Raw genomic sequence first — 57,671 nt, 5'->3', positions numbered from 1 at the left:
TGCACTCGAAGGTTGTCAGCAACATCCAGGAAGTCCGTGCACGTGGTGCCCGGACCCTGGTCATCGCTGAAGAGGGCGACGAATCGGTCAAGGATTACGCAGAGCACGTCTTCTACGTACCCGAAACCCCCACCCTGCTGATGCCGCTGCTCACCACGGTTCCGCTGCAGATCTTTGCTGCTGAACTGGCCGGTGCCAAGGGTTACGACGTCGATCAGCCGCGTAACCTCGCCAAGAGCGTCACCGTAGAGTAGTGCCATGATTGTTGGCATCGGCGTGGACGTCGTAGACATCGAGCGGTTTGGTCGGCAGTTGGAACGGACACCGGGACTCCGGGACCGTCTGTTTGTTCCTGCCGAGCGGGAACTCAACACCCGGTCCCTGGCGGCGCGTTTCGCGGCCAAGGAAGCTGTTGCCAAGGTGCTGGGCGCTCCGGCAGGCATGAACTGGCAGGATTGCTGGATCGGCCTCGATGAGAATGGACCCACCGTCCAGGTCAAGGGGACGGTGCTTGCCGTTGCCGAGGCCAAGGGCGTCAAGCGCTGGCACTTGTCCATGAGCCACGACGGCGGCATAGCTACGGCTACTGTCCTCGCCGAAGGCTAAAGGGACTTCACAAGCAATGATCAGCGCCTTCACCGGACAACAGATCAGGGATGCGGAAAAACCGCTCCTGGACTCCGGTGAGGGCGCTGTTCTTATGCGACGGGCCGCCTACGGGTTGGCCCACGTTGTGGCTCGCGAGGTCAAAAGCAAGCGGAAGCTTGCAGGGGCGAGTGTTGCAGTGCTGGTTGGGAAGGGTAATAACGGTGGCGACGGCATGTTCGCTGCAGCTTTCCTTGCCCGCCGCGGTGTCCGAGCGACGGCGGTACTCGCCGCCGCTGAAGTACACCCGGAGGCGCTGGCTGCTTTAGTCGCCGTAGGCGGAACTGTTGTGGCGTTGGAGGCCGCTAACGCGGAAGAGCTGGCCGTCCTGTGCGCGGGCCATGACGTCATTATTGATGCCCTGCTCGGGACCGGTGCGCGCGGTGGGCTGCGGGACGCCTCTGCCGAACTGGTGGCTTCGCTTCAAGAGTTGCGTCCACAGTTGGTAGTGGCCTGCGACCTTCCCAGTGGACTGGACGCCAACACCGGCGAAGTGCATTGGCCGGTGCTTGGTGCGGATGTGACCGTGACGTTTGGCGGTATCAAGGCCGGGCTGATGACTGACCCGGGTGAAGGGTGTGCCGGGCGCGTGGAGCTGATACCCATCGGCATTGAGAATTCTTTGGAACGCTACCGCCCTGAGCTTCGACGCCTCACTGCCTCGGACCTTGGAGCCTTGCTGCCCCATCCTGGCCGGCGCGCCCACAAATATTCGCGGGGCGTGTTGGGCGTAGTCGCCGGTTCTGCGCGCTTTGCCGGAGCTGCTGTCCTGAGTGTCCACGCTGCCGCCCTCTCGGGGGCGGGAATGGTGCGCTACAACGGGCCCCGGGACGCGGCGCAGCTGGTGCTCGCGCGAACCCCGGAAGCCCTTTGGGAGACCGACAACCCCGGCCGCGTCCAAGCGTGGCTGCTGGGATCCGGGGTGGACGGCGAGGAGCAGCTGCAACGGGCAAGGGACGCCGGTGCGTCGGCCCTCACCAACGATTTGCCCGTGGTTGTAGATGCCGGAGCTTTGAGCCTCCTGCCGGAACGCTGCCCGGCCCACTGGATCCTGACACCTCACGCCGGAGAGCTGGCTGCGTTGTTGAACTCGCTTCCTTCGACGGGCGAAATAGAGGTAACCCGCGACGACGTCGAATCCCGTACCCTGCACTATGTGCGGCAGGCCGCCCAACAAACCGGCGCCACAGTGCTCCTGAAGGGTGCCACCACACTGGTGGCGTCGCCGTCGGGCGTTGTTTTCAGTCAATCCGAAGGCACCCCGTGGATGGCAACCGCGGGCAGCGGCGATGTCTTGGCGGGCGTGCTGGGAGCCTTGTTGGCACAGTCTGCGGAGATGGTACGGCACGACGACGGCGCATATGCCGCGTTGGGCTTGGATCCCGCCGACCGCTGGGCTGCTCTGGCAGCCGTTGCTGCCAGCGTCCACGGGCGAGCCGGAGCCCTTGCATCCGCTCATTTTGACGAAGGTCCCATTACAGCCTCGGCCGTCATGAATGCGGTTCCGCGCGTCATTGGTTCGCTCAACGCGGAATACGACCGAACAATACCCTAAGGTTGCTGTCGGTGTCTGGGGGCTTGAGTAGGCTTGCAACAGTTGTTCGCATCATCAAGAGGAGAACGCATGGAAGTCTGGCCTGGATCGGCTTATCCGCTAGGTGCCACGTTTGACGGCACCGGCACCAACTTCGCGCTGTTTAGCGAGAAGGCCGAAAAAGTGGAATTGTGTCTCTTCGACGACGACGGCGGGGAAGTCCGCGTAGAAGTTACCGAAGTAGATGGTTACGTTTGGCACTGTTATCTGCCGCAGGTCCAACCGGGGCAAAAGTACGGCTACAGGGTGCACGGTCCCTACGACCCTGACGCCGGCCAACGCTTCAACCCCAACAAGCTGCTGCTGGATCCTTACGCGAAGGCCATCCACCGGCAGATTGACTGGGACCCGTCCCTGTTCTCATACAACATGGGTGACCCAGATTCGCGAAATGATGAGGACTCTGCGCCGCACATGATGCTGGGCGTTGTTATCAACCCCTTCTTTGACTGGGACGGCGACAAACTCCTGCGCATTCCGTATCACAAGTCCGTGATCTATGAGGCACACGTCAAGGGCCTTACCCAGATGCACCCCGAGGTGCCCGAAGAGCAGCGCGGCACCTACGCCGGCGTCGCGCATCCGGCGGTTATTTCCCACCTGCAGAAGCTGGGCATCACGGCGATCGAACTCATGCCGGTGCACCAGTTCGTCAACGACGGCATTCTGCAGGACAAGGGCCTGAACAACTACTGGGGCTATAACACCATCGGGTTCTTCGCACCCCACAACAGCTACAGCTCCAAGGGAGACACTGGACAGCAGGTCCAGGACTTCAAAGCCATGGTGCGGGCGCTGCATACGGCTGGCATCGAGGTCATCCTCGATGTCGTGTACAACCACACAGCCGAGGGAAACCACCTCGGACCCACACTGTCCTTCAAGGGCATCGACAACTCCGCGTACTACCGCCTGGTGGAAGACGACCAGAAGTACTACATGGATTACACCGGCACGGGCAACTCGCTTAACGTCCGCAGCCCCCACTCCCTCCAACTGCTCATGGACTCCCTGCGCTACTGGGTGACCGAGATGCACGTGGACGGATTCCGATTCGACCTCGCCTCAACGCTGGCACGTGAGTTCTACGACGTGGACAAACTCTCCACCTTCTTCGAACTCATCCAGCAGGACCCGGTAGTCTCCCAGGTGAAGCTCATCGCTGAGCCGTGGGACGTTGGGCCCGGTGGGTACCAAGTGGGCAACTTCCCGCCTCAGTGGACAGAATGGAACGGCCAATACCGCGACACGGTCCGTGACTTCTGGCGCGGCGAACCTTCCACCCTTGGCGAGTTCGCTTCACGTCTGACCGGATCGGCGGACCTCTACGAGCACTCTGGCCGTCGACCCGTGGCGTCCATTAACTTCGTCACCGCGCACGATGGCTTCACGCTGGCCGACCTTGTGTCCTACAACGAGAAACACAATGAGGCCAACGGCGAAGACAACAACGACGGCGAGTCCCACAACCGTTCCTGGAACTGCGGCGCAGAAGGACCCACGGACGATCCCACCGTCCTTGGCCTCAGGGCCCGCCAGCAGCGTAACTTCATTGCCTCGCTGTTCCTGTCCCAGGGCGTCCCCATGCTGCTGCACGGCGACGAACTGGGCAGGACGCAAAACGGCAACAACAACGGTTACTGCCAGGATTCCGAACTCACCTGGATCAACTGGGAGAACGTGGACCAGCCGCTGATCGAGTTCACTGCCGCGGTCAGCGCGCTCCGTGCCAAACACCCCAGCCTGCGCCGCAGCCGCTTCTTCGATGGCCGTCCCGTGCTTCGTGGTGAAGGCGAACGGCTCCCGGACATCGTATGGCTCGATGCCGACGCCAGCACCATGTCTCCGTCCGACTGGGACGAAGCTTTGGGGCGCTCCGTTGGTGTGTTCCTCAACGGCGATGGCATCCACGGCCTGGACACCCAGGGCCGACGCATCACGGACGTCAACTTCCTCTTGTACTTCAACGCGGACCAGGACGAGGTAGGCTTCCGGATTCCTTCCGACGAGTACGCGCCGGCCTGGGACGTCATGATCGACACCGCCGGGGAAGGCGCCGAAGCGGGCGTGGTCAAGCCAGACCAGATCCTGATGGTAGGCGGCAAGTCGCTGGTGGTACTCCGTGCCCACAGCACCCCGGAAATTGAACCCGATCACTCGGTGGCAGCTTCCCTCGCAGCTTTGACGCAAACGAGCACTCCGGAGACGGCATCCATTACCGCCCCGGCAGTGACGTCCTTGCCTTTCGATTACAAAGGCTCAGCCCCGGAGGACGACGAAAAGGCAGATGAAACGAAGGAGCCTGGATCATGAGGACGCCTGTCTCCACGTATCGACTCCAGATCCGGCCGAGCTTCACCCTGCAGGATGCGGCGGAGCTCACCGGATACCTGCAATCCCTGGGAATTGATTGGGTCTATGTTTCACCCATCCTGACAGCGGAAAAGGGTTCCGATCACGGCTATGACGTGACCGATCCCTCCACCGTCGACCCCTCCCGCGGAGGCTCCGAAGGACTAGCCGCGTTGTCCCGTGCTGCCAAAGACAAAGGCCTGGGCGTTCTTGCCGACATCGTCCCCAATCACATGGGTGTCGCTTCGCCGAAGCAAAACGCCTGGTGGTGGCAGCTGCTCAAGGAAGGCCAGGGTTCAAAGTACGCCGAGGCTTTCGACGTCGACTGGGACTTTGGCGGGGGGAAGATCCGCATCCCGGTCCTGGGAAGTGATGACGACCTTGATGAACTGAAAATCGTGGACGACGAACTGCGTTACTACGATCACAGTTTCCCCTTGGCAGAGGGGACGTACACGGCCGGGGACAACCCGCGTGAGGTCCACGAACGGCAGCACTACGAGTTGGTTGGCTGGCGCCGCGCCGACGCCGATCTGAACTACCGCCGCTTCTTCGCAGTGAACACCTTGGCCGGCTTACGAGTCGAAGTTCCATGGGTCTTTGACGAGTCCCACGCAGAGATCGTCCGCTGGTTCCGTGAAGGACTGGTGGACGGGCTGAGGATCGACCACCCCGATGGTCTGGCCGACCCCGAGGGCTACCTCGCAAGGTTGCGCGAAGCTACTGGTGGCTCCTACCTTCTGGTGGAGAAGATCCTGGAACCGGGGGAGCAATTGCCGGATACCTTCGAGTGCGAAGGGACCACGGGATACGACGCCTTGGCCGACGTCGACCGCCTTTTCGTGGATCCGGCGGCAGAGGAATATCTGAACTCCCTCGATGCCCGACTCCGGAATGCAGATGCTCCCGCGGACTACCACTCCATGATCCATGCGACCAAGCGCCGGATCGCCGACGGCATCCTGAGATCGGAAGTCCTAAGGCTGGCCCGCCTTGTGCCTGAATCCTTGGAGCTGCCGTTCGCGAAGGTAGCCGATGCCTTGGCTGAAGTCATCTGCTGTTTCCCCATCTACAGGACGTATCTGCCCTATGGTGGGAAAACGCTGATCGAGTCCGTGGAGAACGCCGCCAAGCAGCGCCCTGACCTGGCAGCTGTCCTTAGCGGGCTTCAGCCGCTCTTGCTGGATGAGTCCAGCCTGCTGGCCCGGCGTTTCCAACAGACGTCCGGCATGGTGATGGCCAAGGGTGTGGAGGACACCGCATTTTTCCGGTACACCCGTCTAGGGTCACTGACGGAAGTGGGTGCGGATCCCACGGAGTTCTCCATTCCCGGCAATGTCTTCCACGAACGCATGGCCCGGAGGCAGCAGCTCTTGCCGCTGTCCATGACAACGCTGAGCACCCACGACACCAAACGGAGCGAGGATGCGAGGGCCAGGATCTCGGTGATCTCCGAGGCCGTACCGGAATGGGAGCTCTTCCTCGGAATCGTCCATGAGCTCGCGCCCATCCCCGATGGGCCCCTCTCGGCCTTGGTCTGGCAATCCATCGCAGGCGCGTGGCCGGCAGATCGCCAACGGTTGCAGTCCTACGCCTTGAAAGCGGCACGGGAAGCCGGCAATTCCACCAACTGGACCGATCCCAACCAGGATTTCGAACGCCAGTTGGCGGCCGCCGTCGACGCCGTCTTCGATGTTCCGGAGGTTGCAGCCGCCCTGACGAACTTCATCAACGAGCTCGAACCGTATGGAACATCCAACTCGTTGTCCGCCAAGTTGATCCAGCTGACCATGCCCGGCGTTCCGGACGTCTACCAAGGCACTGAATTCAGGGACGGTTCGCTGACCGACCCCGACAACCGGCGTCCCGTGGACTTCAAGGCTCGGATCGCAGCCCTGGAAGAGTTGGACGGCGGCGCCAAGCCCGCATTCACCGATGAAGCCGCCAAACTGCTGGTGACCTCGCGTGCCCTGAGGCTACGGCGCGACAGGCCGGAACTGTTCGCCGGCTACCTCCCGGTGGCTGCCCAAGGCGCCGCTGCGGGACACGTGGTGGCCTTCGACCGGGGAGCCGAACATCGTGGAGCTCTCACCGTTGCCACCCGCCTGCCCAAGCGGCTGGCCAGTGAAGGCGGCTGGCGGGACACGGCCATTGAATTGACGGTGGCCTGCCGGGACGAACTCACCGGGGTCAGCTACGGGGCAGGCGCCGTCCCTCTGGCCACCTTGCTGGAGCATTACCCGGTGGCTTTGTTGGTCCCTACGGACTGATTTCCGGACGGTGCGATCACCGAATAGCGGTGATCGCACCGTCAACACCGTCATTGCAAAGCACGCTTGAAACACGTACAGGGGAGCATGATGCTGGAGCACGCTGCTGGAAAGAATCTTTACGACGTCTGGGCTCCGAATGCGGATTCGGTTCAGTTGCTCGCCGGAGGCCACGAGTACTCCATGGAGAGGCATCACGACGGCGCCGCAGCCGGTTGGTGGCGGGCGCCTGCTGACGCAGTGGCCCAGGATGGCGACGACGTGCGGTACGGCTACATCGTGGACGGCGAGGGACCGTTTCCCGATCCGCGCTCGCGGAGGCAGCCGGACGGGGTCCATGGTCTGTCAGCGACCTTCGATCCTTCCGCCCATGAGTGGAAGGACAGCGAATGGAAAGGCCGGAGCCTCAAGGGTTCGGTCATCTATGAGCTACACCTCGGCACCTTCACCGCGGAAGGCACGCTGGATGCCGCAGCCGAGAAACTGAAGTATTTGGTGGACCTTGGCGTCGACTTCGTAGAGCTACTCCCGGTCAACGGATTCAATGGTGTTCACAACTGGGGTTATGACGGCGTCCTTTGGTACGCCGTGCACCAGCCGTATGGTGGCCCCGCCGCCTACCAACGCTTTGTGGATGCAGCGCATGCCGCGGGCTTGGGCGTTATTCAGGACGTCGTCTACAACCACCTCGGTCCAAGCGGCAACTACCTGCCCAAGTTCGGCCCCTACCTGAAATCGGGGGAGGGCAACACCTGGGGTGACTCCGTGAACCTTGACGGCCCCGGCTCGGACGATGTTCGTCGATACATCCTGGAGAACGCAGAGATGTGGCTTCGGGATTACCACGTGGACGGACTCCGCCTCGATGCCGTGCACGCGTTGCGTGATGAGCGTGCCGTGCACATCCTTGAGGAATTCGGCGCGCTGGGAGACGAGGTGGAGGCAGCCACCGGAATCCCCAGGACGCTGATTGCGGAATCGGATTTGAACAACCCGCGGCTCATCTACCCGCGGCAAGACAACGGCTACGGCTTGGAAGGCCAGTGGAGCGACGACTTCCATCACGCCGTCCACGTCAACCTCAGCGGGGAAACCACCGGCTACTACGCGGACTTTGACTCGCTCGCAGTGTTGGCCAAGGTCCTGGAACATGGATTCCTCCACGACGGCAGCTACTCCAGCTTCCGGGGCAGGCACCACGGCCGCCCGATCCGCCGCGATATGGCCCACCCTTCCGCGCTTGTGGTCTGCCTGCAGAACCACGACCAAATCGGGAACAGGGCCACCGGGGACCGCCTCACTGCGTCGTTGTCGTACGGAAAGCTGGCCATCGGTGCTGTGCTGACCATGACATCCCCCTTCACGCCCATGCTGTTCATGGGTGAGGAATTTGCTGCCTCCACTCCATGGCAGTTCTTCACCTCCCACCCGGAACCTGAGCTCGGCAAAGCTACAGCAGAAGGGCGAATCAAGGAATTCGAACGTATGGGATGGGACCCGGCGGTTGTTCCTGACCCGCAGGATCCTCAGACGTTCCAGCGCTCCAAACTCAAGTGGGACGAAGCCGGCGAAGGTGAGCACGCACGCTTGCTGCAGCTGTACAAGGATTTGGCACAGCTGCGCCGCAACACTCCGGAATTGGTGGACGGCGGCTTCGGCGAGACACACGTTGAGTTTGACGACGACGAGCACTGGCTCCAGTTCTCCCGCGGCCCCATCCGGGTAGTCTGCAACTTCGGGGACGAAGCACTGGGCACGCCATTGAATGGCTCCGTGTTGCTGGCTACCGACGACGAAGCAGCGCTGAACGACGGGACGCTGACCCTTCCCGGCGGTAGCGCCGCCGTCGTGCGCGTCCAGTAAGCCACAGAAATTGAGGTGACGGCGCCCACATGGCGGACGGCGCCGTCACCACTGTTTCTGCAGTGGCAGGATGGTACGTATGACTTATTCGGCCGCGGAAAACCGCTACGAAACCATGCCCTACCGCCGCGTCGGACGCAGCGGACTCAAACTCCCCGCCATCTCGTTGGGCCTCTGGCACAACTTCGGCGATGACAAACGATTCGACGAACAACGCGCCATCCTGCGCCGTGCGTTCGATCTCGGTGTCAACCACTTTGACCTCGCCAACAACTACGGTCCGCCGGATGGCTCGGCAGAGACAAACTTCGGCCGTCACCTCAAGGACGACTTCAAGCCGTACCGTGACGAACTGGTCATCTCCACCAAAGCCGGTTACTACATGTGGCCCGGCCCGTACGGCGAGTGGGGATCCCGCAAATACCTGATCTCCAGCCTGGACCAGTCGCTGGAGCGCATGGGCCTGGATTACGTGGACATCTTCTACAGCCACCGCCCCGATCCTGAAACTCCACTGGAAGAAACCATGGGCGCTTTGGACTATGCAGTCCGGTCCGGCAAGGCACTGTACGCGGGAATCTCTTCCTACACGCCGGAACAGACGATCGAAGCCGCCCGGATCCTCAAGGAACTCGGCACTCCTCTTCTCATCCACCAGCCCAGCTACTCCATGCTGAACCGGTGGACGGAGAACGGCTCACCCAACCTGTACGAGGCCTTGGACCAGGTGGGCGCCGGTTCCATCGCTTTCTCGCCGCTGGCGCAGGGCATGCTCACCAACCGGTACCTCAACGGTGTGCCGGCCGATTCGCGGGCCGCCAAAGAACGGTTCCTGTCCGAATCTGCACTCACTGAAGACAAACTCGACCGCGTGCGGGGCATGAACGCCATAGCCGAAGGGCGTGGGCAGACCCTTGCCCAGATGGCCATCGCGTGGATCCTGCGTGATCAGCCCAAGGGTTCGCCGGTGACCTCAGCCCTGATTGGTGCTTCCAGCGTTGCCCAGCTTGAGGACACGCTCAGCGCGATCAACAACCTGGGGTTCACCAGCGAAGAGCTCACGGCCATTGACGAATTTGCTGTGGAATCGGACATCAACCTTTGGGCTCAGAAGTAGCCTTCAACAACTGACATAAACAGCGGAGGCCGGGAGGGAACAAAACCGGCTTCCGCTGTGTTGGTTACAATGCAAGTGTGCGCCGAATGGCGCCGTGCCACTCAGCCGTGCCCTGGACTCAGTCAGGGATGCGCCTGGCACCTGAGGTTAGTTCTCAAAAAGGAGTTCCGTGTCTTCACATCCGATTCGTGTTGCCATTGTCGGCGTAGGCAACTGCGCCGCATCGCTGGTCCAAGGTGTTCAGTACTATCGCGACGCTGACCCCAAGGCCACGATCCCGGGTCTGATGCACGTCGAGTTCGGCCAGTACCACGTCAACGACGTTCACTTCGTTGCTGCTTTCGATGTCGATAGCAAGAAGGTTGGGCTCGACCTCGCTGACGCCATCGGTGCCAGCGAAAACAACACCATCAAGATCGCCGACGTTCCCGCAACAGGCGTGACTGTCCAGCGCGGTCACACCCTCGATGGTCTGGGCAAGTACTACCGCGAGACGATCGTGGAGGCTCCGGAAGAAGCTGTAGACATCGTTGCCGCGCTCCGCGAAGCCAAAGCAGACGTTATGGTCTGCTACCTGCCCGTCGGTTCGGACCAGGCCGCCAAGTTCTACGCCCAGTGCGCCATCGACGCAGGCGTGGCCTTTGTCAACGCCTTGCCCGTTTTCATCGCCGGGACCAAGGAGTGGGCTGACAAATTCACCGAAGCCGGCGTCCCGATTGTGGGCGACGACATCAAGAGCCAGATCGGTGCCACCATCACCCACCGTGTCATGGCCAAGCTGTTCGAAGACCGCGGCGTCACCCTGGACCGCACGTACCAGCTGAACGTTGGCGGCAACATGGACTTCAAGAACATGCTTGAGCGCGATCGCCTCGAGTCCAAGAAGATCTCCAAGACCCAGGCCGTCACCTCCAACGTTGAGGCTGAGCTGCACGCCGACGACGTCCACATCGGACCGTCCGACTACGTTGCCTGGCTCGATGACCGCAAGTGGGCCTTCGTCCGCCTTGAAGGCCGTAACTTCGGTGACGCCCCTGTTTCGCTCGAGTACAAGCTCGAAGTGTGGGACTCCCCGAACTCTGCCGGTGTGATCATTGACGCCATCCGCGCTGCGAAGATCGGCCTGGACCGCGGAATCGGCGGCCCGCTGCTCTCCGCATCCAGCTACTTCATGAAGTCGCCGCCGGAGCAGTTCAACGACGACATCGCCCGCGACAAGGTTGAAGCCTTCATCCGCGGCGACATCGAACGCTAAACACCCCGCCTTACCAAGCGCCAAACCGCGCGACGCCAAACGCCCTCGTCTTCCGATACGGGGGCGTTTGCCGTACCCAACGCTCTATCAGATCCCTGCCCTCTGAGCGCAACGCTCTATCCCTTTCCTCAATGAAGTGAGAGACGGTTGGGGTGTAGGGCCTGGGATGTGAGAGAGGGTTAGAAGAGGCCGGTAGGGTTGCCGTCGACATCCACATCCATGCGCATGGCGGCCGGTTCCTTGGGAAGGCCGGGCATGGTCATCACCGCACCGGTCAGCGCAACGATGAATCCAGCACCGGTCTTGGGAATCAGATCGCGAACGTGCACGCGGAATCCTTTGGGCGCACCCAGCCGGGACGCATCGTCGGTGAAGGAGTATTGTGTCTTGGCCATACACACGGGGAGCTCTGACCAGCCGTTCTTCTCGATCTCGGCGAGACGTTTTATTGCCGGCACGGAGAATTCCACCCCGTCGGCCCCGTAGATCTCCTGCGCGATCGTCCGGATCTTGTCCTCAACACTGAGTTCCAGCGGGTAGAGGTGGTGGAAGTCGGTTGGCACATCCAGTGCGGCTGCCACCTTGGCGGCGAGCTCATCACCACCGTCGCCTCCGCCACCGCGCCCCCAAACATCGGCAACCGCCGCCTGAACGCCTTCCGCGGCGCACCAGGCAAGGAGCCACTGAAGTTCCTCCGGACTGTCCGTTCCGAATTTGTTGATGGACACAACGGGGGAAATACCGAACTTTGCCACGTTTCCCACGTGCCTTTTCAAATTCTCGACGCCGGCCGCCACGGCTTCGATGTTTGGCTCGCTGAGATTTTCCTTGGCAACGCCGCCCTGCATCTTGAGCGCGCGGATGGTTGCCACCACCACGACGGCGGATGGCGCCACGTCGGCGATGCGCGCCTTGATGTCCATGTATTTCTCGGCGCCAAGGTCCGCGCCGAAGCCGGCCTCAGTGACCACGACGTCGGCGAGCTGCATTGCGGTGCGGGTGGCGATCAACGAATTGCACCCGTGGGCAATGTTCGCGAAGGGACCGCCATGGACCAACGCGGGAGTCCCTGCGATGGTTTGGACGAGGTTGGGCTTGACGGCGTCTTTCAAGAGCATGGTGAGGGCACCTTCGACGCCGAGGTCCGAAACCGTGACTGGCGTGCGGTCGTAGGTGTACCCGAAGGTGATGCGTCCCAGCCGGTCCCGAAGATCGTCGAGATCTGAGGCGAGGCAGAAGACTGCCATGATTTCCGAGGCCACGGTGATATCGAAGCCGTCTTGCCTGGGCACTCCCTGCATGGGGCCGCCGAGTCCGATGATGACTTCCCGCAGGGCGCGGTCGTTCATGTCCAGCACGCGTTTGAACGTCATGCGGCGCGGGTCGATGCCGAGGTGGTTGCCTTGGAAAATGTGGTTATCCACTAAGGCCATGAGGGCGTTGTTTGCCGATGTGATGGCGTGGAAGTCGCCCGTGAAATGCAGGTTGATGTCATCCATGGGCAACACCTGGGAGTACCCACCGCCCGTGGCTCCACCTTTCATGCCCAGAATCGGACCGAGAGAGGGCTCACGCAGGGCGATCATCACGTTGTGGCCTGCGCGGGCCAGGGAATCCGCGAGTCCCACTGTGGTGGTCGACTTTCCTTCGCCGGCAGGAGTGGGGGACATGGCGGAGACGAGCACTACCTTGCCGGGGGCCTTTCCCTGAGGCAGGCCCAGTTTGGCCGTGTTGATCTTGGCCTTGTAGGGCCCGTACAGCTCAAGTGCATCCACGGGAATGCCGGCGCGTTCGGCCACCTCTTCAATGGAAAGCATGGTGGCGTGGTGGGCAATCTCAAGATCACTCATGACCTTGTTTTCAGACATCTTTGTCCTTCGGTTCTGCCCGCAGCGGGGATGCTGCTGCCGGGGGTTTACGCTGTGCGCGACAATCTATCAGCCCCGGTGCAGATACCGGCGGAGACTCAGCGCCGCGGGACCAAGAGTCCGCCCACAGCCTCACGGTAGCTTTCCAACGTGATGGCGGCGGTGCGTTGCCATCCGAAGGACTCGGCGTAGGTGGCAGCGAGCCGGCCCATGTCCTCGCGGGTCTGGACGTCGTCGTAAAGATCTTCGAGGGCGTCTGCCCAATCGGAAGGATCGTGTCCGTTTACCAGGATGCCCGTTCGCCCGTCGGAGATGGCGCGGGAGAGACCACCAACATTGGTGGCCACCACAGGTGTACCGCACGCCTGTGCTTCCAACGCCACCAAACCGAAGGACTCGCTGAAGGAGGGCATCACCACCACATCTGCTGACCGGAACCAGCTGGCCAGCTCCGGTGCCACAACAGGCGGCCGGTGAGTAACGACGTCGGAGAGTCCAGCGTCTTCAATGATGTGCTGGAGGTTGAAGTCCTTCGCCCCGCTCAGAGAGCCCAGTATGGTCATTTCCAAATCAATGTCCGGCCGGCGTTTTCGGAGTATGCCGGCCGCCTTGACGAATACCTGGGGACCTTTGAGCCGCTGGATCCTGCCGGCAAAGAGGATGTGGAAGCTGTCCGGCCTGATGCCCCGCAATGAACGCGATTTTCGCCGGAACGAGGGCGTGAACACCTTGAGGTCCACTCCCGGCGGGGCTACATCTATCCGGTCAGGATCCGCCCCGTAGTGTGAAACCAATTCCTCCGCTTCGGCAGGAGTATTGGCAACCAGCCTCGAAGCGCCGTCCACAATGCGTTGCTCTCCGTCTTCCCGGCGCCGCGGCTCAGGCCGTTCACCGGATTCCAGGACAAGATTTTTGACCTTGGCCATGGTGTGCATGGTGTGGATGAGGGGGACGCCCCAGAGTTCTGAGAGCTCGAGCCCTGCCACGCCTGAAACCCAGTAGTGGGAGTGGATGGCGTCGTAGCGGCCGTGGAGCTGTTGGTGGCGGATTTTGTCGATTTCCTCGACCATGTGGTGCAGAAGTGCCGGCAGTTCTTCCTTGGGCAGTTTGCGGCGTGGTCCTGCCATGACGTTGTGTACGCAGACGCCGGGGCCAGGGTGCTCGACGGCGGGCTGGCCGGCTTTGGTGGATCGCGTGAAGATTTCCACCTCCACCCCGGACTCCGCAAGTGCCATGGCCAAGGCGCGCACGTAAACGTTCATTCCGCCGGCATCTCCCGCGCCGGGCTGCTCCATGGGGGAGGTATGGAGGGACAGAAAGGCCACACGACGGATCAACGGCATCCGGGACCTCCTCACGATCACAGCAAATTCAACTTTGCGCTGCAGAAAACATTACTCCTGCCGTTGAGTCCTCAGCCGGGCAAGCTTCGCTATGTGGACAAGACTGCTAGCGTGGCCGCTGTGAGCCAAGAACAATCTTTTGACATCCGTAAAGCAACACCTGAGGACTGGCCCGGAATGTGGTCGATCCTGCAGCCGGTGATCCGCGAGGGCGAGACCTTCACATGGGATCGCGACACCACAGAAGAGGTGGCCAGGAGCAAATGGGTGAAGGAAGCTCCCGGCCAGACCTTCGTTGCTGTGCGCCAGGGCAGCGGCGAGATCCTGGGAACAGGGGAGTTCCACGCCAATCAAGCCGGTGGTGGAAGCCATGTTGCCAACGCCGGATACATGGTGGGGGCCAACAACTCGGGTCAAGGTATTGCCAGGGCCCTGTGCGCCTACTCACTGAGCGAAGCGAAAGCGGCAGGCTTCCGTTCCATGCAGTACAACGCCGTGGTGGAGAGCAACGTGCGTGCCGTGTGGTTGTGGCAGTCCATGGGTTTCAAGATTCTGGCTACGGTGCCTGAAGCCTTCAACCACCCTGAAATCGGCTACGTGGGCTTGCACGTGATGTACCGAAAACTTTAGGCCCACAGCTGGGTTAATTCAGGAAAAGCGGCCTCGTATCCGTCAAGCAGTTGCCGGCCCAGGGCGAGCGAACCTACCAGGGGATGTGCCGCAAAGGCTTCCACAGCTGCCTCGCGCTCGCCGGACACCACGGCGCGGATTGTCAGCCGCTCCACCTCCTTGATGTGCTGCATCAGGGTGAGGAACTGCCCGTCCGGCCGGTCCTGGGCCAGCGGCAACGCGCCGTCGGGCGTTACCTCGCAGGGAACCTCGACGACGGCGTCCCCAGGCAGTCCGGGCACCGCCGCCTCGGCAGCGGGCCCAGTGGGAGACACCGGCGAGTTGGGCACATTGAGGATCAACTGCGCCCTACCTCCGCCGGACAGCGCACGCATTGCCGAAAGCGCTACACGTTCGTATCCGCCTCCTGCGAGATCGGACTCGTCCCGCTGTTCCCCGTGGGTCCTCGCTTCTGCCAGGTAACCTTCCTCCCGGGAGCGCCGGGCGTCATCCCACAGCCGGTATGGCTGTGAAGCATGGAGAAGCGACGGGTACAGCAACTGTTGCTGGCCGTGGATGGACGCCCCGCGGGTTTGCTGCTGCTGTCCAATGGCCTGGGTGGCCTGCGACGTTTGGTAGTAGTAGTAAAGGTATTCGTTGGGCAGGCAGCCAAGGAGAAGGAGGGTGTGCTGCCCGAACAAGCGGCCCTCCTCCATGGTTTCAAGTGCACCGTGATCAGACAGCAGATCCGGTAAGAGGTCCCGTCCAGCGGGTGCCAGCCGGTAAAGCCAGCCGAGGTGGTTCAGCCCGAAGTAGCCCACGCCGTCGAGGTGCCCTTCAGCAAGGGGGGCCCCGGCGGCGCGGGCAGCACGCTGGACCAATCCTCCGGCGGAATCGCAGATGCCGATCACCCGGTTACCCAAAACCGGCACCAAAGCCTCGGTAACCATGCCGGCCGGATTGGTGAAGTTGATGAGCCACGCATCGGGGCAATACTCCCGCATGGCCTCAGCGAGTTCCAGCATCCGGGGGATGGAGCGCAGCGCATAGGAGATGCCGCCGGCGCCGGTGGTCTCCTGGCCCAGCAACCCCAACCTCAGGGGAATCTGTTCGTCCGCGATCCTCCCCGCGGTACCACCGGGTCTGATCGCCGCGAACACCATGTCCGTGCCGGTGAGTGCCTGCCCAAGATCCGTGGAAACAACGACGACGGGCCCGGAACCGCCCGTGGGCATGTCGCGAAGCACCGCCTCAATGGCAGCGAGCCGTAATTCATCCACGTCAAAGAGAACAAGCTCGTCCACCAAACCTGCGAAAGGTCCCTCACACAAAGCCCGGTACACGAGGGGAACCCGGAATCCGCCGCCACCGGCGATCATGAGCCGCATGGTCCGAGTCTATGCAGGCATGCAAGTCTATGCAGCCCAGCACGTGCAGCGTAGTCTGCCGTGCATGGACGCTATGCCCCAGCGACGATTCGACCCCCTGGCTGCCGTGCGGTCTGACGGGGACCACCAGTGTGACCTCCTCCTGACCGGCACGGTTTTCCAAGACATCATCTTTACCGGACTTCCGCACGCACCCGAACCCGGCACGGAGGTGTGGAGCGATGGCATGGGCAGCTGCCCCGGCGGTGTGGCCAACCAAGCCATTGCTGCCGCGCGGCTCGGCTTGCGAACCAACCTCGCGGCAACGTTCGGGGACGACGGCTACGGCGACTACAACTGGCAGATCCTGGAAAGCCAGGAGCACGTTGACCTCTCACTCTCGCAGCGGGTTTCGGGCTGGCATTCTCCAGTGACGGTATCCATGTGCGTAAACCAGGACCGGTCCATGGTCACGCACGGCCACCCCGCCCCGATCACCTCCTCGGAACTGATCGGGAAGCCACCCAAGGCGCTCGCCGCCGTCGCCGATTTAGGTGAGGAGATGGAACCGTGGATGCTTGCAGCCAGGGATGCAGGCACCAAACTCTTTGGCGTGGTGGGCTGGGACCCCACCGGGGAGTGGTCCGAGCGCCGGCTGGACCAGCTGGCCAACTTCCATGCCTTCCTTCCCAATGCTCCCGAAGCGATGGCGTTCACCGGCAAGGCGGACCCGTGGGCGGCGTTGTATTCGCTGGCTGACCGCGTCCCAGTGGCAGTGGTAACCCTCGGCCCCCAAGGCGCCGTGGCAGTGGACTCAGAAACCGGGGAAGAAGAATGGGTGCCGTCCCTGCCCGTATCAGCCTCAGATCCCACCGGCGCCGGGGACTGTTTCGGGGCGGCCTTCATTGTGGGGTGCCTGGCAGGGTGGAGACTGGGGGACCGGCTCCGGTTCGCGAACCTTTGCGCCTCCCTGGCGGTCCAGGAAGTGGGAGGCTCACTGGCCGCACCGGGGTGGGGCGACATCGCCGACTGGTGGCAACGGGCAAACGCACGGAAAGAGCGCCAGTCGAGTCAATGGTTGCGGCGCTTCGCCTTCCTGGAACCGATCGTGAAGGACATCCCGGCCGAAGCCCAACGACGAGCCCGGGCCACCATCGCGCATCTGTCTGACGCTCAGTAGCCCCTGATGGAGCCCCGCAGTTAACCCGAGTTCACTGACAGCACTAGAATCTCTAGGGTGACTTACGAAGCAGCTGCAGATATCGGGATCGGGACGAAAGCCTCCATAGCAAAGTCAGCGGTGCTGGAGCGCTCCGCCGTCATCGACCTCGACGCCGTGCGGCACAACGTTCGTCAGTTCGTGGGCATTGCCTCCCCGGCCGCTGTCATGGCTGTGGTGAAGGCGGACGCCTATGGGCACGGTGCCGTGCAGGTGGCGCGGGCAGCCCTCGACGCCGGAGCTGCCTGGCTGGGTGTCGCCCACATTTCCGAGGCGCTCGCCTTGCGCGCCGCCGGAGTCGAGGCCCCGCTCCTCGCCTGGTTGCACACCCGCGAAAGCAACTTCCAAGCGGCAGTCGCCGCCGGCATCGACGTCGGGATCTCCGGTTGGGAGCTGGAAGCGGTTGTCGCCGCAGCACGGGAACAGGAACGCCCCGCGCGCGTGCATCTCAAGGTGGACACGGGACTGGGCCGGAACGGCTGCACCATTGCGGACTGGGACCAGCTGTTGGGACAGGCCATGGACTACCAGGATCAGGGCCTCCTGCGGGTGGTGGGTATCTTCTCGCACCTGGCCGTTGCAGACGAGCCGCAACGCCCCGAAACGGACCATCAACTGGCCGTCTTCCGCGAGGCAATCGCCATGGCCGAGGACGCCGGCGTTGACACCGAGGTCCGGCATATAGCCAACACGCCGGCGGCTTTGTCCCGGCCCGACTCTCACTTCGACCTTGTCCGCGTAGGCCTCGGTGTGTACGGACTTTCGCCCTTCGAAGGGGCCACATCTGCCGAATTGGGCCTGCATCCCGCCATGACTGTCCGGACTCTCCTGTCCAACTGCAAAAAGGTACCCGAAGGCCAAGGCGTCTCTTACGGACTCAATTACCGGACCAGCGAGGAAAGCACGCTGGGCCTGGTGCCGCTGGGCTATGCGGACGGCGTCCCCAGGGTCGCCACCGGGGGTCCTGTACGGGTAAACGGCACGACGTATCCGGTTGTTGGCAGGATCGCCATGGACCAGATGGTCATCGACCTCGGACCCCTGTCGTCGGAGGAGGCGGCAGGCCTCAAGGGTGCCGAGGCTGTCATGTTTGGTAATGGAGCAGACGGTGGCCCCACCGCCGATGATTGGGCGGCCGCAGCAGGAACCAACAACTACGAAATCGTGACGCGCATCAGCCCCCGGGTCCCTCGCAGCTACGTCAACGAAATGCCCGCCACGCCGGAGTCACCAGCGGCCCTCAATGACGCAGCTGGAACGGCAACGCTGTGAGCGACGCCCAGTGGGAGCGCACGCTCACGGTCACGACGGCGGAACAGACACACGCGCTCGCAGCGGCTGTGGGCGGGGTGCTTGAGGCCGGGGATCTCCTGGTCCTGACAGGCGAGCTGGGTGCGGGCAAGACGACGTTCACCCAGGGACTTGGCGAAGGCCTGGGGGTGCGTGCAGGCATCATTTCGCCAACGTTTGTCCTGGTACGGATCCACCCAAATCTCCCGGATGGCCCCAGGCCTGGTGGTCCGGACCTGGTCCATGTTGATGCTTACCGGCTGGACTCGGCAGCGGAGATCGACGACATCGATCTTGAGAACACCATGGATACAGCGGTCACCGTGGTGGAGTGGGGCAGGGACCGGGTGGAGCATCTCTCGGACAGCCGTCTGGAGGTTGACCTGCACCGGTCCGTTGGCGGGGCAGCCGCTGCGCCCACCACGGACGGGGACGTTATGGACTTCGACACCGATGACGACGACGAGCCCCGCACCATTGTTTTCCGCGGATTCGGTCCCCGCTGGGCCGAAGCGCCGCAGGTCCTTGAAACTACGTCACCTGTGAAAGGCCTCTAATGCTGATCCTGGCCATTGATACGTCAGCGGTTGCCAGTGCGGCGCTGATTTCGGACGATGCCATGGAGTCCGTGGTGGAATCTTTCGCCACGGAGGATACCCGCAGCCACGCCGAAGTCCTTGCTCCCGGGATCGCAAAGCTTTTGGCCGGTGCCGGTGTCACCGGCGCTGACATTGACGCGATCGTCACGGGTGTGGGACCCGGCCCGTTCACCGGGCTCCGTTCGGGCATTGCGACGGCCCGCACCCTCGCCTACGTTTGGAACAAGCCGTTGTATGGGCTGATGAGCCTGGACGCCATTGCCTTGGAAGTTGCGGAGTCAACGGCCTCCACACCCGAGTTCCTTGTGGCTACCGATGCCCGACGCAAAGAGGTTTATTGGGCCCGTTATGTGCTGGCTGACGGACAGCTTCCGGAACTCGTGGACGGCCCTCATGTGGGTTTCGCCTCCGAGCTCCCGGACTTGCCGGTGTTTGGGGCGGGTGCAGGTTTGTACGCCGATGTCCTCACTGCGGACGTTGATTTCGCTCAGACCCAGCCGGACGCGGCCTCGCTGGGGCAGTTCGCTTTGGCAAAGCTCACGGCCGGTCAGACCTTGCTGGACTCTACACCGTTGTATCTGCGCGAATCCGATGCCCAGGTGCCTGGACCCAGGAAGCGTGCGCTGTGACGGAAAGGAAATTCTCACCCAAGCTGGAACTCGCCGGTCTTTCCCTGCGGGACATGACCGAGGCTGATATCCCGGCAGTGGAGACGTTGGAGCGCCGGTTGTTCCCCGTGGATGCCTGGCCGTTGCAGATGTTCTTCGACGAATTGGCCCAGCCGGAGACCCGGCGCTATGTGGTGGCGGAGGTTTCCGGGGAGATCGTGGCCTACGCCGGGTTGATGTGTATTGAGCCGATCGCGGACGTCCAGACGATCGCCGTCGTGCCTGAATTCGAGGGCAAGGGCATCGGTTCGGCTGTCCTGACTGAACTGATTGATGAAGCGCGTCGCCGCCGTGCGGCAGACGTCCTGCTGGAAGTCCGGGCGGACAACCCCCGCGCCCAGCAGCTGTACTTGCGGTTCGGCTTCGAGCAGATCCACGTGCGTCCCCGCTATTACCGGGACGGCACGGACGCCCTGATCATGCGTCTTGAACTGAACAAACCACAGTCCCACGAAGGAGCCACGGCGTGAGCGGGCAGTATCCGGAACAGTCACAGCAGCAGCCGCTGGTGCTGGGCATCGAGTCTTCCTGCGATGAGACCGGCGTGGGGATCGTGCGGGGGACCACCCTCTTGACCAACACCGTGTCCTCGTCCATGGATGAGCATGTCCGCTTCGGCGGTGTCATCCCGGAGATCGCGTCGCGCGCGCACCTGGACGCTTTTGTGCCCACTTTGCAGGAGTCGCTGCATGAAGCCGGTGTCACCTTGGACGAGATTGATGCCATTGCCGTGACATCCGGTCCCGGCTTGGCAGGTGCGCTCATGGTAGGCGTCTGTGCTGCCAAGGCGCTGGCTGTGGCCACGGGAAAACCGCTGTACGCCATCAACCACCTGGTGGCGCATGTGGGCGTGGGACTCCTGAACGGACGTCAAGGAACTGAGGGAAAGAACGACGCCGGTGCTGCCGCCGGCTTGGGAGCCGGCAAGCTGCCGGAGAACCTCGGAGCCCTCCTGGTCTCGGGCGGGCATACGGAAATCCTGCGCATCCGCAGCATCACGGACGACGTCGAACTCCTCGGTTCAACCATTGACGACGCCGCCGGCGAAGCCTACGACAAAGTGGCCCGCATCCTTGGCCTCGGGTATCCGGGTGGGCCCGCAATCGACAAACTGGCGCGCCAGGGTAACCCCAAGTCCATCCGTTTCCCGCGCGGACTCACTCAGCCCAAGTACATGGGTACGGCGGAGGAGAAGGGGCCGCACCGCTACGACTGGTCTTTCAGCGGCCTGAAAACAGCGGTGGCCCGGTGCGTTGAGCAGTTCGAAGCCCGTGGCGAAGAAGTCCCCGTGGCGGACATTGCCGCAGCGTTCCAGGAAGCCGTGGTGGACGTCATCAGTTCCAAGGCAGTCCTGGCTTGCAAAGAGCATGGCATCACGGACGTCTTGCTCGGTGGGGGTGTAGCAGCGAACTCGCGGCTCCGGGAACTGACCGGGCAGCGCTGTACTTCCGCCGGAATCAAGCTCCACGTCCCGCCGCTGGACCTGTGCACGGATAACGGCGCCATGGTTGCAGCGCTCGGTGCCCAGCTGATCATGGCCGGCATCGGCCCCAGCGGAGTCTCCTTCGCGCCGGATTCCTCCATGCCGGTGACCACGGTGTCAGTGCCCGCCTGAGATTCAGACTCAGGCAAACAGGGAACTAGGCGTCAGGTCCTTTGCGCATTTGGTGCACGAGGTCCATGACCACTGCCTGCAGGTCACCGTTGTGTTCGGCGGCGACGCGGCGCTGGCGCTGGTAGCTTGCCCCACGCTCAATGATCTTCAGGACGTCTGCCAATTCTTCGGAGCAGCCGAGCTTTGCTGCCACGGGCTCAAGCCGCGCGACGGTCTCCGTGAGGTGCTCTGTGACAAGCTGCTCGTTGCCTTCGGCGTCGAGGATGATGATGGCTTCCATGCCGTAACGCGCGGCCCGCCATTTGTTCTCCTGCACATGCCAGGGCGGCATGGTGGGGATGCTGCCGCCTGCATCAAGGATGGAGGAGAACTCGTCCACCAGGCATTGGGTCAGCGCGGCAATGGCTCCTACTTCTTCAAGAGTGGCCAGCCCGTCGCAGATGCGCATCTCGATGGTCCCAAGGTTGGCCACCGGGCGGATGTCCCAGCGGATTTCTGAGGTCGCATCGATGACGCCGGTGGTGAACATGTCCTGGACATAGGACTCGTACGCTTCCCACGTGTCGAATTGGAAGGGGAGGCCTGCGGTGGGAAGCTGCTGGAACATGAGCGCACGCTGGGAGGCGTAGCCGGTCTCTTCTCCGGCCCAGTAAGGGCTTGAGGCGGACAGGGCTTGGAAGTGCGGGAAGTAGTTGACCAGCCCGTCCAGGATGGGAAGGACCTTTTCCTTGCGGTCGATGCCCACGTGGACGTGAACACCGTAGATCACCATTTGGCGTCCCCACCATTGGGTCCGCTCAATGAGCTTGGCGTAACGCTCCTTGTCCGTGACGGGCTGGAGCAGGGGAGGGCTGAAGGGGTGGCTGCCTGCGCAGAACACTTCGACGCCCATGGGATCGGTGACTTCACGCACGGCGGCCAGGGAGCGGCTGAGGTCTTCCTTGGCGTCTTTGACTGTTTCGCAGATCCCGGTGACCAGTTCCACCGTATTGAGGAGCAGTTCGCGCTTGATATGGGGGTGTTCGTCGTCCTCGTTGAGGTCGGGGTGGTTCGCGGCGACGCCTTTGAGGACGTCGTTGGCCACTGATACCAGTTCCCCGGTGCGTGCATTGACGAGCGCCAACTCCCATTCCACACCCAGTGTCGATTGCCTGGATGGCGCAAAATCAATCTGCACGTAGTCCCCTCATTTGTCTTGTCTCAGCCGGACACGGTTCCCCGCTGTGGGGCCGCCAGCGGTCGGAACAAGTCTAATGCAGCTGGAACGCAGGTTTCTGCTGTGGTCTTGCGAGGGGGAAAGTCCCGTCATTTGCTATTGAGAATGCTTCTCAATAGAATCGCTGCATGCATCTCACAGTTGTCAGTTCCTTGGACACCCAATGCCGCGAGTCCGCCGCTGCCCGGCTCGGCCAAACCCACGCCAATTCCGTGGTGGTCCTTCACGATCTCCTTGATGGCTCGATGGTCCTGCGGCGGGTATACCGGAACGGCCAGTTGTTCGAGCGCGAAACCACAGTTCTGGAGCATGGTTGCCTCAGCTGCACTGTCAGATTAGATGTAGTCCCGACGGCGGAACGTCTCGCCTCCTGCGGTTTCGACCATGTAGTGCTGGGCCTCCCTCCCGGCGTTGCGGCCGGCATGGCCGTTGGCGAGCTTCGGCGTGGCCTGAGCCGCCCTGCGGTGATAGACAACGCCGTACTGGCTTTGGACCCTGCGGACTTGGATGACCATATTTGGGACCGTCACACGCTGTTCGAGTCCGGGTTTACGTCCATGCCCACAGATGAGCGAACCAGCGGAGAATTCCTGATCGGCGAGTTCGGGCAGGTGGATACGGTGATGGTGCACCCCGGCCTGGGTGCAGTGCTGAGCGGCGAACCTCGCGAAGGCACTTCGCAGTGGCAGTTGGGTGTCCAGTTGCTTGGCCAGTTGGCGTCCCACGCAGGCGTCATTGGCGCCGCTGACGCCTACAGGCCGGGATGCTTCGACGACGCTGAAGCGGCGGCACGCAACCGTCCCGGCGTCGTGCGTGTGCCCGTCAGCGATGGGGGTGGGTCCTACCGGACGGTGCTCCACAAAGTGGGTCGGCCGCTGCATCCGGGACGCTTCCGCGAAGCCCTGCCCCAACTGGCCGCCGGAACGCACTGGCTGCGAGGCCGCCTCTGGATCGCATCAGCGCCGAAAACAAGGATCGCCGTCCAAGGTATTGGGCCTAGGGTCTGGCTCGAAAGTACCGGGAAATGGCTGGCGGACTCGGCCGAACCTGGCCAGGCGCACCCCGGAAAGGCGGGTGCCGACGTCGACTCTGTCCTGGACTGGCATCCCAGCCGCGGCGACCGTGGAACTGTGCTGGCGATCACCGGCCTTTCGGAGGACATCGACGCCCGGGAATTTCGCGGGCTCTTGGACGGTTGCCAACTCACCCAAGCTGAAATGCAGCAGGATTTCGGCGTGTGGGACGACCCCCTGGAACTCAGCGACGCCCTTTAAACCAACCACCCAACCAAAGGAGAAACACCATGAAGGTCAGGAATTCGCTGCGTGCCCTCAAGAAGATCCCCGGCGCCCAGATTGTGCGCAGGCGCGGGCGTACCTTCGTCATCAACAAGAACAATCCGCGGATGAAGGCGCGGCAGGGCTAACCGCACGTCGGTGATAAGGGGGCGTGTTTAATGGGGGAATGCCAATCCTGAACAAAGACATGTCCCTGTGCATTTCGCTTGCGGCCCGGCCCAGCAATATCGGCACCCGGTTCCACAATTATTTATACGATCTGCTCGGCCTGAACTTTGTCTACAAAGCATTCGCCCCTGCGGACATCACCCTTGCAGTGGCTGGCATCCGCGGCCTCCCCATCCGGGGCGCCGCGGTGTCCATGCCTTACAAGGAAGCCGTCATCCCGTTGGTTGACGTGATGGACCCGTCGGCCAAGGCCATTGATTCGGTGAACACCATCGTCAACGACAATGGCGTGCTGACTGCCTACAACACGGACTACATCGCCATTGCCCGGCTGCTAAAGGACCACCAGGTTCCCAGCAGCCACAGCGTGCTCCTCCGCGGTGCAGGCGGTATGGCCAAGGCCGTAGCCGCAGCACTTCGGGACGCCGGGTTCACCGCCGTCACCATCGTGGCCCGCAACGAGGACACCGGCCGTGCACTGGCAGATCTTTACGGCTTCGCCTGGCAGGATGACGTCAACGGCTCCACAGCTGATCTCATCATCAACGTCACGCCGTTGGGAATGGCAGGTGCGGACGAAACAGCGCAGTCCTTCGACGACGCCACGATAGCCGCGGCGCAAGTAGTGTTTGACGTCGTGGCTTTGCCGTCCGAGACGCCACTTATCAGTGCTGCCCGGAAGGCGGACAAGAAGGTGATCACGGGCGCTGAAGTTATTGCCATCCAAGCCGAGGAACAATTTGTCCTCTACACCGGCGTGCGCCCTAGCCCTGAGCAGGTCCGCGAAGCCTCGGAGTTTTCACGCCGCTGACTGCCGGGTGCCGCTGACTGCTAGGCAGTGACCGGTTCCACCACAACAGCCACTCTCTCCTCGCCGATCCTGGTGAGGACCAGGGTGGCTGTTTTCGTCCCAAGGGACTTATCCGGTTTGGCGGGCAGCAACTGCTTCCGGAGTTCCTCGGGAGTGACTGCCGTGCCGCGCTTCTTGATGTCCAGCACAGTGATCCCGTTGGCCTTGACCCAAGCCTTGAGGGCCTTGACGTTATAGGGCATCACCTCAAGAACCTTGTAGGCACGGGCGAAGGGAGTGTCGTGCAGCGCAGGCGCGCAGATGTAGGCAATGTGCTCGTCCACCAGGTGCCCGCCCAGCCGTTCGGCGACGTCGGCCACCAGTCCTGCGCGGATCACCGCACCATCGGGTTCGTAGAGGAAACCTTCTACAGGCCCGACGGCGGCTACCGGGCCGCCGTCGAAATCCGTGCCGCTGGTGATCTCAGCGGCGCCTTGGCCGCCAATCACCAGCGCGGCGCGACGCACGCCGGGGCGGGACACTGCGTTGAACCACAGGGTCACTTCGGTGACGTCGCCGCCTACCGAAACCCACTGGGCTTCGCAGCCTGAAGGCACGGACTCATGCGGGATGCCGGGACCCATCTTGACGCCGATGGCGCGGCCGGTAGCCGCCAGGCGTTCCACGAAGGACAACGGGGGAGAGAAGGCTTCAGGGTCCCAGATCCGTTTGGTTCCGGAGGTGGACGTGGTTCGCCGGGCGGGATCCAGCCATACGCCGTCCACCCCGTCCAATTCCACGGTTGTTGCGTCGGAGTGCACCACGGTGGCATGCGGGAAGGGCATGAGATTGATGGTGGCGCAGGCGGCGGTGGTTTCATCCATCTCAACCGCGGTCACGGAAATGTCCATTGACGCCATCGCCATGGAGTCGGCGCCAAGGCCGCAGCCCAGGTCTGCAACGTGCGAGATGCCGGCCTTCGCGAAGCGCTCGGCGTGACGGGCTGCGACGTTCAATCGCGTTGCCTGCTCCAAGCCGGCTTGGGTAAAGAGCATCTGCCGGGCAAACTCGCCGAACTTTGCCTCTGCGCGCGTCCGCAGCCTGGATTGCGTGAGGACCGCAGCTACCAGCTCCGGGGAGTGACCCGCTTTGCGGAGGTCTGCGTTGACGCTGAAGGAATCGGCCTCCCGATAGGGTCCCAGTGAGGCAAGAAGTTCCCATCCTTCAGTAGTCAGCAAGGGTGCGATCTGTTCCTGCGGTGCGTGAGGCATGGAATCAAGCCTAACGGCGCGGCGCTTGACAGCGTGACCGGCGAATCAGCCGGATAGGGTTGTTTTCATGGAAGACAACGCAGCACCGCACCCCTCCCTGACGAAGATTGCGCGCCCCGCCCTGATAGCGGGGGTCGTGATCGCGGTGGTCTGCATCGGCCTGCTGATCATTATCTTCGCGTTGGATTCCTTCAATGCGGCTACTTACTCGGTGGCCGGCAAGAGCGTCAATGACGCCACCGATGAAGCGCGGGGCATCCGCGAACTTTACAGCGGCGCCCGGACCGGTGGAATTATCACGCTGGTGATCTCCGGCATCGTGGCTATAGCCGCCGCCGTGGTGCTGTACCTGAACCGCGGCAATGCTCCGCTGGATGAGGATGACGACGGCGAAGACTACGATCTGGACGACCTGACGGGCAGGTAAGGGACGTTCACCCATGACGAAATGCTGGCACTCACCTTGACCGAGTGCTAACGCTTACATAGAGTCTTGTTAGCACTCTCCCCCGGAGGGTGCTAACTACGCCAAGCGTTCTCCGGCACCGCGACGACGGTTGAACGCCCAGGCACCCTAGTTCTTAGTCCATGAATCAGCTCATGAAAAGGAGAGTCCGAGTGTCGGTCTCGATTAAGCCTCTTGAGGATCGTATTGTTGTTCGCCCGCTCGAAGCAGAGCAGACCACGGCTTCCGGCCTGGTCATTCCGGACTCCGCACAGGAGAAGCCGCAGGAAGGCGAAGTTGTTGCAATCGGCCCCGGCCGCTTCGATGACAACGGAAACCGCGTACCGGTTGACGTAGCTGTTGGCGACGTCGTCATCTACTCCAAGTACGGTGGAACCGAAGTCAAGACCGGCGGCAACGAGTACCTCGTTCTGTCCGCCCGCGACGTCCTTGCGATCGTCGTAAAGTAACTTCCCGGAGCCCCGCACCGCCGTCGAGTTGGAATGATTCCAGCCGCCAGCGGTGCGGGTTTTCTGTCTTGAAAGGACACAACCATGGCAAAGCAGCTTGCTTTTAACGATGCTGCCCGCCGGTCTCTTGAGGCCGGTATCGACAAGCTCGCCAACACTGTCAAGGTGACGCTTGGTCCGCGCGGCCGCAACGTCGTGCTGGACAAGAAGTGGGGCGCACCCACCATCACCAACGATGGCGTAACCATCGCCCGTGAAGTTGAGCTTGATGACCCCTACGAGAACCTTGGCGCACAGCTGGCCAAGGAAGTAGCCACCAAGACCAACGATGTTGCCGGCGACGGCACCACCACGGCCACCGTGCTGGCACAGGCCCTGGTCAAGGAAGGCCTGCGCAACGTGGCTGCCGGCGCCGCTCCGGGCGAGATCAAGCGCGGCATCGAGGTTTCCGTTGAAGCAGTAGCCGCCCGCCTCCTGGAGAATGCCCGCGAAGTCGAAGGCACCCAGGTTGCCAGCGTCGCAGCCATCTCCGCACAGAGCGACGAGGTTGGCGAACTGCTGGCCGAAGCGTTCGGCAAGGTTGGCAAGGATGGTGTCATCACCATTGAAGAATCCTCCACCACCCAGACCGAACTGGTCCTCACCGAGGGCATGCAGTTCGACAAGGGCTACCTGTCCCCGTACTTCGTCACCGACGCTGAGCGCCAGGAAGCCGTCCTCGAGGACGCCCTCATCCTGATCAACCAGGGCAAGATTTCCTCGCTGCAGGACTTCCTGCCGCTGCTGGAGAAGGCCCTGCAGGCAAACAAGCCGCTCTTCATCATTGCTGAAGACATTGAAGGCGAAGCCCTGTCCACGCTGATCGTCAACCGCATCCGCGGCACGCTCAACGTTGTTGCCGTCAAGGCTCCGGGCTTCGGCGACCGCCGCAAGGCCATGCTCCAGGACATCGCCACGCTGACGGGCGCCCAGGTTGTTTCCCCGGACCTTGGCCTGAGCCTGGACACCGTTGGCCTCGAGGTACTCGGTACCGCACGCCGCATCACAGTCACCAAGGACAACACCACCATTGTTGATGGTGCCGGTACGGCTGAGGACGTCGCTGACCGCGTTGCACAGCTGCGCGCCGAGCTTACCCGGACGGACTCCGACTGGGACAAGGAAAAGCTGCAGGAACGCCTGGCCAAGCTGGCCGGCGGCATCGGCGTGATTAAGGTTGGCGCAGCCACCGAGGTTGAGCTGAAGGAAAAGAAGCACCGCATCGAGGACGCTGTTTCCTCCACGCGTGCAGCCCTCGAAGAAGGCATCGTTTCCGGTGGCGGTTCCGCTCTCATCCACGCCCTCAAGGCACTGGACGAGTCCCCGGCCGTCAAGGCGCTGGAGGGTGACGCAGCAGCTGCTGTGGGCATCGTCCGCCGCGCCCTGGTCCAGCCGCTGCGCTGGATCGCCCAGAACGCTGGCTTCGACGGCTTCGTTGTTGTTGCCAAGGTTTCCGAGCTGGAAGCAAACCACGGCTTCAACGCCAAGTCCGGCGAGTACGAGGACCTGATCGCCGCTGGCGTGATCGACCCCGTGAAGGTCACCCGTTCGGCTCTCCGCAACGCCGCTTCCATTGCTGCTCTGGTTCTCACCACCGAGACCCTGGTTGCCGAAAAGCCGGCTGAGGAAGAAGACGCACACGCAGGCCACCAGCACTAACGGCCTGGTTTAACAGAAGCCCCGGTCACGTTGACCGGGGCTTTTGTTGTCTGCGGCTTTCCGCGGGGCGGCTATTGTGAGCGTACGACGGCGGCGGTAACCTGACGCTACTAGGGCGGCTTGGGTGCGTCATTCGGTCTGTTCCCGGTCGCAAGGTGAGCCATGACAGTTCCGGACACAGACTTGGATTTGGGACGCTCGGCCTTCCACGAGCGCCGTTGGCGCGATGCGCTTGAGTGCCTCACCCGCGCCGATTCAGAGGGCGGACTCCCTCCGCAGGACATCGAATTGGCGGCATCTGTGGCGATGCTGCTTGGCTTGAATAGCCAAAGCATTGAGTACCTGACCCGGGCGCACGACGAATTCCTGACCATGGGAGACACTGACAATGCCGCGAGGTGTGCGGCCTGGCTGGTTATGTTCCTGATGGACATGGGAGAGCCGGCCCGTGGAAACGGGTGGTTGTCCCGTGCCAAGCACGTGCTGGAAGGTATGTCAGGTCCCTGTGCAGCCGAGGGATACCTCATGATTCCAGCGGCCCTCGGTTTGTTGCGCAGTGGAGCCCCGGCAGCTGGACACGGTCTGTTCGCCAAAGCCTTGGAGCTGGGAACCTCCTTCCACGACAAAGACCTCCAGGCCTTGGGCCGGCTCGGTGTCGGCACCACCCGCGTTTCCCTCGGGCACGTGGAAGAAGGTTTGCAGCTTTTGGATGAAGTGATGGTCTCTGTCACCTCAGGTGAGGTCTCTCCCATCCCCGCAGGGATCATCTACTGTGCAGTCTTGGGCAGTTGTCGTCTTTCCAACGATGTGCGCCGCGCCCACGAGTGGACTGCGGCCTTGGAACGCTGGTGCGGGGATCGCCCGGACATGGTGATGTTCAGTGGACAATGCCAGGCTTACCGTGCCGAACTGTTGATACTTCACGGAGCGTGGGAAGAGGCCCTGTCGGTGGCGCGGGCCGCCGAAGGCAGGGTGCGGAAGGGCGACCCGGATGCCACGTTTGGATCCTGGTATCAACAGGGCGAAGTACTTCGCCTGCAGGGTTTCCTGGTGGAAGCGGGGAAAGCCTACGCCATAGCTGCCGGGACCGGATTCGAACCTGTTCCCGGCATCGCGCTGCTTGAGCTGGCCGAGCACAAAACGGCCCAGGCACAGGCCACCATGCGGCGGGCGATGGCAGGGGCCGACCCAGCCAATCGACGTCGCTTGCTGCCTGCCGTCGTCGAGGTTGAACTTGCCGCTGGCGACGCGGCTGCTGCCAGGCTCGCGCTGGACGAACTGTCCGAGCCTCTTCAGCAGGGCGGCCGTCCATTGGAGATGGCCCTGGTTGCCCATGCCGCTGCCCAGGTGCTGTTGGTCGAAGCCGAGCCCCAGGCCGCGCTTCGTGAGGCGAGAAGGGCGTGGCGGATCTGGTACAGCCTCGAAGCTCCCTATCAAGCCGCCCGGTGCAGGGTACTTGCGGCGCGTGCGTGTGCCCTGTTGGGCGATCCCGATTCTGCTGCCATGGAGTTCGAGGCTGCCAAAGCCGACTTGGCAGATCTTGGGGCGATGCCGGCAGTAGCAGAGGTCCTGGAACTCACCGGCGAGAAGAACAAAGGCAGCTCACCGTTGACTGACCGCGAGGTGGAAGTGCTCCGGCTGGTGGCCGGTGGGCACTCCAACCGAACCATCGCCCGGGAGCTTTACCTCAGTGAAAAGACAGTGGCCAGGCATGTGAGCAACATTCTTTCCAAACTCGCGGTGCCGTCCAGAGCGGCCGCGACCGGCTACGCCTTTGAGCACGGCCTGATTCGCTGAAAACCACTGCGAGTGGTCAGAAATACCCATCCCGCTGGAAATGAGTGGCTCACTTGACCGATGCGGACCCAGGCGCCGCGCTCATAGCGTGGCTCCTATCAGGTCACAGCAAAGATCAGTGATCCACTGCAAGCGAGATAGGAGACGATGATGTCCGTTCACCACAATCCAGAAGTTGACACCGTCATTGTGGGTGGCGGCCAGTCCGGGCTCGCGCTCGGGTACTGGTTGGCAAGGCAGGGCAGGAACTTCCTCATCCTGGACCAGCACCAGAGGCCAGGGGATGCTTGGCGTCAACGCTGGGACTCCTTGCGCCTCTTCACTCCGGCCAAGTATGACGGCCTTCCCGGCGCACCTTTCCCCGGCGACCCCTTGGCATTTCCCACCAAGGATCAGCTGGCTGACTACTTGGAAGACTATGTGCGCCGCTTTGAATTGCCTTACGTTGCCGGCGTACGCGTGGAGGACATCAGCTCTGAGGGTGAGGCTTTCGTGCTCCGGTCGGGAGACCGCGAATGGAGAAGCAGGAATGTGGTCATCGCCACAGGTGGTCACCGTATCCCCAAAGTTCCTGCCTTCGCGGGCGAACTGGATCGGAGCATCCTTCAGCTGCACTCTCAGGATTACAAAAACCCCGGTCAGTTAAAGGAAGGCCCTGTCCTGGTGGTGGGCCTGGGCAATTCCGGTGCGGAGATTGCCCTTGAAGTTGCCCGCTCCCGGCCCACACTTCTTGCTGGCAAGCCCAGCGCCGAGATGCCTATGCGGCATGGCCGTGCAGCTGCGCGTTTTGCCCTGCCGGTAGTCCGCTTCCTGGGCCTTTACGTGCTCAACCTCAATACCCCCATGGGACGAAAAGCGGCTCCCAAGTTCAAATCCATGGCGGCCCCGCTGATCCGCACCAAGAGCAAGGACCTGGCCGCTGCCGGTGTCCGCCTCCATCCCAGGTTGGCTGGTGTGCAGGACGGACTCCCGGTACTGGAAGACGGGACGCAGGTGGAGGCCGCGAACGTCATATGGTGCACTGGCTATCACGAGGATTACTCATGGGTGAACCTGCCGGCATTCGACAGTCACGGGGAACCGCAGCAGACCAGGGGAGTGGCAGACAGCGTCCCGGGCCTGTACTTCCTTGGCCAGGAGTTCCTGTTCGCGGCAGCCTCGGCAACGCTGCCCGGTGCCTGCCGGGACGCCCGATACCTCGCCGGGCGGGTCACGGCGCCGCGTTCCAGCGGCCTCGTCAACGTGTAATAGCTCACGTCGTAGTGGGTTGTGCCGGGCGTCAAGGTTGAGGAGCGCCAGGAGTATCAGCACAGGTCACGCACAGGTTTGGGTGGCAGAATGTATGGCTGGACCTGTGCTGATGGGGCATCGAATGGCGGCCGGGAACACTCTCCCACATGGGTTGCGTGACTGAAAACGCGTAATATTGATGCTTTGTGCCACAGCTTTGAGGAACTGCCTACCGTGACGACGCCAACGATTCCAGCCCCTGCCCACCACGGTAGGCGGGCTTCCGGACCCGTTGCGAAATCCAAATTCCGACCCGAAATCCAAGGCCTTCGGTCCTTGGCTGTCCTTATGGTGGTGAGCTACCACATCTGGATCGGCAGGGTCTCCGGCGGCGTTGATGTCTTCCTTTTGATCTCCGCATTCCTTATGACTCTCCAGTTCACGGGCCGGTACAAACAAGGCCGTCCCATGGACCTTGTGCGGCACTGGCTGCACTTGTTCAGACGGCTGCTACCCGCCGTGGTCGTGGTTCTTGTGTCAACTCTGGCAGCAACCTTTATTTTCCTGCCGGCCACGCGATGGTTCGAGATTGTCCAGCAAACCTGGGCGTCGCTGTTCTACTTCGAAAACCGGCTGCTGCAGGATCTGGCCGTGGACTATTACGCCACTGACCACAGCATGGCCAGCCCTGTGCAGCACTTCTGGTCGCTGTCCATCCAGGGTCAGGTATTCATTCTGTGGCCCGTCATTTTCGCCACTGCAGCGCTGGTGTGCCGACGCTTCGCCCTGCGATACCGGGCCACGTTGGTGTACGTCTTTGCCATCATCTTCCTGGTCTCGTTTGTCTACTCCATCATTTTCACGGCCAGCAATCAGGCAGTGGCATACTTCGATACCTTTGCCCGTTTGTGGGAGTTCGCCCTGGGCACGTTGGTGGCGTTGATTCTTCCCGCCCTGAACTTTTCCAAACCTGTCCGTATTGTCATGGGCTGGGTTGGTGTGGTGGCGATGCTCACGTGCGGCATCCTGCTGCAAGTACAAACGGCCTTCCCCGGATTCGTCGCATTGTGGCCAACACTGGCTGCGGTGGCCGTTATTGCGGCCGGACAGACCGGAAGCCGTTTCGGTGTGGACCGGATACTGAGTTCCAAATTCCTGGTACGGCTCGGTGACAATTCGTATGCGCTCTACCTCTGGCACTGGCCCATCCTGGTGATTGCTTTGGCCTGGAGCGGAAAGGATCACGCTGGCTGGCTGTCCGGCACGGCAATCGTGGCGTTGTCGCTCATCCTGGCTTTCCTCACCACCAAATTCGTGGAGAAGCCATTCCGCGAATGGAAATGGCCCGAGGTAAAGAGGCGCCGCTCGGTCATCGCGATCGTGGCCTGCCTGGCCGTGGTGTCCGCACCCCTGATGGCATTCCAATACCGCCTGGACCTGGACCAGCAAGCTGCGGAGGCGCGGATGGTCTTTGATAACCCCGGCGCGAAGGCCCTCCTGCCCGGGTACGTCAATGAAGCAGCTCCGAATGCGCTCACTCAACCAACCGCTGAAAGGATTGGGCGTGACTGGGCCAATCTGCCCAACGGATGCTCCGGTGACACGAAACCCGAATCACAGCTGCTGCAGGACAACTGCAAGCAGAACGGCGTGGGAGATGATGCCACCAAGACGGTCCTTGTTGTAGGCAACTCCCACTCCCAGCAATGGCTTGCTGCCATGGAAGTGCTGGCGGAGCAGCACCATTGGCGCCTCTACTCCTTGCTGTACGGGGCCTGCCCCTTTATGACTGAAGATCCCGAGTCCGAGCCGGGCTGCAACAAGTTCAACAGTGAAGTGCGCAGCCATATCCGGGAACAGGCGCCGGACGCCCTTTTCATGGTGGGTACGGCGGCTGTTTCCTCCTTGCCTGATGAAAGACTGACGCACGGATTCGAGGACCTCATTCCCGAGGTCACGGGGCTGGGCATCCACGTAGTGGCGGTGCGTGACAATCCGCGGTTTACCTACAGCCTGACGGATTGCACCCTTTCCAAGGGGGTGGACAGCCGGGATTGCCGCCCGCTCAAAGCTGACGTCCTGGCCGAACCCAGCCCCTTTGATGCGGTGACTGGCAAGTACCAGAACCTTTCCTTGCTGGATATGTCCGACCTGATGTGCCAAGGACTCTATTGCCCGCCGATCATCGGTAATACGTTCGTCTACCTGGATGACAACCACCTGACCAAAACCTACGTCAAGAGCATGGCAGGCATGTTGGATGAAAGGTGGTTTACCGCGACAGGGTGGCAGCGATGATGGAGAAGAAGGCCGCCGCACCGGCCACTCCCGCAGAAAAGCCCGCGACCCGGGCCAAACCAGGCTTCCGGCCCGAAGTCCAGGGGCTGCGTGCACTGGCTGTGCTGATGGTTGCGGCTTACCATATCTGGCTCGGTAAGGTTTCCGGCGGCGTGGACGTCTTCCTGCTGATTTCGGCTTTCCTTCTGACATTGTCCTTCACACGCAAGCTCGAAAGCCGCGCGCCACTAAGGCTTGTGCGGCACTGGCTGCACGTGTTCAAGCGTCTGCTGCCCGCTGTCGTCGTTGTCCTGCTGGCGATCCTCGTCGGCACCTGGGCATTGATCCCGCAAAGCAGGTGGCCGGATGTCCTCACCGAGGCGTGGGCATCGCTGATGTATCGCCAAAACTGGCAGCTTGCCGCTTTCGCGGTTGACTACTACGCCCAGCAGCACGTGGACGCCAGCCCGCTCCAACATTTTTGGTCGTTATCCGTCCAAGGCCAGGTGTTTATTCTGTGGCCTTTGATTTTCGCCGGGGTCGGCCTTGCCCAGCCGCTGCTGGCCAGGCTGTTCCCGCAGCGGAAGGCCGTGGGCCACAGGCAACTGCTGTTCATCACCTTCGGTGCGGTCTTTCTGGCATCGCTCGTGTTCTCCGTGGAGCAGACCGCCACCAACCAGGCATACGCGTACTTTGATACCCGTGCCCGTCTGTGGGAGTTCGCCCTGGGTTCCCTGCTTGCCTTGGCGATTCCCTATCTGAAACCGGGACGCCGGCTCCGTGTCGTCCTGGGCTGGGCCGGTATTGCTGCGATGCTAGCGTGCGGGCTGGTGCTCCCCGTGGATCGTTCCTTCCCGGGTTTTGTGGCTCTCTGGCCAACCCTTGCAGCCGCGGCCGTGATCGTCGCCGGCCACAGCGGAAGCCGCTTTGGCGCAGACCGTCTCCTGAGTTCGCGCCCGCTGGTGGTGCTGGGGGACAACTCGTACGCCCTGTACCTGTGGCACTGGCCGGTGTTGGTGTTCTTCCTCCTGGCCTCCGGCACCAAGCAGCCGAGCCTCCTCCAGGGCTTGGGAATCATGGCGGTTTCCCTTCTCCTCGCGGTAGCCACCACGAGGTTCGTCGAACTTCCCTTGCGCAGCTGGAAGTGGCCGGACGTGCGGTCCTGGCGGGCCGCCGTCGTGATTGCTGCCTGCGGTGCGCTGCTGGCGCTACCTGTCACCGCCTGGCAAAGCGCCATCACCGCGGAAGCGGCAGCGATTGCCGATCAGCCTCACGAACTGACGCCCGGCGCGGCAGCGCTGGCCCCGGATTACGCAGGTAAGCCGAGCGAAGAAGCCCTGATCATCCCGGCGCCGGCGGCCATGAAGGACGAATGGGCCAACGTAGACGGCGCGTGCACAGGGGACAATGTGCCCACCGACCCCGTGTTGGAGGGATGCCTGCAGAATGAGGAACCCGAGGTAGTCACCAAACGAATTGTGGTGTTGGGTGACTCCCACTCCCAGCAGTACATGGCCGCACTTGGCCCGATTGCCAAGCAGCACGGCTGGGAAGTGGTCACGCTGCTCAAGGGTGGGTGCCGGTTTGGCGCGCAATCGCCGGAACGCCCGGAGTTCTGTAACGACTTCAATAAGGCGAGTTCTGCCTACGTTCTGGAACACAAACCCGACGCCGTGTTTACGGTGGCATCGCTGACGCACGTTGACGCGCCTTTCGAGACCGAAGTCCCCGGTTACCTTGAAGGCATCAAGCCGTTCACGGACCTGGGAATTGATGTGGTGGGTGTCCGGGACAACCCGCGATTCAGCTTTAACATGCCTGAGTGCGTCCAAAAAAAGGGCAAGGATTCTCCCGACTGCAACGTTCCGCTTGAAGAATCCTTGGCGGCTTCCTCACCCTTGGATGACTACGTCGGCAAGGTTGAAGGGCTCCATCTCATGGACATGAGCGACTTCATCTGCGAGCAAGGGACATGCCCGGCTGTTGTGGGGAACGTCTACGTCTACAAGGACGACAACCATCTTTCCAAGACCTACGTGCAGACCATGATTCCAATGTTTGAGGAGCGGCTGCTCGCCGCTACCGGCTGGTCCGCCAGCTAGGTTCGCTGTCCGGCGGTTTTAAACGCACGACGCCGGCCTGCCGCCAGTGCGATTGCTCACAGTCGGGCGTCGCGGAATATGGCGATAGGCGCGGAGGTTCTAGTATTTATCCAATACCTTCTGCGCAGGCAACTTCTGCACAGGTACCTCATGCACAGGCCAGTCCCGTAATGACGGGCTGGTCATCAGTTGCAACCCCTACCAGTTAAGCCCCCGGAAACCCAGGTAAGAGGCGCACACTCATGACCCAGCCCGAACACGATCCCTTTGGCTTTGTTGGCCTGACCTACGACGACGTCCTGTTGCTGCCCGGCCACACGGACGTCATCCCGTCCGACGCAGACACCTCGTCACGCATTTCCAGGCGCATCTCCGTCCAGACGCCCTTGCTTTCAGCAGCAATGGACACGGTGACCGAGTCGCGCATGGCCATTGCCATGGCCCGCCAAGGTGGTTTGGGCGTGGTTCACCGCAACCTTTCCATCGATGACCAGGCCGAGCACGTTGACCGCGTCAAGCGCAGTGAATCCGGCATGATCACCAACCCGCTGACCATTGGCCCGCAGGCAACGCTGCAGGAACTGGACGAGCTGTGTTCCCGCTACCGCGTGTCCGGCCTTCCCGTGGTGGACACGGACGGACGCCTCCTGGGCATTGTCACCAACCGCGATACCCGCTTCATCCCGGAATCGGAATTTCCGCTGCGTAGCGTCAGCGACGCCATGACCAAGATGCCCCTCATCACCGGTCATGTGGGCATCAGCCGTGAAGAAGCCTCGCACAAGCTGGCCACCAACAAGATCGAGAAGCTCCCGCTGGTTGACGAGCAAGGCCGCCTGATGGGCCTGATCACCACCAAGGACTTCACCAAGGCCGAACAGTACCCGTTGGCCACCAAGGATGACGAAGGCCGCCTCCGCGTGGGTGCCGCAATCGGCTTCTTCGGTGACGGCTGGGAACGCGCCATGAAGCTCATCGACGCCGGCGTGGACGCACTGTTCGTTGATACAGCCAACGGACACTCCCAGGGCGTGCTGGACATGATCCGCCGCCTGAAGTCCGATCCCATTGCTGCGCACGTGGACATCATCGGCGGCCAGGCTGCCACCCGGGAAGGTGCCCAGGCACTCATCGACGCCGGCGCTGACGGCATCAAGGTGGGCGTGGGTCCCGGATCCATCTGCACCACCCGCGTTGTTGCCGGTGTTGGCGTGCCGCAGATCACCGCTATCTACGAATCTGCCAAGGCCGCGATCCCGGCAGGAGTTCCGCTGATCGCCGACGGCGGCCTCCAGTACTCGGGCGACATTGGCAAAGCGCTGGTTGCCGGCGCAGACACCGTCATGCTGGGCTCGCTTCTGGCCGGTTGCGAGGAATCCCCGGGTGACCTGATTTTTGTCAACGGCAAGCAGTTTAAGAGCTACCGCGGCATGGGTTCGCTGGGAGCCATGCAGTCCCGCGGCAAGAACACCTCCTATTCCAAGGACCGCTACTTCCAAGCGGACGTTTCCGGCGACGACAAGCTCATCCCGGAAGGCATCGAGGGCCGTGTGGCCTACCGTGGTCCGCTGGCTTCGGTTGCTTACCAGCTGGTTGGTGGCCTCCGCCAAACCATGTTCTACACCGGCGCCCCCACCATCCCGGAACTGAAAGCACGCGGCAAGTTCGTCCGTATCACCCCGGCAGGACTCAAAGAGTCCCACCCGCATGACATCCAGATGACTGTTGAGGCACCCAACTACGGTTCCCGCTGATCCATCACCTGCATCAACAGTTGTTCCCCGTGGAAGTTTCCACGGGGAACAACTGTTTAACATGACGCGGCAGAATTGTCGGTCCCGAAGAATAGGCTGGGCACATGTCAGAAAAGCCCGCGCAACCGCGGCACCCGGAGTCGATCAGGCTAAATGCCTTCCCACCGGGCAAGACGCCGCCCCGCAAGTTGGCCCTGCGTCCTTATGCACGCGCCGTCGGGCAGGTCCTCAAGGTGAGTTTCAAAGCCTCACCTGGTGCGGTCATCATGAAGGTGGCAGGGTCCTTGATCTCGGCAACCCTTCCGCTGGTCACCACGTATTTCGCGGCCCTCACCACCACCGCGCTGGCAGCAGGTTATGCGGGAGACCCCGACGCCGGTCCACGGGCCATCCTGTACGTCATCATCACGGCGGCGCTGGGCTTGTTCTGGGGAGCCTTCAACAGCGTGGACCGGTACATCCAGCAGCTGATGAGCTTCAAAGTCGGTGCGATCGTGGGGGACATGATGTACCAGCGTTTTCTGGCGTTGGAGTTCTGGCGCTATGACGACAAAGAAACAGTGGATCTTTACGACCGCGCCAAAAGGTTCTCCGATTCTTACGCCCGTGTGCTGGACCGTATCGCAGCCATTTTCACCCAGTTCGTCTCAGTGGTCCTGGCCATTGGTGCTTTGTTGCTTGTCAGCTGGTGGATCGCGGTCATTGTGCTGGTTGCCATCGTGCCCAGCGTCTACCTGCAGTTCAAACTGTCCCGCGAGCAGATCGCGCACTGGAATACGCAGGTGGATTCGCGGCGGCAACGCCGCATGATCGAACAGAACCTCCTCCGGCCCCAGCACATCGCAGAGATGCGGCTTTACGGGATCGTTGGGTATCTCATGGACCTGAGGTCGAGGCTTCGCGACGCTGACGAACGCAGGCGCCTTGATTTCCAAAAGCGCTACATCCCCAAGCAGCTGGCCGCTGATGCCCTTCAATACGGAGCCGAGGTTGTGTCCTTGGTCTGGGTGGTGGGGCAGATCATCGCGAGGGCGCAACCGGTGGGGCAGTTCCTTTACGTGCAGCAGATTGTGAGCCGTGCCCTGTCCACGGCCAATAGCCTCGTCTCGTCGCTGAGTTCCATTGATGAGGACCTGGCCAACCTCAAAGACTACGAGCTTTTCATGGCACTTCCCGTTCCCAGCGGAGAAGAGGAACCGCTCCCGAAGTCGCCAACCACGGTGGAACTGCGGGACATCCGGTTCAGTTACACCGGGAGCGACATTGAGGTCATCAAGGGCATATCCATGACCATCAAGGCCGGCCAGCACATCGCCATTGTGGGGGAGAACGGTGCCGGCAAGTCCACGCTGATCCGCATCCTGGCTGGTTTATACCGGCCCGATTCCGGCCAGGTCCTTCTGGACGGCGTGGACCTCACCACGATTGACGTCACCAGCTGGCACCGGCACCTCGCGGTTTTGAGCCAGGAGTTCCTGAAATACGAATTCGCTACCGCTGCGGAGAACATCTACCTGGGAGATGTTGACCAGCCCCGTGACGATACCCGCATCCGGCGGGCGGCCTCGGACGCCGAAGCCATGGAGTTCATCAACAAGTTGCCCAACGGTCTGGAGAACCACGTCAGTAACTGGATGGAGGACCCCAGGGGACGGAAGGGAAGCGGGCTTTCAGGTGGCCAATGGCAGAGGCTGGCGATGGCCCGTAATTTCTACCGGGATGCCTCGTTCATGGTCATGGACGAGCCCACATCTGCCATTGATGCCCTGGCGGAGCACCGCATCTTCACCAGGCTCTTCGCGGACCGGAGCAGCACCATCATTGCCATCAGCCACCGCTTGGCCACCATCGAGAAGGCGGACATCGTGTACATGCTGGAGGACGGGCGCGTTGCTGAGCAAGGGACACACAAGGAACTCGTAGCGTTGCGGGGCCGCTATTTCCGGATGTTCGAATCCCAGCTCTCCGTGGATGAGAGCACTCAGAACACACCCTGAGGCTTAGAGCGGGCCGTATCCTGCGTTGCCGTAGGGATCACGCCACGTGGCGAGGTCCTGCTCCAGAAGCGCCCGGAAGTGGGGATCAGTTGCAGCCTTGCGGCGAAGCGACTCCCTCGAACGGCCCGCGATGGTGGCCGGGACGATGATCCCAACCACCAGGAGCGACACCATGAAGGCAAGAACCGTAACCAGCGTTAGCAGCGCGGCAGGATCCTGCCAGGTGGACGGTTTGGCCGTGAAAGCAAACAGTCCCGTGAAGACGAGCAGGACGAACGCCACAAAAGAGAATGCACCGCGCAGGTTTCCAGGACCACGATTGACCAGCGCCCGGTCTGTCCGTGGCAACCGGTTCCTAACCCGCGCGAAGTAGATTCCGCACAGGACGGCGAGGGCTGCGCCGGGAATGCCGAGGGCAGCCAGCGTTACCGGGGTGCCGAGCCGAACAGCTAGGACTACACCCAGGAGGACAAGGAACCCGCCCACTCCGATTCCCGCAGCCCACGCGCCCATGTAAGCTCCTCGGGCGCTGGCGAGCTCACGCAGGCGGGAACGCGCATTCGTCGGGGTGATGGCCGAGAGCTCCGGGGAAAGCCAATAGTCAAGGGAACGGTCTGAGTGGTAAAGCGGTGCAGGACCTGACTGGTAGCTCACCGGGGCTATCGCTCCAAGCCTGCGCGGACCCGTGCGTCGAGTTGATCACGCGTTAGGGCCGTAGAGTCGAGATTTTCGCCTTCGCCCGCAGCGATTGACAGGGAACCGTCGGCCTCAGCTTTGACGTGCACCGCTCGGGAGGTTCCGTCGTTGAAGTGCCGTCGGGTAGTTGCGGCCGCGGGAAAGCCGTCCGGCGCCTGATTCAGGTAATAGTCAGCCATCTGCACTGCGGTGGTGACCATACCTTCGGAGCCCGTAATGGGGTGCAGCTCGTGAACGCCGTACTTGCTCAGATTGAGCAACAGGGCACCCTGCTCGGCGCCGAACATGAAGGAAACGTGTTCCGAGGCCGGGGTGACCAGGGCTGTTTCCAGCCATGCCGTGGCATCCGCCAGGACAGCCGTAACGGTGGCGGCCGGCCCAACCGGCAGGAGTGCGTCGTTTTCGATCTTCATCAACCCACGTTCCAACAGCGTGGCAACACCGGCCTGTTCCAGCGGCGACCCGGCGGCGTGATCGAGGCGGAAGAGGGTCTGGCATTTCAGTGCGCCGTCGGTGCCGGCCAGCGCAATGAGGGCGATGAGCTCGTGTTCGGTGATGAGCAATGCCTGGGTTTCTTCTGTCTGCGTGGTCATTTCTGCCTTCTGTTATGGGTTGCTCTGTCCAGTGTAGGAAGTGGCGCGATCATGTAAGCCATCCCCAGACCTTCTTTGCGCCGTCGGCTATTGCTCCGGCGGCGTCCTGTGCTCCTTCCCAGACATGTTCTGCGCCATCAGCGATCATGGAGGACGCGGAGTCGTAGCCCATGTTCGTCGCCAGGAGGCCTAAGCCACCCCAGGCGATGCCAGCGATGGCGCAGGCAGGGCCAACCACCGGAAAAAAGCTACCCACGGCCAACGCGGCGGAGATTCCGCCGTCCACCGCCATTCCGGGATGACCCGTCTGGATACCCTGGTAGACCTGAATTCCGCCCGTGACAAAGCCCAAGGCCCCCGACAACCGCCCGAGCATTGAACTGCCGTTGAGCAGTTGGGTGCCCCTGACATACCCGGCGCCTGCCGCCTGGCCGTACTGGGCACTGAGCCAGGGCCACCGGGTCAGTTCCGTGACCAACCCGCCCTTGGCCATCTGGGTAAGAATTGAGTCCGTCGCCAAACCGCTGGCGGTGACGAGGGCGTTGCCGGCCCACCAACCCTGGCTGCCGGTGACGCCCAACAGCCCCTCCCACCCAGTGGTCGCGGTGTCGTCGTTGACAGTGCCGCCGGGAGCCTGCGGGCTGTTGGCCTCCGTAGACCCTCCGCTGGAGGACCCGCCCTGGGTGCTGGCCTTTTGCTGTTCATCAGCCTGGGCGCGCAGCATTCTGGAGGCGTCATCCAAGGAACGGGAGGCCCTGTGCAACATAGGCCGCAGGGTGCTGCTCCATTCGCGGCGAAAGCGCTCGCCGTCGGCTCCCTTCCACGCAACGCCCGAGATCAGGCCATTGACCTGGAGTTCCTGGTTCTGGAGCCGGCTTCCCGCTTGTCCCATTTGTTGGGATAGCGAGTTGAGCTGTTCAATGTCGGCTCCGTATAACCCAGGCGCCATGGTTCCCCCTTGCAAGATGTGCGTATGGTTTCGCAGGCTATCGGATGCGTCCGGGCCTCTGCCATGGGCAGCCCTGCCCATGTGGAAAGCTGCCCGGCACGCGCGGGGATGCTCCCGTTGCCGGGGACACACTTGATTCCTCGAATCGGGGTTCCGGGAGGGGTCCAGTAAAGTAAGAGCCGTGACTTATGAGATTGAGATTGGCCGTGGCAAGCGTGGGCGTCGTGCCTACTCCCTGGATGACATCGCGATCGTTCCCAACCGACGGACGCGTGATCCGAAGGACGTCTCGGTTTCGTGGCAGATCGACGCCTACAAGTTCGACATGCCCGTCATCGCCGCGCCCATGGACTCGGTGATGTCACCTGAGTCCGCCATCGCCTTGGGGCGCTTGGGCGGGCTGGGTGTCCTGGACCTTGAAGGACTGTGGACCCGCTACGAAGACCCGCAGAAGGTGCTCGACGAGATCGCCGCCCTGGCGGACGAGACCAGTAGCCCAGCCGTCACCCGGCGCATGCAGGACTTGTACCAGGCTCCCGTGCAGCCGGAACTCATCAGCTCCCGCCTGGCTGAGATCCGCGCCGCGGGCGTGACTGTAGCCGGTTCCCTCACGCCGCAGCGCACCCAGGAGCACTACAAGACTGTGGTGGCTGCCGGCGTCGACATCTTTGTTATTCGTGGCACCACCGTCTCAGCCGAGCATGTCTCCAAGAACCACGAACCGCTCAACCTCAAGCAGTTCATCTACGAACTTGATGTTCCCGTCATCGTTGGCGGTGCAGCCGGATATACCCCTGCCCTTCACTTGATGCGAACAGGTGCTGCCGGCGTCCTGGTCGGATTTGGAGGCGGCGCCACAAGCACCACCCGCCGTGCGTTGGGTATACATTCACCCATGGCTTCCGCTATCTCCGACGTCGCTGCCGCCCGCCGCGACTACATGGACGAGTCCGGCGGACGGTACGTCCACGTCATTGCCGACGGCGGCATGGGCAGCTCCGGCGACATCGTCAAAGCAATCGCCATGGGTGCGGATGCCGTAATGCTCGGAAGCGCCCTTGCCCGCGCCGAAGAGGCCCCTGGCCGTGGCTGGCACTGGGGTCCGGAAGCCCACCACCTCGAGTCTCCGCGTGGTGACCGCGTCAACGTGGGCACCGTGGGCCCGCTTGAGGAGGTCCTGTTCGGACCAGGCCACCATACCGATGGAACGTCCAACCTGATTGGCGCCCTGCGCCGCTCGATGGCGACCACCGGCTACTCGGACCTGAAAGAGTTCCAGCGGGTGGACGTCGTCGTCTCGCCGTATCTCGGCTAAGCCTCCGGGAGCCCCTGCCCAAGGCGGCGAGCAGCAAGTAGGGTAGGGGACTACCAAGCTGTTGCGTTTGAGGAGGGGTCCGATGAGCAATGTCGCAGGCGGTCCACAGGTGAATTCACCGGGAGCACTAAGCCCGGAATCCCGCGCCGCATCAATCGAAGTTTTGAAGTCCACCGCCCAGGCGGGCAAAGAGCTCGACATCCTGATTGTCGGGGGCGGTGTGGTGGGCGCCGGTGCGGCTTTGGATGCCGTGACGCGTGGCCTCACCGTAGGCATCGTGGAGGCAAGGGACTGGTCGTCCGGTACGTCGTCCCGATCCTCAAAGCTCATTCACGGCGGACTGCGGTATTTGGAGATGCTGGATTTTGGCCTCGTCCAGGAAGCGCTCCAAGAGCGGGGGCTGCTGATACAGCGCATCGCACCGCACCTGGTGCGCCCAGTACCTTTTCTGTACCCACTGACCCGCCGTATCTGGGAGCGCCCGTATGTGGGTGCTGGGATTATGCTCTATGACACTCTGGGTTTGACGTCCGGCAACAGCCGGGGCGTCCCCATGCATAAGCACCTGTTCCGGCGTGGAACCCTCCGCGCGGCTCCCAGCCTCAAGGAAGATGCCTTCGTAGGTTCCATCCGCTATTACGACGCGCAGGTAGACGATGCGCGTCTGGTGGTCAACGTCGTAAGGACCGCGGCACACTATGGAGCCCACGCAGCGAATCGCGTACGTGTGGTGGACTTCCTCCGTGAAGGGGAACGCGTTGTTGGGGCCAAGGTGGAAAACCAGGAGGACGGTAGCGTCTTCGAGATACGGGCCAAGCAAGTGGTCAACGCCACTGGCGTCTGGACTGACGAAACGCAGGCTATGGTGACCGACCGTGGCCAGCTCAAGGTCCGCGCGTCCAAGGGAATCCACCTTGTGGTGCCGCGCGACCGGTTCCAGTCCACCGTCGGGCTGATTCTTCGCACGGAGAAATCAGTGCTCTTTGTGATCCCTTGGGGTCGGCACTGGATTATCGGCACTACTGATACGGATTGGACGCTGGACAAAGCCCACCCGGCAGCTTCCAGCAAGGACATCGATTATGTGCTGGAACATGTCAACAAGGTCCTCAAGCGCCCGCTGACCCGTGAGGACGTGGAAGGCGTTTACGCAGGCCTCCGCCCGTTGCTGGCCGGGGACAATGACTCCACCGCCAAGTTGTCCCGCGAGCACGTAGTGGCGCATCCAGTGCCCGGACTCGTGGTGGTAGCCGGGGGGAAATACACAACCTACCGGGTCATGGCCAAAGATGCCGTGGACGAGGCAACAAGGGCCATGGATGAACGTGTTCCATCCAGCTGCACCGAAACCATTCCGCTGCTCGGCGCCGAGGGATTCAAAGCCGCATGGAACCGGCGCGGCAGGTTGGCGGAACAGGCGGGAGTGCATGTGGCGCGGGTGGAGCACCTGCTCAACCGTTTTGGCTCCATGACCCCCGAAGTTCTGGAAATCATCGCCGCCCGACCCGAATTGGGGGAGCCTCTTCCCGGTGCGGATGACTACTTGGCTGCCGAAGTCGTCTATGCAGCAACCCATGAGGGCGCACGGCACGTTGACGACGTCTTGACCCGCCGCACCCGCATCTCCATCGAAGCATGGGACCGGGGTGTGTCTGCCGCGCCCGTAGTAGCTAAGCTGATGGGAGAAATCCTTGGCTGGAGCGAGACTCAGCGCGAAAGCGAAATCAAGCACTACCTGGCGCGAGTGGAAGCTGAACGGCTTAGTCAGCAGCAACCCGACGACGAATCGGCCGATGCTGCGCGCATGGGAGTGGATGACATCGTTCCCCTCCGCTGACCAGCTCAAGGAATTGAGGCCTGCAGGCCACACGGAGGGAACACAACTTGGCTGAACCACTTGACCGGTACGATGCGGAACTGACAACCCCGGATACGGTCATTCTTGAACTTGTTGCCCAAGACAAGATCGATGCCGCGGCGCAACTGGCTCACAGGCTCTATGCAGCCGGCAGGATTACCAACCTTGAGGGCTTCCTGGAGCAAGTGCATTCACGGGAGCACCAGCTTGCCACCGGCCTTCCGGGCGGCATCGGTCTGCCGCATGCCCGCAGCGAATTCGTGGACAGGATCTCCATAGCCGTAGGGGTAACCAAATTTGGCCATGCCTTGGACTTCGGAGCCACCGACGGTCCGGCAACCCTGATCCTCCTGATCGCCACGCCTGCCAGTTCCTTCTCCGACCACCTCGAGGTTCTGGCCACGCTGGCCCGCTCCCTGTCCAAGGAGTCCTTCCGCGAGTCCCTCCGGCGGGCGCATGACCCCGAAGTCATCTCCGAGCTCATCAACTCCAGCCTGGTGTTCTTCGACCACTAGGGCGTTTCGTTGTTCTACAGCCGGACGAAGTACGGTTAAGGGGTGTTGAAAACCGCGTTGAAACCCCGCTGGATCGCAGGACTGATCTTTGCGCTTCTGTTGTCCGGGGTGTTTGTGCTGCTCAGCCAATGGCAGCTCAGCCGGTCCGCCCAGCATGAGCCCCCGGCACCGTCCAGCATCGAAGAAGTGAAACCCCTGGTGGACGTCCTCCAACCGGGCCAGTTCTTTCCCGGCTCGGTTTCGGACCAGATGGTCACGGCCACGGGTGCCTACGATCCCAGCAAGCAGGTCCTGGTTGAAGGCCGCCTCTACAACAACCAAAAGGGCTTCTGGATCGTCTCCGCCTTTGCCGTCAATGACGCCCCCACGCTCAAGGGCGCTGGTGCCTCACCCAAGACGTGGATTCCGGTAGCCCGCGGGTGGGTGGCGGATGCCGCCCAAGCCGGCCCGCCGCCGTCGGGAACCATCACCGTGACGGGCCGCCTCATCCCGTCCGAAGCGCCGCTTCCAAACGTCGACGCCGGCCCGGACCGCGCGTCCGCAGTCTCAACGGCGGAACTCATCAATAAATGGGAAGTTTCCAGCTACCAGGGCTTTATCGCAGCTACCACGGAGGTGGCTGGAGGCGCGCAAATTCCCCTCGGAGATGACGTTAAGGCACTGAACATTCCTCCCCAGCCTCCTGCAGAGCAGGTCAACTGGCTGAACCTCTTCTATGCGGTGGAATGGGTTGTCTTTGCCGGGTTCTCGATCTTCATCTGGTGGCGCCTGGTGAAGGACGACTACCGGCGGGACTTGGAAGAGGACGAATTCGACGACGAATTCGCCGATGACGACTTGGACCAGGCAGGCCACCCCGAGGCAACTACAGAACCTACAAACCCAGAGCCAGAACAAAAGGTGCAGCAATGATTGAGCCAAAACCGGCTATCCAGCCCGAACAGTCCGGACCCAAGCCCAGGAAGCGGCGCTTCGGCGGTACGGAAGCGCAAATTCGTTCGGCGTTGAAGTTCTACAAGGTCATGGCGTACCTCACGGGTGCCATGCTTCTCTTGCTGTGCGCTGAATTGATTGCCCGTTACGGCTTTGGCGTCTCGCTCTTCGCGGGCGGCACGAACGCAGTGACGGGCCAGCCGTTTGGCTTCGGTTTCGCTGAATCCGAACCCAAGGGCGTCATTGGCGGATTCAACATCTCCACCTCGATTCTGATTGTGCACGGTTGGATGTACGTGGTTTACCTGGTCTCCAACTTCCGCTTGTGGTCGCTCATGCGCTGGCCGTTCTCCAAAATGATCCTTTTGGCACTTGGTGGAGTCATCCCCTTGCTGTCCTTCATCGTGGAGAAGAAATTCCACGCGCAGGTTGAAGCGGAACTCGCAGCCAATCCGCAGGCGTCCAAGCGCTACTAGCACCTCACGGCGTCCCGGTGTGAGATGCCTAACGGCGGGGCCGTTTTGGTCCTCTGACGCCTCTGCCAACGTGCACCGGGACGGCTCGGCAAAGTAGTCTTGTCTGGTGACTACTCCCACCGCACCCCAAACTTCCCAGAAGCCGGTGCTGGTTGTTGACTACGGTGCCCAGTACGCGCAGCTGATTGCCCGCCGCGTCCGCGAAGCGAATGTGTATTCGGAAATTGTTCCGCATACCTTCACCACCGAGCAGCTTCTGGCCAAGAACCCGGCAGCCATCATTCTCTCCGGAGGGCCCTCCAGTGTTTACGCGGAGGGCGCGCCCTTCGTGGGTGCCGACCTCTTCGAGGCCGGCGTTCCGGTATTCGGCATCTGCTACGGATTCCAGGCCATGGCAAATGCCTTGGGCGGCAAGGTGGCCCAGACTGGTTTGCGGGAATACGGAGCTACCGAAGCCCTTCTTGTGGGTGATGCACGCTCCATCCTCGACGGCGTCCCGTCCTCCCAGAACACATGGATGAGCCACGGAGACTCCGTTCATGAGGCTCCGGAGGGCTTCGAGGTGCTGGCAACTACGGCCGGAGCTCCGGTGGCTGCCTTCGCCAATGATGAGAAGCGCCTCTACGGTGTGCAGTGGCACCCGGAAGTGAAGCACTCCGTTCTTGGACAGCACGTCCTGGAAAACTTCCTGTTCAAGGGCGCGGGCTTGAGCCCCAACTGGACAACGGGCAACATCCTCGAAGAGCAGGTGGACCGGATCCGCCAGCAGATCGGGGACTCCAAGGTTATCTGTGGCCTTTCCGGCGGCGTCGATTCCGCCGTAGCCGCTGCTCTGGTCCAGCGCGCTGTTGGTGACCAGCTGACGTGTGTCTTCGTTGACCATGGCCTTCTGCGTGAAGGCGAAGCCGAGCAGGTTGAACGCGACTTCGTGGCCGCCACCGGCGTCAACCTTTACGTTGCCAACGAGCAGGAACGCTTCCAGTCGGCATTGGCAGGCGTCAGCGATCCTGAGACCAAGCGCAAGATCATTGGCCGCGAGTTCATTCGTGCCTTCGAAGAAGCGGAACGGGCCATCATTGCCCAGGCCGCTGCCGAGGGTGAAAAGATCAAGTTCCTCGTCCAAGGAACGCTTTACCCGGACGTCGTGGAATCAGGCGGCGGCGAGGGTGCTGCAAACATCAAGAGCCACCACAACGTGGGCGGACTCCCCGAAGATCTTCAGTTCGAGCTCGTTGAGCCGCTGCGTGCCCTGTTCAAGGACGAAGTCCGCGCTGTGGGTGCACAGCTTGGCCTGCCGCAGGAGATCGTCGGCCGCCAGCCGTTCCCGGGCCCCGGCTTGGGAATCCGCATTGTGGGTGAAGTGACCAAGGAGCGCCTGGATCTGCTGCGTAAGGCTGATGCCATTGCACGTGCGGAACTCACGGCCGCAGGCTTGGATAACGACGTCTGGCAGATGCCGGTAGTTCTCCTGGCTGATGTTCGCAGCGTTGGTGTCCAGGGCGATGGCCGCACCTACGGTCACCCGATTGTGTTGCGTCCGGTGTCTTCCGAGGACGCCATGACGGCAGACTGGTCACGGTTGCCGTATGACCTGCTTGCCCGGATCTCCAACAGAATTACCAACGAGGTGGATGGAGTCAACCGCGTGGTGCTGGACGTCACCAGCAAGCCACCGGGAACCATCGAGTGGGAATAGCACATTGAGTGGCCGGCTTCCTCTGGGAGGCCGGCCACTTTGTTTGAAGCCGGGATGCTTCTTTGCCCCACTCTTTGCCCTCGGCTGTGAAATGACGGCGAATTTCGCAGTGGAACAGCGTTGCGGAGCGAGCTGTCCGCGGATTCCCGCTACCCTCGAAAGTATGCCGGTATGGTCCAAGGCGTCTAAAGCTAGTACAGAAAAGAAGGCAGAAGTCGTGTCAGTAGGTCAAGGCCAGGAAGAGGGCTCCGAAGAGCTCCGCAAATGGCTGTCTGGTCTCAAACCCGTCACCGGGGCCGACACCATGCTGCGCTTCGTCAAGACGCCTGAAGGCGCCATCGATCTCAGCAACGCCCACCCGTCCGGGCTGGCGCAGTTGCTTGCAGGCCGACGAACACGGCTTTCCACGCTCATCAGGGATCGTCAACAGTACCTGGTAGCAGCCAGGGCGGCCCGCAACATCCGGTCCAAGATCTTCGAGCTCAGCAACGACCGCGGCATCGAGGCCGGGTACTTGTCCGCCGGGACCGTCGTGTGGACCTCTGCCGTTGGCGGTAAGCCCCAACGCGTTTCTGCCCCCGTGATGCTTACTTCCATTGTCCTCACGGTCAGGCCGGGCGAGGACGACTTTGAGCTTCAGCTCACCGAGCAGGCGCGAATGAACCCTGCCCTTGTGCGCCATCTGAAGACAGTTCATGGCATCGTCTTTGATGTTAACGCTGTAGCGCGCATGGCCTACAACACTGCCCGGCTTGATCCCCAGCCTGTCCTGGATCGGTTATCCACGCTGATTCAGCCGATTCATGGCGCAGAGGTGGAGTTTAACCTGCTGGTCACTACGCTGGCTGATCTCTCCGGCAACCTGGATGATCCATGGATCAACATGAACAACCCCACGGTTGCAACACTCTCGACTGCCGCCAACGGCGGAGACATTGAACCAGAGCCGATCAAGGCAGGCCGGTTCCCAAGCCTGGACCTTCGGGATCCGGCCGATGAGCTTCTCCTGCTCGATGCTGATACGGATCAGCAGTATGTAGTTGATGCCGTTCGTGCCGGGGACTCACTTGTTGTCAGCACCCCGCCAGGAAGCGGCCAAACGCAAACAGCAATCAACGCAATAGGTGCGTTGGTCAGCGAAGGCAAGTCCGTTCTGGTGGTGGGGGACAGGCAGACCAGCCTTGCAGGACTTTCCGGCCACCTTGAATCCCTGGGCCTGGAGTCGATGCTCTTCCGGCCCGGTAATGGAACCACTCCTCAGCAACTCAAGGGCCAGCTGGTCAGAGCCATCATGCGCAATGAGAAAGCGCTTGAGCCACAGCTGGGCAACCTTCACCAGACACTTACCAGCCACCGTCATGCGCTGATGGACCACGTAGCCTCCCTGCATAACGTCCGTGAGCGGTGGGGTTGCTCGCCGTACCAGGCAATGCAGTCACTTGCCGAATTGACCTCAATTCACCCTGCACCCTCCACTACGGTGCGCTTGAAGCGAAGCGTCCTGGACAATATCAAGGACCGTGAAGAGCTCGCTGGCCGATTGCATCGGGCTGCCGAGCTTGGCAGCTTCAGCCGGTCCTCCACTTCGAGCCCCTGGTATGGCGCTCGTTTGGTGACCCGCAAGGAGACCGAGGAAGCACAGCAGCTTGCCCGCTCGGCCGAGGAGAAACTCCCGGTCCTGCGGGATCGCATGAAGCAGCTTTCCGATCACGCCGAGATCCGCCTGGGTGAAACTTTCACCGAATGGGGCGCTCAGCTTGAACTGCTCATTGCCGTACGCGAGAGCCTGGATAAGTTCACCCCGGATATCTTTGACCGGCCGGTGCACGATCTCATCTCCGCCACTGCCACCTCTGCATGGCGCCGTGAGCGCAACCTTGAGATGCCCTCCATGCAGCGCTCCCGCCTGCGTCGGGTGGCTAAGGAATACGTGCGGCCCGGTGTTCACATTGCGGACCTTCACAGCTCCTTGGTGCTGGTCCAGGAGCAGCGTGCTCTGTGGGCAGGGTATGCAACAACCCAGCGGCACCCGGCTGTTCCCTCCGGCCTTGCCGATCTCGGTGCACTCTACCGGGAACTCGATGGCGAGCTGGGCCGCCTGGGTGATGCGCTCAAGCACACCTCCGATGGCGGAGCCCTGCACGGGACGCGGTATGCCCCACTCATGGAACGGTTGGAGCGGCTCGTTGCAGACACAGCCACGTTGGAGACGCTTCCTGAGCGGACACTCCTTATCGAGGAAATGCGCGAGCACGGGCTCGGTGAACTGCTGGCGGATCTTGCTGCCCGGGAAGTCCCGGCGTCTTCTGTAGCCGCCGAACTGGATCTGGCTTGGTGGCAGTCCGCGCTGGAGGCGATGATCAGCGGTGATGATTACCTCGCCATGTCCGACGGCGATTCACTGCGCCGCCTCGAAGCTGAATACCGCCTTGCGGACCAAGCCCACATTGCCAGTGGCGCCGCTCGCCTCCGTTGGCAGCTGGCCCAGAAATGGCGTCAGAGTCTCCTTGAACATCCCAGGCAGGCGGAGCTACTCCGCGCCCTGTTGAAGGATGGCCGGGTGACGCTGCCCGCCCTGAGCGCCCAGGCCCCTGACCTGGTACCCCTGCTGGTGCCGGTATGGTCCGTCAGTCCTTACTTGCTCACCGGGGTGCTCCCGGCCGAGCAAAAATTCGATGCCGTGGTGATCATCGACGCCGAATCCACTTCATTGCAGGCTGTTCTCCCGGCCATCGCCCGGGCACGTCAGGTAGTTGCCTTCGGTGACGCGAAAATTGCCCATGCGCGCACGTTCAGCGTCGCCGTGGAGCCGCCTGTGGCCGGGGTAGCCAGCCACGAGAATGTGGACAGTGCCTTCAAGGCATTGGCCAGGGTCCTTCCCACCTGGCAGCTGAACTGGGTCTACCGTGCGGTGGACGAGGACCTGATCCTCCAGTTGAGCAAAAACTACTACGACGGTGGCCTGCGTCGTTTGCCCGACGGCAACTCGGTCACCGGCTTGGACCGTTCGATCCACGTAGAGTACATACCGGACGGCACCGGGCTGCCCGGGGCGGACCATGAGGGCGTTGAGTCCGTCACCGCGGAGGTCAACCGCGTTGTGGATCTTGTGTTCGAACACGCAAGGCTCCGGCCCCGTACATCACTCGCCGTGGTGACGGCGAGCCTGCGCCATGCTGCCAGGATTGGCGAAGCCATCAGGCTGCAATTGCCCAACCACCCCCTGCTGTCCAGCTTCTTCGGAGCCGGCCCCGAGTCTTTCCGTGTGGTGGACCTTGAGCGCGCACAGGGCCTTGTACGCGACCATGTGATCTTCTCACTGGGCTATGGCCGCACACCGCATGGCCGTGCGCTCCATTCCTTCGGTCCGTTGTCCGCCGAGGGCGGGCGTAACCGTTTCGCCCTGGCAATGACACGTGCCCGGCGCTCCATGCACGTCCTGACGTGCTTCCGGCCCGAGGATCTCGACCTTGATCGCCTGGCCCATGGTGCTGTGGACTTCTACGAACTCCTGGACCGGGAGCTCTCCGGCAACAGCAACCTCGGAACGCCCGCCTCCCGCGCTGTCGCCAGTGAGCAGGCTTTAGGTGAAGATCCGTTGGTGGCCGATCTGGGCGACCGTTTGCGCGCCCGCGGAGCCAGGGTATGGCATCTCTACGACGGCGTGCTGGATATAGCGGCGGCTGCGGACCCCGTCCACACCATTGGCCGGGAGGGTGCTGAAATCCCCACCCCCGTTGCCATCGAATCCGATGGTACTGAACGCTACCGGCGGATGAGCGTCCGTGAACGGAGCCGCCTGCGGCCGCAACTGTTGGAGCGCATGGGATGGCGCTATATGTCGCTCTGGACGATCGAGGTCTTCACCGATCCTTCGTCCTGCGCGGACAGGATAGGCTCCTACTTGGGCCTTGAGAATCACCTTGCACAGTCTGCCTCTACCCACAGTGGTTTCCTTCACGCCCCTGGGGAAGAATTGACCTCGGTAACTGACCAGCCTTTGTTGGCCGGAGATTCCGTTGAGCATGCTGAGGGTGAAGAACCTCAACACGACGTTCAAGAAGCTGAGAATTCGAAAGAAGCACCACTGATGGATCAGGAAACAGGCGGCGAGGACCGCGCTACTGAGGAAACCGGCGAGAACACCGTTGGTCCTACGGAAGCGGCCGGGGAACCGAAGTCCCCGGCAGCCAAGACCGGCCCGAGCGGGATTCTGCCCACCAAGGCCGCTGAGGATGATCCCCGGCGGTGGGGCGATGACTCCAACTACGACCATGAGCAGTGGCTCAAGGAACAGAAACCCCCGCACTGGGGCTGAGCGGACAATGATCATTGAGAAGCCCGCTAGGGGCTAACCAAAACAAAGAAAAGCTTGCCTTGCGTTGATGCGCCGGCAAGCTTTTCTGCTTGTTGAGGATCAGCCGCCACCACTACCAGACCGTCGGTGTCACCTGTACCCAGCCATTCACCGGGCTTGCCGCCCTGGGCTGACGTCCAGAGTACGGGTACAGGTCCTGCGAGGACTTGGCTTTGCCGTGATTCGTCATAGGACCCCGCTGCCGTGAGGACCACTGATACCAGCTGACCGGGGGAGAGTAGCTGGATGGACGAAGGATCGGCCATCCGGAGGGGGACAGCTGCCGATCCCACGGGTGCGCCTGTCAGAAGGCCGGGTCCCAGTAGACTCGTCTCCGAAGGGATCTGTCCCTTACTTAGAGGGGACGCAAGTTGGCGGCCAACAAGGGCGCCGACGCTGTCCAAAGCTCCGCTGCTCGCGAGATTGGGTGGTACCTCAACAGTGGTGAAGTCCGCTGCGGTGAGGTGGGTCCCCGTTGGAAGGTCCCGGGCTGCCACGAGGACGCTCACCTGTTGCTCAGACGCAGGGGTGAGTTCCTGGACTGCGATGCCGGCAGCCACGCATAACAGCAGCGCTACTGCCAAGCGGCGGTTACGTGCAATCCAGGAACCAAATCCCGTCCGGCGTCCGCGCTGACCTGAGCGCCCTCCTGGACGACCGCGGTTGAACCGTGAACTGGTCCGGGAGCGGGAATGCGGTTGCAGGGAGCGCGAAGGGCTGATGGGCGGCCAAGTACCGGCGGCTCGCGATGAGCGTTCAGCACGGGCGAGGAGGGCGCTGCGTGACATATGTGGCATGCCGCCACGGTAGCCAGCTTCCCGGGCCGCAAACAGCGCCCGGGTGCCCTATGTGGAAAACCAGTTAGTTGGTTGCCGCTGCAGTTGCCGGTGCTGCTGAAGGCGCGGGTGTAGAAGCAGCAGGCGCCGCTGAAACAGTGCTGCCCTTGGCATCCCGGGAATCAGTCCGGTAAAACCCGGAGCCCTTGAAAACGACGCCTACGCTGTTGAACTTCTTCCGCAGGGCGCCTTTGCATTCGGGGCACTCCGTCAAGGAGCTGTCAGAGAAGGACTGGACGATGTCGAAGGCATGGTCACAGTCTTTGCAAGCGTATGCGTATGTGGGCACTGAGTTCCTCCTTTAGGACAAAGTTCAGGTCCTGGGCAGCGTCGGTGGAGATAGTCCGCCTTAGCAGTCACAGGGCCTGAGTGCTAATTCTATCATCGGTCGCCGCAGGGCGTACCCGCGGTAGTTCCGGCCTCACTTGATAAGCCGGCCACCATCAGCGCTGCTCGGCGTCGTCGCCGAGTTCAACCACTCCGGACGGTGTCAGCACTTGACGCACGGGGCGATCAAAGGCCTCGGCGGGAATGGACCCCGAAGGTAACAAATCGTCGTCGAACACTACGGCGATGGTGGGCGGCCTGCCGCCGGAAGCATCCAGGCCCTGGAGGAGCCTGTCGTAATAGCCGCCTCCCTGGCCGATCCGGTTGCCGTCCCGGTCCACCGCCGTCGCGGGCATGAAGATCCCCGCGGTACCGGCAACTACCGAGCTCTCCAGCCGCTCACCCTCCGGCTCGTCTATCGGCGCAAAGGTGGACCGGACAAATGCAGTGTCAGGTGTCCAATACACCCAGCTCAAAAGCCGCCCCGGCTCGCAGACGGGCAGTAGCACCCGGTGCCCGGCCTTGTGCAGGGCTGTGATCAAAGGGATGGTGGGCGGCTCGAAAGCGACGCCCAGGTACACGGCAAAGGTCGAGGAAGCGCCGGGGGAGACCTTGGCCGCCCAGGCCGTGCCATGCTGTGCAAGGGACTCTCCAGCGCGAGCCAGGTGTTCAGGACTGAGGGCCCGCCTGTGCAGCCGCCGACTGCTGCGAATGTCTTCCTTCGATGCCATCTCTGTCCGTTCGGGTGGTTGTCGCGCGCCGGTTGAGCTGCAGAGGTTATCCACTGCGGAAAACCAAATGTGCTAACGACGCGGCGAGGGGTTTAGCCGTTGGTGTGTTCCGTCCGTTACATTAGTCCGGTGACTCTAGAAAACAACGCTGTCCGCAAGGCCGTCATTCCCGCAGCAGGCCTTGGCACCCGCTTCCTGCCCGCCACCAAGGCGATGCCAAAGGAAATGCTGCCCGTGGTGGACAAGCCTGCCATCCAGTATGTCGTCGAAGAAGCGGTCAAGGTGGGCCTGCATGACGTCCTGATGATTACAGGGCGCAGCAAGCGGGCACTCGAAGACCACTTTGACCGTGTGCCGGCTCTTGAGGCCACGCTTGCTGAAAAGGGCGACACCGCCAAGCTTGAAGCCATTCAGTCCGCCACCAACCTCGGTGATATCCACTACGTCCGCCAGGGCGACCCTAACGGCCTCGGTCATGCTGTCCTTCGTGCAAAGCAGCACGTTGGCTACGAGCCCTTCGCCGTTCTGCTCGGCGATGACCTGATCGATGCCCGTGAAGACCTGCTGAGCGAAATGATTGCTGTTCAGCAGAAGACCGGTGGTTCCGTTGTTGCACTCATCGAGGTAGAGCCTTCCAAGATCAGCGCCTATGGTTGCGCCGATGTTGAGGACAACGGTGAAGATGGCTACGTGCGCATCAAGCAACTCGTCGAAAAGCCTTCTCCGGAAGAGGCGCCCTCCAACCTTGCCGTGATTGGACGTTACGTGCTGCACCCGGCCGTGTTCGACGTCTTGGAGAAGACGGCTCCCGGTCGCGGCGGAGAAATCCAGTTGACCGATGCCCTTGAGGTGCTTGCTGCCGGCGAAGGTGAAGGTTACGGCGTCTACGGCGTTGTGTTCCGTGGCCGTCGTTACGACACCGGCGACAAGCTCAGCTACCTCAAGGCCTGCATCGAGCTTGCCTGCGAACGCGAAGACCTCGGTCCTGAGCTTCGCGAGTGGCTGCCCAACTTCACCGCCACACTTCCCAAATAGACAAATGATGTATGGCTCTGCGATCTGGCCGGTAACGCTGGAAAGCGGAGACCTGCTGCTCCGGCCCATCCGATACCGCGACAAGCGGGAATGGTCCGAAGTCCGTTCGCGGAACAGCGAGTGGCTGGCGCCGTGGGAGGCGTCCAACCCGGCTCCGGGTGGGCGCCTGCCCAGCTACCGTCAAATGGTGGGGTCCTTGAATGAGCAGGCCCGTCAGTCAACCGCTTTGCCGTTTCTCATAGTTGAGAGAACGGCCGGTTTTCGCGAGCCGCAAATCGTCGGCCAGTTGACGGTCTCATCCATCGTGTGGGGATCGGCCATGATGGCCACCCTCGGCTATTGGGTGGATAAGGACCGCGCCGGGCGTGGCATTGCGCCCACAGCGGTTGCGATGGCAACTGACCACTGCTTCCGGGTGCTCGGCTTGCACCGTATGGAAATCAACATCCGTCCAGAGAACTCTCCGAGTTTGAGGGTTGTGGAGAAGCTCGGATTCCGCGATGAAGGTTACCGGGAACGCTACCTGCACATCAACGGCGAATGGGCTGATCACCGCTCTTTTGCGTTGACGGCCGAGGAGGTGCCGGAAGGACTCCTGCGCAGGTGGCTGAGAGGATAAACGGGCAGGTCATCGGCCTTTTCGCTCATATCTCCAGTCATTTGCGGACTCGCCCACGACACACCGGCCGCAATGCCGCCGCACCCGGCGATTTGCTTCTACGGTTTTGAATGTGGACTTCCCTCTCAGCAGCTCAGTGATACTCGTGGTCACTGTCGCGCTGTGGATGGTCTGGGTGGCGCCCTATGTTTTGCGGAACAGGCGCCAACAAGTCCAAACGGCCACTGTTCCAGCAGAGGCTCTTGATGACGAACCAGACGAAACGCAGGCAGGGGTGGTACTGACTTTGGCACCTCAGCAGGAGAAACCGATGGAGACCATGCACAGCAAAGCACCGGCGTCGCCCCAGGACTCCCCAGCGGCGGAGTCCTCGCTCCGGAAGGCGCCCCCTACGCCGTTCACGATCCGTTACGCCCGGCTCACGCTCGCCTTGGCAGGCCTGGCCCTGTTAGTTACGGCCGCGGTGTCAGGGGTTCTCAGAATTCTCGGCATCGGTTCTGTGTGGTTGCCGCTGGTTTCCCTCATTGGCGCTGTGCTGGCTGTCGTTA

48 protein-coding genes (2 of these 48 cut by a window edge) are annotated in these 57,671 nt (G+C 62.1%); 37 read left to right on the top strand and 11 right to left on the bottom strand.

The genetic code is table 11. The annotated features are described in order from the left end of the window. From glmS to ACZ5J0_RS13620, 8 genes are all read left to right on the top strand, one after another. A protein-coding gene (glmS, locus tag ACZ5J0_RS13655; RefSeq protein ID WP_464093303.1) for a glutamine--fructose-6-phosphate transaminase (isomerizing) crosses the window boundary here: on the top strand, positions 1–254 show its 3' portion. It extends 1,630 nt beyond the left edge of the window; 254 of the gene's 1,884 nt are visible here — the last part of the coding sequence; the start codon falls outside the window, past its left edge; it ends in the stop codon at positions 252–254. A gap of 4 nt (positions 255–258) precedes the next feature. Next, positions 259–606 carry a holo-ACP synthase gene (locus ACZ5J0_RS13650; RefSeq protein ID WP_011775548.1) on the top strand — a complete coding sequence of 116 codons (348 nt, stop codon included), beginning with the start codon at positions 259–261 and terminating at the stop codon, positions 604–606. A 16-nt stretch (positions 607–622) separates the two neighbouring features. Continuing rightward, entirely contained in the window at positions 623–2,200 is a 1,578-nt protein-coding gene (locus ACZ5J0_RS13645) for an NAD(P)H-hydrate dehydratase (RefSeq protein WP_464093302.1), read from the top strand. Positions 2,201–2,269: 69 nt separating this feature from the next. Further along, on the top strand, positions 2,270–4,552 hold the full coding sequence (glgX, locus tag ACZ5J0_RS13640; protein ID WP_142938396.1) for a glycogen debranching protein GlgX: 2,283 nt from the start codon (positions 2,270–2,272) through the stop codon (positions 4,550–4,552). Then, the gene (treY, locus tag ACZ5J0_RS13635; protein WP_464093301.1) at positions 4,549–6,861 is read left to right on the top strand and encodes a malto-oligosyltrehalose synthase; all 2,313 of its coding nucleotides are present in this window, start codon (positions 4,549–4,551) and stop codon (positions 6,859–6,861) included. Before glgX ends, treY begins: the two co-directional genes overlap by 4 nt. Positions 6,862–6,951: 90 nt before the next feature. Continuing rightward, positions 6,952–8,724 (top strand): malto-oligosyltrehalose trehalohydrolase, encoded by a 1,773-nt coding sequence (gene treZ, locus ACZ5J0_RS13630; RefSeq protein ID WP_142938646.1) that lies wholly within the window; start codon positions 6,952–6,954, stop codon positions 8,722–8,724. A gap of 79 nt (positions 8,725–8,803) precedes the next feature. Continuing rightward, positions 8,804–9,841: an L-glyceraldehyde 3-phosphate reductase gene (gene mgrA / locus ACZ5J0_RS13625; RefSeq protein ID WP_464093300.1), complete on the top strand. Its 1,038-nt coding sequence runs from the start codon at positions 8,804–8,806 to the stop codon at positions 9,839–9,841. A gap of 169 nt (positions 9,842–10,010) precedes the next feature. Next, on the top strand, positions 10,011–11,096 hold the full coding sequence (locus ACZ5J0_RS13620) for an inositol-3-phosphate synthase (RefSeq protein WP_090817844.1): 1,086 nt from the start codon (positions 10,011–10,013) through the stop codon (positions 11,094–11,096). Between the two features lie 179 nt (positions 11,097–11,275). Here the strand turns inward: ACZ5J0_RS13620 and ACZ5J0_RS13615 are convergent, their stop codons facing one another. After that, positions 11,276–12,964: a formate--tetrahydrofolate ligase gene (locus ACZ5J0_RS13615; protein WP_142938399.1), complete on the bottom strand. Its 1,689-nt coding sequence runs from the start codon at positions 12,962–12,964 to the stop codon at positions 11,276–11,278. 98 nt (positions 12,965–13,062) lie between these two features. Next, complete coding sequence (mshA, locus tag ACZ5J0_RS13610) at positions 13,063–14,307, bottom strand: D-inositol-3-phosphate glycosyltransferase (protein ID WP_464093299.1); 1,245 nt, start codon at positions 14,305–14,307, stop codon at positions 13,063–13,065. 111 nt (positions 14,308–14,418) lie between these two features. Between mshA and ACZ5J0_RS13605 the strand changes: the two genes are divergently transcribed. After that, positions 14,419–14,937 (top strand): GNAT family N-acetyltransferase, encoded by a 519-nt coding sequence (locus ACZ5J0_RS13605; protein WP_142938401.1) that lies wholly within the window; start codon positions 14,419–14,421, stop codon positions 14,935–14,937. On the opposite strand, the gene ACZ5J0_RS13600 is transcribed toward ACZ5J0_RS13605, so the two are convergent. Beyond that, a complete protein-coding gene (locus ACZ5J0_RS13600; RefSeq protein ID WP_464093298.1) occupies positions 14,934–16,304 on the bottom strand; it encodes a 6-phospho-beta-glucosidase in 1,371 nt (456 codons plus the stop codon). The two genes, ACZ5J0_RS13605 and ACZ5J0_RS13600, sit on opposite strands and share 4 nt — an antisense overlap. A 64-nt stretch (positions 16,305–16,368) precedes the next feature. Between ACZ5J0_RS13600 and ACZ5J0_RS13595 the strand changes: the two genes are divergently transcribed. From ACZ5J0_RS13595 to tsaD, 6 genes are read left to right on the top strand one after another with little or no spacing between them, the layout of a single operon-like run. Then, positions 16,369–17,463, top strand: coding sequence for a carbohydrate kinase family protein (locus ACZ5J0_RS13595; RefSeq protein ID WP_464093297.1), 1,095 nt, complete (start codon positions 16,369–16,371; stop codon positions 17,461–17,463). 57 nt (positions 17,464–17,520) lie between these two features. After that, positions 17,521–18,774: an alanine racemase gene (gene alr / locus ACZ5J0_RS13590; RefSeq protein ID WP_464093296.1), complete on the top strand. Its 1,254-nt coding sequence runs from the start codon at positions 17,521–17,523 to the stop codon at positions 18,772–18,774. Next, positions 18,771–19,349: a tRNA (adenosine(37)-N6)-threonylcarbamoyltransferase complex ATPase subunit type 1 TsaE gene (tsaE, locus tag ACZ5J0_RS13585; protein ID WP_464093295.1), complete on the top strand. Its 579-nt coding sequence runs from the start codon at positions 18,771–18,773 to the stop codon at positions 19,347–19,349. The genes alr and tsaE overlap by 4 nt, the downstream gene beginning before the upstream one ends. Then, positions 19,349–20,020: a tRNA (adenosine(37)-N6)-threonylcarbamoyltransferase complex dimerization subunit type 1 TsaB gene (tsaB, locus tag ACZ5J0_RS13580; protein ID WP_223940622.1), complete on the top strand. Its 672-nt coding sequence runs from the start codon at positions 19,349–19,351 to the stop codon at positions 20,018–20,020. The genes tsaE and tsaB overlap by 1 nt, the downstream gene beginning before the upstream one ends. A 53-nt stretch (positions 20,021–20,073) precedes the next feature. After that, positions 20,074–20,529 (top strand): ribosomal protein S18-alanine N-acetyltransferase, encoded by a 456-nt coding sequence (gene rimI / locus ACZ5J0_RS13575; RefSeq protein ID WP_166840869.1) that lies wholly within the window; start codon positions 20,074–20,076, stop codon positions 20,527–20,529. After that, positions 20,526–21,674 carry a tRNA (adenosine(37)-N6)-threonylcarbamoyltransferase complex transferase subunit TsaD gene (gene tsaD / locus ACZ5J0_RS13570; RefSeq protein ID WP_250820148.1) on the top strand — a complete coding sequence of 383 codons (1,149 nt, stop codon included), beginning with the start codon at positions 20,526–20,528 and terminating at the stop codon, positions 21,672–21,674. The genes rimI and tsaD overlap by 4 nt, the downstream gene beginning before the upstream one ends. A gap of 25 nt (positions 21,675–21,699) precedes the next feature. Here the strand turns inward: tsaD and ACZ5J0_RS13565 are convergent, their stop codons facing one another. Beyond that, complete coding sequence (locus ACZ5J0_RS13565) at positions 21,700–22,851, bottom strand: glutamate--cysteine ligase (protein WP_142938409.1); 1,152 nt, start codon at positions 22,849–22,851, stop codon at positions 21,700–21,702. 167 nt (positions 22,852–23,018) lie between these two features. On the opposite strand from ACZ5J0_RS13565, the gene ACZ5J0_RS13560 reads away from it, so the two are divergent. The 3 genes from ACZ5J0_RS13560 to ACZ5J0_RS13550 are packed head-to-tail and all read left to right on the top strand — an operon-like array spanning position 23,019 to position 25,167. Next, positions 23,019–24,164, top strand: coding sequence for a GTP-binding protein (locus ACZ5J0_RS13560; RefSeq protein ID WP_223940620.1), 1,146 nt, complete (start codon positions 23,019–23,021; stop codon positions 24,162–24,164). 29 nt (positions 24,165–24,193) lie between these two features. After that, positions 24,194–24,316, top strand: coding sequence for a type B 50S ribosomal protein L36 (ykgO, locus tag ACZ5J0_RS13555; RefSeq protein WP_011775528.1), 123 nt, complete (start codon positions 24,194–24,196; stop codon positions 24,314–24,316). A 38-nt stretch (positions 24,317–24,354) separates the two neighbouring features. Next, a complete protein-coding gene (locus tag ACZ5J0_RS13550) occupies positions 24,355–25,167 on the top strand; it encodes a shikimate 5-dehydrogenase (protein ID WP_142938411.1) in 813 nt (270 codons plus the stop codon). A 20-nt stretch (positions 25,168–25,187) separates the two neighbouring features. On the opposite strand, the gene ACZ5J0_RS13545 is transcribed toward ACZ5J0_RS13550, so the two are convergent. Next, the gene (locus ACZ5J0_RS13545; RefSeq protein WP_464093294.1) at positions 25,188–26,417 is read right to left on the bottom strand and encodes a THUMP-like domain-containing protein; all 1,230 of its coding nucleotides are present in this window, start codon (positions 26,415–26,417) and stop codon (positions 25,188–25,190) included. A gap of 67 nt (positions 26,418–26,484) precedes the next feature. Between ACZ5J0_RS13545 and ACZ5J0_RS13540 the strand changes: the two genes are divergently transcribed. The 9 genes from ACZ5J0_RS13540 to ACZ5J0_RS13500 all read left to right on the top strand — a co-directional run bounded on the left by ACZ5J0_RS13540 (position 26,485) and on the right by ACZ5J0_RS13500 (position 40,187). Then, a complete protein-coding gene (locus ACZ5J0_RS13540; RefSeq protein ID WP_250820151.1) occupies positions 26,485–26,844 on the top strand; it encodes a hypothetical protein in 360 nt (119 codons plus the stop codon). Positions 26,845–27,035: 191 nt separating this feature from the next. Then, positions 27,036–27,332, top strand: coding sequence for a co-chaperone GroES (gene groES / locus ACZ5J0_RS13535; protein WP_011775524.1), 297 nt, complete (start codon positions 27,036–27,038; stop codon positions 27,330–27,332). An 84-nt stretch (positions 27,333–27,416) separates the two neighbouring features. Continuing rightward, complete coding sequence (groL, locus tag ACZ5J0_RS13530; RefSeq protein ID WP_062073085.1) at positions 27,417–29,030, top strand: chaperonin GroEL; 1,614 nt, start codon at positions 27,417–27,419, stop codon at positions 29,028–29,030. A 162-nt stretch (positions 29,031–29,192) separates the two neighbouring features. Then, on the top strand, positions 29,193–30,827 hold the full coding sequence (locus ACZ5J0_RS13525; protein ID WP_464093293.1) for a helix-turn-helix transcriptional regulator: 1,635 nt from the start codon (positions 29,193–29,195) through the stop codon (positions 30,825–30,827). Between the two features lie 150 nt (positions 30,828–30,977). Next, positions 30,978–32,075, top strand: a complete 1,098-nt coding sequence (locus tag ACZ5J0_RS13520) for a flavin-containing monooxygenase (protein WP_223940617.1) — start codon at positions 30,978–30,980, stop codon at positions 32,073–32,075. Positions 32,076–32,291: 216 nt separating this feature from the next. Beyond that, on the top strand, positions 32,292–34,355 hold the full coding sequence (locus tag ACZ5J0_RS13515) for an acyltransferase family protein (RefSeq protein WP_464093292.1): 2,064 nt from the start codon (positions 32,292–32,294) through the stop codon (positions 34,353–34,355). Further along, positions 34,352–36,436: an acyltransferase family protein gene (locus ACZ5J0_RS13510; protein WP_464093291.1), complete on the top strand. Its 2,085-nt coding sequence runs from the start codon at positions 34,352–34,354 to the stop codon at positions 36,434–36,436. The genes ACZ5J0_RS13515 and ACZ5J0_RS13510 overlap by 4 nt, the downstream gene beginning before the upstream one ends. Positions 36,437–36,678: 242 nt before the next feature. Continuing rightward, positions 36,679–38,190, top strand: coding sequence for an IMP dehydrogenase (guaB, locus tag ACZ5J0_RS13505; RefSeq protein WP_142938418.1), 1,512 nt, complete (start codon positions 36,679–36,681; stop codon positions 38,188–38,190). A 104-nt stretch (positions 38,191–38,294) separates the two neighbouring features. Next, positions 38,295–40,187: an ABC transporter ATP-binding protein gene (locus ACZ5J0_RS13500; RefSeq protein ID WP_142938419.1), complete on the top strand. Its 1,893-nt coding sequence runs from the start codon at positions 38,295–38,297 to the stop codon at positions 40,185–40,187. A gap of 3 nt (positions 40,188–40,190) precedes the next feature. Here the strand turns inward: ACZ5J0_RS13500 and ACZ5J0_RS13495 are convergent, their stop codons facing one another. The 3 genes from ACZ5J0_RS13495 to ACZ5J0_RS13485 are packed head-to-tail and all read right to left on the bottom strand — an operon-like array spanning position 40,191 to position 42,425. Beyond that, positions 40,191–40,841, bottom strand: a complete 651-nt coding sequence (locus tag ACZ5J0_RS13495; RefSeq protein ID WP_250820155.1) for a hypothetical protein — start codon at positions 40,839–40,841, stop codon at positions 40,191–40,193. Positions 40,842–40,846: 5 nt separating this feature from the next. Continuing rightward, positions 40,847–41,476, bottom strand: coding sequence for a hypothetical protein (locus ACZ5J0_RS13490; RefSeq protein ID WP_142938421.1), 630 nt, complete (start codon positions 41,474–41,476; stop codon positions 40,847–40,849). Positions 41,477–41,525: 49 nt separating this feature from the next. Beyond that, a complete protein-coding gene (locus ACZ5J0_RS13485; RefSeq protein WP_166839986.1) occupies positions 41,526–42,425 on the bottom strand; it encodes a hypothetical protein in 900 nt (299 codons plus the stop codon). A 181-nt stretch (positions 42,426–42,606) separates the two neighbouring features. Between ACZ5J0_RS13485 and ACZ5J0_RS13480 the strand changes: the two genes are divergently transcribed. From ACZ5J0_RS13480 to ACZ5J0_RS13450, 7 genes are all read left to right on the top strand, one after another. After that, positions 42,607–43,740 carry a GuaB3 family IMP dehydrogenase-related protein gene (locus ACZ5J0_RS13480; RefSeq protein ID WP_024817526.1) on the top strand — a complete coding sequence of 378 codons (1,134 nt, stop codon included), beginning with the start codon at positions 42,607–42,609 and terminating at the stop codon, positions 43,738–43,740. Positions 43,741–43,822: 82 nt separating this feature from the next. After that, on the top strand, positions 43,823–45,577 hold the full coding sequence (locus tag ACZ5J0_RS13475) for a glycerol-3-phosphate dehydrogenase/oxidase (protein WP_166839988.1): 1,755 nt from the start codon (positions 43,823–43,825) through the stop codon (positions 45,575–45,577). A gap of 47 nt (positions 45,578–45,624) precedes the next feature. Beyond that, the gene (locus ACZ5J0_RS13470) at positions 45,625–46,113 is read left to right on the top strand and encodes a PTS sugar transporter subunit IIA (RefSeq protein ID WP_142938424.1); all 489 of its coding nucleotides are present in this window, start codon (positions 45,625–45,627) and stop codon (positions 46,111–46,113) included. Positions 46,114–46,155: 42 nt separating this feature from the next. After that, positions 46,156–47,025 (top strand): SURF1 family protein, encoded by an 870-nt coding sequence (locus tag ACZ5J0_RS13465; protein WP_142938425.1) that lies wholly within the window; start codon positions 46,156–46,158, stop codon positions 47,023–47,025. Then, positions 47,022–47,522 (top strand): DUF3817 domain-containing protein, encoded by a 501-nt coding sequence (locus ACZ5J0_RS13460; RefSeq protein ID WP_166839992.1) that lies wholly within the window; start codon positions 47,022–47,024, stop codon positions 47,520–47,522. The genes ACZ5J0_RS13465 and ACZ5J0_RS13460 overlap by 4 nt, the downstream gene beginning before the upstream one ends. Before the next feature lie 106 nt (positions 47,523–47,628). Next, the gene (gene guaA / locus ACZ5J0_RS13455) at positions 47,629–49,218 is read left to right on the top strand and encodes a glutamine-hydrolyzing GMP synthase (protein ID WP_017200327.1); all 1,590 of its coding nucleotides are present in this window, start codon (positions 47,629–47,631) and stop codon (positions 49,216–49,218) included. A gap of 163 nt (positions 49,219–49,381) precedes the next feature. Then, positions 49,382–53,536, top strand: coding sequence for an AAA family ATPase (locus tag ACZ5J0_RS13450; protein ID WP_464093290.1), 4,155 nt, complete (start codon positions 49,382–49,384; stop codon positions 53,534–53,536). A 26-nt stretch (positions 53,537–53,562) separates the two neighbouring features. On the opposite strand, the gene cpaB is transcribed toward ACZ5J0_RS13450, so the two are convergent. From cpaB to ACZ5J0_RS13435, 3 genes are all read right to left on the bottom strand, one after another. Then, on the bottom strand, positions 53,563–54,372 hold the full coding sequence (gene cpaB / locus ACZ5J0_RS13445; protein WP_464093289.1) for a Flp pilus assembly protein CpaB: 810 nt from the start codon (positions 54,370–54,372) through the stop codon (positions 53,563–53,565). 64 nt (positions 54,373–54,436) lie between these two features. Next, on the bottom strand, positions 54,437–54,700 hold the full coding sequence (locus ACZ5J0_RS13440) for an FmdB family zinc ribbon protein (RefSeq protein WP_142938430.1): 264 nt from the start codon (positions 54,698–54,700) through the stop codon (positions 54,437–54,439). Positions 54,701–54,854: 154 nt separating this feature from the next. Beyond that, the gene (locus ACZ5J0_RS13435; RefSeq protein WP_142938431.1) at positions 54,855–55,469 is read right to left on the bottom strand and encodes a 5-formyltetrahydrofolate cyclo-ligase; all 615 of its coding nucleotides are present in this window, start codon (positions 55,467–55,469) and stop codon (positions 54,855–54,857) included. A 129-nt stretch (positions 55,470–55,598) separates the two neighbouring features. Here ACZ5J0_RS13435 and galU point away from each other — a divergent pair, with 129 nt between their 5' ends. The 3 genes from galU to ACZ5J0_RS13420 all read left to right on the top strand — a co-directional run. Then, a complete protein-coding gene (gene galU / locus ACZ5J0_RS13430) occupies positions 55,599–56,504 on the top strand; it encodes a UTP--glucose-1-phosphate uridylyltransferase GalU (protein WP_142938432.1) in 906 nt (301 codons plus the stop codon). Between the two features lie 7 nt (positions 56,505–56,511). Then, positions 56,512–57,123 (top strand): GNAT family N-acetyltransferase, encoded by a 612-nt coding sequence (locus ACZ5J0_RS13425; RefSeq protein WP_142938647.1) that lies wholly within the window; start codon positions 56,512–56,514, stop codon positions 57,121–57,123. A 145-nt stretch (positions 57,124–57,268) separates the two neighbouring features. Beyond that, positions 57,269–57,671: the beginning of a hypothetical protein gene (locus ACZ5J0_RS13420; RefSeq protein ID WP_223942659.1), read on the top strand. The gene runs 488 nt beyond the window's last position; only the first 403 of its 891 coding nucleotides appear in the window; the start codon lies at positions 57,269–57,271; the stop codon falls past the right edge of the window.

It is taken from the genome of Arthrobacter sp. DualSoilB13 (assembly GCF_055389195.1).
This window is presented reverse-complemented; position numbering and strand designations above follow the sequence as displayed.

Excerpts from the sequence above, each read along its gene's own strand:
- glgX (WP_142938396.1), top strand. The coding sequence starts at position 2,270 with ATGGAAGTCTGGCCTGGATCGGCTTATCCGCTAGGTGCCACGTTTGAC.
- ACZ5J0_RS13490 (WP_142938421.1), bottom strand. The coding sequence starts at position 41,476 with ATGACCACGCAGACAGAAGAAACCCAGGCATTGCTCATCACCGAACAC.
- mshA (WP_464093299.1), bottom strand. The coding sequence starts at position 14,307 with ATGCCGTTGATCCGTCGTGTGGCCTTTCTGTCCCTCCATACCTCCCCC.
- groL (WP_062073085.1), top strand. The coding sequence starts at position 27,417 with ATGGCAAAGCAGCTTGCTTTTAACGATGCTGCCCGCCGGTCTCTTGAG.
- guaB (WP_142938418.1), top strand. The coding sequence starts at position 36,679 with ATGACCCAGCCCGAACACGATCCCTTTGGCTTTGTTGGCCTGACCTAC.
- ACZ5J0_RS13475 (WP_166839988.1), top strand. The coding sequence starts at position 43,823 with ATGAGCAATGTCGCAGGCGGTCCACAGGTGAATTCACCGGGAGCACTA.
- mgrA (WP_464093300.1), top strand. The coding sequence starts at position 8,804 with ATGACTTATTCGGCCGCGGAAAACCGCTACGAAACCATGCCCTACCGC.
- ACZ5J0_RS13595 (WP_464093297.1), top strand. The coding sequence starts at position 16,369 with ATGGACGCTATGCCCCAGCGACGATTCGACCCCCTGGCTGCCGTGCGG.
- ACZ5J0_RS13450 (WP_464093290.1), top strand. The coding sequence starts at position 49,382 with ATGCCGGTATGGTCCAAGGCGTCTAAAGCTAGTACAGAAAAGAAGGCA.
- ACZ5J0_RS13435 (WP_142938431.1), bottom strand. The coding sequence starts at position 55,469 with ATGGCATCGAAGGAAGACATTCGCAGCAGTCGGCGGCTGCACAGGCGG.
- treY (WP_464093301.1), top strand. The coding sequence starts at position 4,549 with ATGAGGACGCCTGTCTCCACGTATCGACTCCAGATCCGGCCGAGCTTC.
- cpaB (WP_464093289.1), bottom strand. The coding sequence starts at position 54,372 with ATGCCACATATGTCACGCAGCGCCCTCCTCGCCCGTGCTGAACGCTCA.
- ACZ5J0_RS13510 (WP_464093291.1), top strand. The coding sequence starts at position 34,352 with ATGATGGAGAAGAAGGCCGCCGCACCGGCCACTCCCGCAGAAAAGCCC.
- rimI (WP_166840869.1), top strand. The coding sequence starts at position 20,074 with ATGACCGAGGCTGATATCCCGGCAGTGGAGACGTTGGAGCGCCGGTTG.
- ACZ5J0_RS13425 (WP_142938647.1), top strand. The coding sequence starts at position 56,512 with ATGTATGGCTCTGCGATCTGGCCGGTAACGCTGGAAAGCGGAGACCTG.
- ACZ5J0_RS13525 (WP_464093293.1), top strand. The coding sequence starts at position 29,193 with ATGACAGTTCCGGACACAGACTTGGATTTGGGACGCTCGGCCTTCCAC.
- ACZ5J0_RS13650 (WP_011775548.1), top strand. The coding sequence starts at position 259 with ATGATTGTTGGCATCGGCGTGGACGTCGTAGACATCGAGCGGTTTGGT.
- ACZ5J0_RS13550 (WP_142938411.1), top strand. The coding sequence starts at position 24,355 with ATGCCAATCCTGAACAAAGACATGTCCCTGTGCATTTCGCTTGCGGCC.
- ACZ5J0_RS13645 (WP_464093302.1), top strand. The coding sequence starts at position 623 with ATGATCAGCGCCTTCACCGGACAACAGATCAGGGATGCGGAAAAACCG.
- ACZ5J0_RS13600 (WP_464093298.1), bottom strand. The coding sequence starts at position 16,304 with ATGCGGCTCATGATCGCCGGTGGCGGCGGATTCCGGGTTCCCCTCGTG.
- ACZ5J0_RS13485 (WP_166839986.1), bottom strand. The coding sequence starts at position 42,425 with ATGGCGCCTGGGTTATACGGAGCCGACATTGAACAGCTCAACTCGCTA.
- ACZ5J0_RS13540 (WP_250820151.1), top strand. The coding sequence starts at position 26,485 with ATGGAAGACAACGCAGCACCGCACCCCTCCCTGACGAAGATTGCGCGC.
- ACZ5J0_RS13520 (WP_223940617.1), top strand. The coding sequence starts at position 30,978 with ATGTCCGTTCACCACAATCCAGAAGTTGACACCGTCATTGTGGGTGGC.
- tsaB (WP_223940622.1), top strand. The coding sequence starts at position 19,349 with ATGCTGATCCTGGCCATTGATACGTCAGCGGTTGCCAGTGCGGCGCTG.
- ACZ5J0_RS13545 (WP_464093294.1), bottom strand. The coding sequence starts at position 26,417 with ATGCCTCACGCACCGCAGGAACAGATCGCACCCTTGCTGACTACTGAA.
- ACZ5J0_RS13615 (WP_142938399.1), bottom strand. The coding sequence starts at position 12,964 with ATGTCTGAAAACAAGGTCATGAGTGATCTTGAGATTGCCCACCACGCC.
- ACZ5J0_RS13560 (WP_223940620.1), top strand. The coding sequence starts at position 23,019 with ATGCATCTCACAGTTGTCAGTTCCTTGGACACCCAATGCCGCGAGTCC.
- ACZ5J0_RS13500 (WP_142938419.1), top strand. The coding sequence starts at position 38,295 with ATGTCAGAAAAGCCCGCGCAACCGCGGCACCCGGAGTCGATCAGGCTA.
- treZ (WP_142938646.1), top strand. The coding sequence starts at position 6,952 with ATGCTGGAGCACGCTGCTGGAAAGAATCTTTACGACGTCTGGGCTCCG.
- ACZ5J0_RS13460 (WP_166839992.1), top strand. The coding sequence starts at position 47,022 with ATGATTGAGCCAAAACCGGCTATCCAGCCCGAACAGTCCGGACCCAAG.
- ykgO (WP_011775528.1), top strand. The coding sequence starts at position 24,194 with ATGAAGGTCAGGAATTCGCTGCGTGCCCTCAAGAAGATCCCCGGCGCC.